The following is a 57,671-nucleotide window of genomic DNA, read 5'->3' as shown; positions in this document are numbered from 1 at the left end:
ACAAGCGTTTCCGTCATCATATTCTTAAGGAAAAAGGCGATGTGTATCATGCAATGAAGACGTTCTTTAAAAAAGAAGATCAAGGATCGTTTGTTTAATTAAAAGCGGAAGAACAGATCGATGAGAAACTGCTGCTTCTCATCGATTTTTTGCGTTATTAAGTTAGCCTAGTAGAGTGGAATACATTGTGATTAATAATGAAATTGGCGAGTTTGAGGGGATTAGGGTGCGAATTCCCAATAGTTTATATCCGCAATAACGATTAAAAGAGAGATGGTTGATTAGACCATCTCTACTATAATTAAGGGGGGCATTTTCATGATTAAGTATGTTAAAGCTGTTCCCAAACATAAGAGGAAGTTTCAGGATTTTCACCTAATGTCCACCATCTTGCTTGATAGACGTTTCCATTATAAATGACTTGACTTCCACCTGTATAAGCTGTCCCTGGATCCCAAGTTGGTAAATCTGGTAATTCAGGTTCTTCTGGATCTGGTTGTCCTGGGTCCGGATCGGGATCTGGCTCACCTGGATCAGGATCTGGGTTTGTTCCTCCACCAAAGTTCACGTCAATCACGTTATAGAAAGCGTTTGCAGTATCAGCTACATCCCATACACCTAAAATAACATGGTAGCCTGTGCGCTCAGGAATGGTTACATCATGACTTACTTTTTGGTTTGGACGGGCACCGCCATCATATACTTCATAAAATGGAACAAGCTCAAATTGGTCACGTGTTAATGGAAGGTTTGGGTTCCAATCTGGTTTAGTAATATAGTAATGCCATTTTGACGTTGAGTGCCTGGCCGTTAAATGCCAGTTAATCGTATTTCGACCAGAGTTCAGATCAACCTTTGCCCAACGATTAGGTGATTGTTGATCCAGTTGTGGAAATACGCCACCAGCAGAAGCAATTTCTCCATCTGCAACACTTTGACCTGGGAAGCCTTTAGGACCTTCTAAACTTTGTGGTTCCCATACAACTCCTCCACAATCTTGATTGGCTCCTTCCTGACATAACAATCCACGTGCCTTCGGTTCCTCAATGTAACCATGTGCTGAAGCCGCATCAGCACCAGCAAACGAAAACAAAGCAACTGCTGCGATGGCCATACCGGCAACCTTTGAACTTTTTCTTCTCAAAACTTTTAACATAAATACCTCCTACATAAATTAGTTCGATAGGTTATAACAATCTATCGTTATAATGATTGTATAGAAAATTATGAATATTTAAAATGGTTAATTTTCAGTAATTATTTGTTACCTAACAGATAACAACTGCTTAAATACCGACTTTGTCTCTAGTTGATTTGTAGTACCAATTAGTAAGGGTTCTGAGAAAAAGAAAAAAAAGATTGAATAAAGAACGTTTGTTCGCGTATAATATAATAAGAAAAGACAGACTGAGGTGATCATATGCAACGAATGTTCAAAAGAGCAATCAATGAATCACTGTTAGTTAGCATCATCTATATGAATCAAAATCAGCAGTTTAGCCAAAGAACTATTGCTGTCCATAAAATGAATGATACTCATTTAATCGGCTATTGTTTTTACCGTAAACAGAAGAGAATGTTTAAATTAAACAATATTTTGGCGGCAGAGCTTATTTTAAAACAGGCCGGCTCTAAACTAGAACAGATTAAATAGAAAAGTGGTCGGTTTTTAATAGAGTTGTTCATGTAAGTTTCATTTTGAGGGATTTGGGGAAGTAACCTTTTAGGTTGTTGCAATTAGGAGGAAGAGATGAAAAGCGATAAAAGAGTAGAGCTTTTGATTAAGCATTTTGAAAAAAAATATCAAAAGTCTCTCGGGAGAATAGAAAGAGAAATCGTTAAGTCTTATTTAATTAAAGAAAAAATTATTAAATAAAAAGGGATAAATGATTAACAAGTTTAAGTTTTACGAGCGTGCAATTATGACAAACGAGGGCCGTTATAGAGCCGAGTGAATGTTTCTTAACAGTCTAACGTGACAAATACTCTCTGTCGTGACTTTGTATCTTGACACTTATAAAAAAATTCAGCATACTTATTTGTCGGATAAAACGAACAGCTATGAGAGAGGATGTTAGGTTTGTTAAGAAAGTTTTTAATGGCGATGGTTTTTGTTGTATTTTTATCAGCCTGTTCGCTGGAGGAGATTGAGGCTTGGATATTTATCGAGGAAACTCCAAGTGCACCTATAGTAGAAGGGGAAGCGGTTGTCTCCTTTTTGGACGTAGGACAAGGAGATAGTACTTTAATACAAAGTGAAAAGACGACTATTTTGATGGATACTGGTAGACATGATTCTGATGTACTCTTTCATCAATTAGAGCATTTAGGAATTGAAAAAATTGACTTATTAATTTTAACGCACCCACATGCAGACCATATTGGCAATGCCGATCAGGTGATTTATCAATTTTCACCAGATGAAGTTTGGATTGATGGGAATGAAGCGACAACTAGAACATTTGAACGATTGTTAGATGCTTTAATTGAGACGGAAACACCGGTTGTTGAACCAAGGGCTGGAGAAGTTTATGAACAAGGAGACTTTTTAATTGAAATTCTTCATCCGTATGAACTAACTGGTCATTTAAATAATGATTCTATAAGTACTAGGATTACGTATGGAGAGGTTACTTTTTTATTAACTGGTGATGCTGAACAAAGAAGTGAAGAACGTATGCTGGAAAGTGACTTAAACTTAAAGTCGGATATTTATAAAGTAGGGCATCATGGTTCGTCTACTTCTAATTCCCGTCGCTTTGTCGAGGCTGTATCTCCAGAGGTCGCGATTTATTCAGCAGAATCGGATAATTCTTATGGTCACCCGCATTGGGAGGTTGTTGATTTATTTGATGAGCTAGGGATTGATTTATATGGAACAGCCGAACATGGAACGATCACTATTTATACAGATGGGGAAACGTTTGATCTATACTATGAATAGTTAGAACTTGAGATATTCTGTAAGGTTGAAGTGCCTTATGGAATATTTCTTTTATAAAAAAGGTCATATGAAAAGAGTGTATTCGAAAGGTAGGAAATGGTTTTGTTAAATAATGAGTTGTTAAGTGATCTAGATAAAATCGTTTTTTTCTTTTAGTCATACTGAGACAATATGAGTATTTTTAGTTATCTATATTCAAATAATTATATGGATTAGAATTTTATTATATATAAATGTAAATGAAAGCGCTTTATAATAGAGAGACAAAAGGGTTTTATTGTATTCTAGTTCATTAGTCATATAGGTTATGAACAATCGAATGACAATATATTAGATAAAATGGTCAATTTACTTTTAATGAATTTTAAACTAGATAGAGAGTGACTGTTTATTTAGGGAGGCTGCATACTATGATGGAAACGAAAAGGCGATATTCTTTTTCAACATCTGAATCATTTCTACCTTTGTTCATTGAAAGTATTGGATATAATCCGAATGAATGTGAGATGAATAGACCCAACGGATATCCATATTATCATTGGATTCAAACCGTTGATGGGGAAGGGAAAATTAGCTTTAATAATGAAGAAATGAACTTAACAAAAGGAAAAGGGGTTTTACTTTTTCCGCATACACCGCATAAGTATTATCCTAAAAGCAATAATTGGTCAACAATTTGTATGACCTTTGGTGGAAGTGCTGCAGACTCCATTTTAAATGCCTTGCAAATTAATCGAACGGCGGCTTATATGGAAACGGATGAAGGGTCATTCCAAGAAATTATTTTTCGAATGATTGAGGCGGTAGAAGAAGAGGAAACATTTTTACAGCTTGATTATTCAAAAGACTTGTATCATTTTTTAATTATGATTAAAAAGTTTGGTCAAATGAATAACCACCCTTCCTTATCGCAATCATATGAAAAAATAAAACCGGTTGTATCTTGGCTTGAACAAAAACTTGGTGAGGATATTCGCTTGCCTGATATGGCTCGCCATGCAAAGATGAGTTCTCAATATCTAAATTTGCTTTTTAGAGAATCATTCGGAATGAGCCCTTATTCATATTTAATTCAGTTAAGGATTCGTGAGTCAAAACGATTGCTCATCAGTGAGGAAGGCTATTCCTTGAAAGAGATAACAAAAAAAGTGGGCTTTAAAGATGTGAGTCATTTTGTCGCAACTTTTAGAAGGAAAGAAGGAATTACCCCGAAAAAATATCGGAATCTTCATAAAGTTTCGGCTGGTGTATAAAAAAACCTCAAGCTCTGTTAAGAGCTGAGGTTTTTTTTATGCTCTTTTTTAAACTTTGGAATGATAAAATATGTGCCTGCTCGCCAAAACCATTCAACAGGACCAATAATAAAGTACGTTAACCATAGTTTGCTAATGAATATTTGGACGATAAAAAATACGATCGCTATTAAGGTTCCAACAAAAAAGCCGAGTTGTCCAAATAACCCTACCCCATATCCATAAAACAAAGTAGTAAAGACGACAGATTGTAATAAGTAATTTGTGAGAGAAAGCCTGCCCACATATGTAAGTGGGGTTAATAACTTTTTCCCTTTTTCGGTAGAGGCAAGTAATACAATTGAAGTTGCATAAAAAATAGCCGTGAATGGTCCACCGATGTAGGTCATTAAGGCTTCAGAAAAATACGAAGTTGACAGAACATAGGGAAGTTTTGCTCCAAAACCGATAATGAGTGTAACGAACCAAATCTTCTTAAAAAATGATTTTTTTTCTTGTACTTGTAGTAGCCATTGCTTCCTAGCGACATATGCCCCAAGCAAGAACATACCGATAACAGTTAAGATAGTAGTAATTTCAAGAATTATATCACCGAATAACCCGAATCCTGTTATATCTGCCGTGAATCGAAATTGGAGAACATCTACATAGCTACCATTTTCTAATACTTCTTTTTCGGCGACGGAATATTCGTAAATAATGGCATCTTGATACTCAGAAGCAGCTGTATCATCAATATTCGCCCCAAGTACGCTTAGTCCCATAATTCCTAAGAAAATGAGGGCAGAAATAAGCAATCCTTTTCCTTTAAAGTATAGAAAGAAAAAGAAAACAAAGGAAGTTAAAGCATAAGTGAATAAAATATCGCCTTCCCAAATATAAGTGCGATGTAAAATTCCTAACACGAGTAAAAGCAAGGCTCGACGCCAATACATACCAGTAAAGTTAGTTCCTTTAAGCTCGGTTCTTTCCTGCAAAAGCACCATACCATAACCGAAAAGGAACGAAAATAACGTGTAAAAACTTGTTTTGACAAATAAATATAAAAATCCTTCTGTTAAACGGTCAATCGCACCAAGTGGATAAAATTGATGAATTTCAGGTTGGAGCAATAAACCATACTGGAAATTCATAATATTAACTAATAAAATGCCCAAAATCGCCAAACCTCTCATCATATCCAATTGAAAGATTCGACCGCCTTCAAGCGGTGAAAGTGGTGATGTTTTCATATACCCTCCATAAATGTTATTTTTACAAATTATTCAAATTTAACATACTCACATATCGTACTGGATTATGAATTGAAGCACAACCATTTTTTATGAAGATTCATGACGATAAAAATAATGTAGGGGGAATCAAGGCAGAATTTTTGTTTTGAGTTAGAATTTTCGGTAAAATAAAGCTTAGTTGAAATATAAAGGGGTTATAAGTGATGTCTCATAATGAATTTAATGAATTGATCCAAAGCCATCGTTCCATTCGGAAATTTACGAATGAGGAGGTTTCGGATGATGTGTTGGAAAATGTAATCGAATCGGCAAGAAGGGCTCCGACTTCACATAATGTTCAGGCTTATAGCCTTTTGGTTATTCGTGACCAAGAAAAAAAAGAAAACTTAGCTAAGCTATCCGGCAACCAAAAATATGTGGCAGAATGCCCTGTCTTTTTTGTCATTGTTGCTGATTATTATCGTTTAAAAAGAGTGAGTGAGTTACATAACGAGCCATTTGAAGTTGGAGAAATTGAGCAAGTGATGGTTGGAAGTGTGGATGCTGCTCTTGTTGCCGAAAACCTTTTATTAGCCAGTCGTGCTTACGGTCTTGGAGGAGTGATGATAGGTGGTATCCGTAATCAATCAGAGGAAGTAGCCAAAGTGCTCCAATTACCAGAGTATACATTTCCAGTCATGGGATTATGTATTGGTTACCCTGACCAATTGCCAGACCAAAAACCTAGATTGCCAAAAGAAGCGGTTGTTTTTTATGACCAATATGATTTAGAAAAAGTTGAAGAGGGTTTACGTACCTATGATACGATTACAGAGCAGTATTATCGTGAGCGGACAAATGGCCAGAAAACAGACCCGTGGTCAAAACAAATGGCCACTCATTTTGCGAAAGTGAATCGACCTCAAGTTGGCGAGTATTTAAAGAAACAAGGGTTTTTAAAAGGTTAAAGACAGCTTGACAAACAAGGGAAACCTCGTTAAGATTTTTCCAAGTATTTAAAATAAATGCCATGCTGGCCACGTCATACGATGGTAAAAGGGCGTCCCACATATTGAGAGATGTCTAAACCATGTGATGAATGATTCGGTTCTACATACTCACTAAAGACCTCATGTTTGAGACAGGGGTCTTTTTTGGCAAAGAGATATAGAAATTTATGAGGGAAAGGTTGAGTTTAAGTTATGAGAACATTTAGAAAGTCAGATGCACTTGAGCGGTTACCGAATCAGTTTTTTGCTAAACTTGTGAAAAAAGTAGTGGAGATTAAAAAGCATCATGATGATGTGATTAACCTTGGTCAAGGTAACCCAGATCAACCGACACCACAACATATTATTGAGGAGTTAAAAGTTGCTGCCGAAAATCCACTATATCATAAATATTCGCCATTTGACGGGTTCGCTTTTTTAAAGGAAGCGGTTGCTGATTACTATATGAGGGAGTACGGAATCGAAATAGATCCTTCTACAGAAGTGGCTATATTAAATGGAACTAAAACAGGCCTCGTTGAAATAAGCCAATGCTTTTTAAACGAGGGAGATATGGTACTTGTTCCTGATCCTGGTTACCCTGATTATTGGTCAGGTGTGGCTTTAGCTGGTGCTAAAATGAAGACAATTAAATTAAAAGAAGAGCTCGATTTTCACCCTGATTTTCAAGAGTTAAGTGAAGGAGATTGGGAAAAAGCAAAGTTGATGTTCTTAAACTATCCTAACAACCCAACTGGAGCAACCGCAACTGAAGAGTTATTTCAACAAGTAATAGAGCTTGCTGATGAGAATGATGTTTGTGTTGTCCATGATTTTGCATATGGGGCAATCGGCTATGATGGTCAAAAGCCATTAAGTTTTTTGCAAGTTCCTGGTGCTAAAGAAGTTGGGATCGAAATGATGACCTTGTCCAAAACGTATAATATGGCAGGTTGGAGAGTCGGTTTTGCGATTGGTAATCCAAGTGTGATTGAAGCAATTGAGTTGTTGCAGGATCATTATTATTGTAGTTTGTTTGGAGGTATTCAGCAGGCGGCAGCCCATGCATTGCTTTCTGATCAATCTTCGGTAGAAGAGCTTGTGACGATGTATGAGAATCGTCGAGATGTTCTAGTATCGAAGGCGAAGGAGATGGGATGGCAAGTGAAGGCCCCAAAAGGTTCATTTTTTGCCTGGTTTAAAGTTCCTGAAGGATTTACATCTGAGGAATTTGCTGATCTTCTGTTAGAGAAAGCTCATGTAGTCGTCGCTCCAGGTGTTGGTTTTGGGGAAGCAGGAGAGGGATATATTCGAATTGGCTTACTAACAGATGAAGCTACTTTAATTGAAGCAATGAATCGAATTGCTGAACTGAATGTTTTTCATACACAAAACGTATAATTAGATGACAAATTATGGCTGCAACTGTTTTTTTTAACCAAAGCGGAGCGAGCGAAATGCCCGGAGAATCCTACAGGACTAGTGAAATACGGGAGACCCTGCAGCAACTTGTCGTGAGGAGGCTCCAAAGGCAAAATAAGACCCCACACAGTTCATAAGCACGAATAGGCTCACTAGCCACTCGTGGAATGCGGGTCTATTTCCGGAGCGAATGTTATAGGTTAAACGACCATTAAGTTCGGATTTCTCATTAGTAAAAATTCTTTTGTCTCGGCCTCTTTGTGCAATAAAATTAAATTATAAGTGAGTCTATTTCAGAAAAGGTTAATGTTTGGTAAAGTTAAAAAGGGGGATGGATATGAATTCAATTCAAAATATTTATTGTATCGGTCGAAATTATGTTAATCATGCTAAGGAGCTTGGAAATGAAGTACCAACAGAGCCACTGCTTTTTTCTAAACCAACACATGCTCTCGCTTTAGCGAACGGTGAAAGTTATTTGTATCTATATGATGGAGAGGAAATTCACCATGAATTAGAGATTGTATTACATATTAATAAAGATGTAAAAAAAGGTGATAAAGTGGAGGATGTTGTTGATAAAATGGCTTTGGGGGTTGACTTAACTCTACGCCATTTACAAACAACTCTAAAGAAAAAAGGACATCCTTGGCTAAGAGCAAAAGGGTTTCCAAACTCAGCGATTATTACAGAATTTTGGTCGTTTAAAGGTGTGGACGATTGTCAAAAAAGAAGTTTTTCATTATTGAAAAATGGGAATATAGTTCAAGAGGGAACGATTAAAGATATGGTTTTTGATTTCCAAGCTATTATTGATGAATGTGCCGACACTTTTGGCCTCGGAAAAGGCGATATCATTTATACCGGTACACCTGAAGGAGTCGGACCGGTAGAGCATGATGATCACTTTGTTTTATTTTGGGATGAGAAAGAGGTAGGAGCTTTTAACGCTAAAAGAAGATGATTAAGAAGGAGCAGTGGATAAATGATCTATAATGAAATATTTGCACATCGTGGTTTTTCAAGTCGTTATCCAGAGAATACGATGAGTGCCTTTAAAGCCGCGGCAGATTTAGATATAGATGGACTTGAGTTAGATGTTCAGTTAACAAAAGATGATGTGCTAGTGATTATGCATGATTTAAAATTGGATCGTACAACAAATGGGAAAGGGTTTGTGCGTCAAACATCCTCTTTTGAGATTCAAACATTATCTGCAGGAGCTTGGTTTTCCGATAAATTTGAACAAGAGCGAGTGCCTACATTAGAAGAGTTTTTTAAGTGGGTAAAGCCGTTATCGTTAAAAATAAACATTGAATTAAAGGGGTTAGTAGAAGACCGTGAACAGTTAATTGAAAAAGTACTTACTTTGGTAAGAACTTATTCTTTAGAGGAGCGAGTTATTTTTTCGTCTTTTGATCATCGTGGGATGAAGATGTTAAAAAACAGGGCACCAGAAATAGAATCAGCAGTGATTGCGATGGCCGCTATTTTTGGACCAGAGCACTATGCAACGACGGTTGGTGTCGAAGGGTATCATTTTTATAATCCCACCTTACTTGAAGAAGAAGCGAAAAAACTTATCCGCTCGGAATTTTTAATCAGGCCTTTCACCGTCAATCGTGAAGAAGATTTAAAGAAGTTTATGAGCTGGGGAGTTGCAGGACTTTTTACAGATAAACCAGACTTAGCTGTTAAGGTGAGAGAATCTTTAAAAAAGGGAAAGTAATGAACGTGAATATAAGGAGAAGAAGAGGTAGGAACAAAACCACCTAAAAAAGAGTTGGATGACAAGATAACAGTCATCCAACTCTTTTTATTTGAAATTTCTTGCGATTGAGGTGCAAGCATTTTCGGAAGCTGTGAGTAGAACGCCATTTATCGCCAGACACTAAGGCTCTAATCAATAGAACGGAAGCTGGTGATTTTTACTAGAGTTCACAAAAAAACGGCTATCCCTTATAGGTCGCTTTCATGACCTTTTGGAACAACCGAGAGCTATTAAAGAACGATTTATTTACTTAGAGTGGGTGAATATCCCAAATCTCATTGGCATATTCGGATATGGTGCGGTCGCTAGAAAATTTCCCTGAATGAGCGATATTCGTTATGCTCTTTTTGAGCCAGCTTTTTTGGTTACGATATGTTTGTTCGACGTGTTGTTGGGCTTCGACATAACTATCGAAGTCTTTTAGAACAAAATACTCATCATTGTTATAAAGCAAAGAATAATAAATATTTTTAAATTCGACATCATCATAAGTGAAAAATTGATTGACGAGTTTATCCATGACGACCCGAAGACGTTGATCACTATTATAAATATCTCTTGCTCGGTAATGACCATTTTGTTGATATTCAAATACTTGTTCCGAAGTTAATCCAAAGGTGAAAATATTATTGGGCCCTACCATATCACGAATTTCAACATTCGCTCCATCAAGTGTACCAATGGTTAATGCACCGTTCATCATGAGCTTCATATTACCTGTACCAGAAGCTTCCTTACTTGCAGTCGATATTTGTTCGCTAATGTCAGCAGCAGGGATGATTTTTTCCGCGAGGGAAACATTGTAATTTTCTAAAAAAATCACTTTTAACTTATCTTTTACAATCGGGTCATTGTTGATTTTATCTGAAGTTGATGTAATTAGTTTAATAACCTGCTTCGCAAAATGATAACCAGGTGCCGCTTTAGCTCCAAAGATAAATGTGCGTGGCGTCATTTGGATATTCGGATTATCACGGCAAAGTTGATAAAGGTGAAGAATATGAAATAAGTTCAGGAGCTGTCTTTTATAGCCGTGAAGTCGTTTAATATGAACATCAAAAATGGATTGGGTATCAATTTTAATGTCATATTCAGAGTGGATAAACTCAGCTAAACGTTCTTTGTTTTTTAGTTTGACTTTTGCAATTTCCTCTTGAAAACTAGCGTCATCCGTATATTTAATGAGTTGAATCAGCTCTCGTGGTTCTTTAATCCAGTTTTTTCCGATTGAATCAGATAAAAGCTGAGCTAAATTGCGATTTACATTCATAAGCCAACGTCTGTGTGTAATTCCATTGGTTTTATTATTAAATCGTTCAGGAAAAATGGTGTGAAAGTTTTTCATTTCCCGATTTTTTAAGATATCAGTATGCAATTTGGCGACGCCATTGACAGAAAAACTTCCAGCGATCGCTAAGTGAGCCATATGAATTTGACCGTAAGAAATAATCGCCATTTCGGCAATTTTATCTCGGAGTTCAGGGTGATCGTAATAAATAGACTGACAAAAACGTTCATTGATTTCATTAATGATCATATAGATTCTCGGAAGTAAGGATTGAACCATATCGATTGGCCATTTTTCTAGTGCTTCGACTAAAGTTGTATGATTGGTATAGGCAACGGTTGAGGTAGTAATTTTCCAAGCATCATCCCAACCTAATTGCTCTTCGTCCATTAAGAGTCGCATTAATTCAGGGATGACTAGACTTGGGTGTGTATCATTAATTTGAATGGCCACTTTTTGTGGAAGGAGGAAGAAGTCATCATGTTTTCTTTTGAAACGACTTAAAATGCTTTGCAGGCCAGCGGATACAAGAAAGTACTGTTGTTTTAACCGCAGGAGGCGTCCTTCATAATACGAATCATCGGGATAGAGAAATTCTGAGATTTGCTCCACTGACCTTTTGTAATCTAAATAGTGATAATAATCATGTCCTTCTGAGGAGTGGAAATGAAAGGAGTTGGGCATCGATTCGGCACTCCATAAGCGGAGGGAATTCACCGTTTCATTTTCATAGCCGACGATAGGAACGTCATAAGGAATCGCTAATACTCTCTCAAAATTTTTGTGTTCAACATGGAGGTGGTTATCTTTTGACACTAATGCAACCTCTCCACCGAAGTGAACTTCCACTGATTTATCAGAACGTTTAGTTTCCCACATATAATCGTCCTTGAGCCAATAATCGGGTAGTTCTACTTGGTAGCCATTGACCATCTTTTGTTGGAAAAGACCATATTTATAACGAATCCCGACACCATGACCTGGTAGGTTTAATGAGGCAAGTGAATCAAGGAAACAAGCGGCCAGTCGCCCGAGTCCACCATTTCCTAGACCGGCATCATGCTCCTCAATAAAAACTTCGTCTGAGTTAAAACCAAGCTCTTTTAAACCTTCTTCACAAGTTGATAATAAACCGGCATTTAATAAGTTGCTTTCGATTAACCTTCCTAGGAGAAATTCCATCGAAAAATAGTACATTTGCTTCTCATCTTGTTCACTTTGTTGGTTTTGAGTCTTTTGCCATTTTCGTAGGATGATGTCTTTGAGCAATAAGCTTACCGTTTGATAGGCTTCTTTATTTGTAGCCTCAACAACGGTTTTTCCGAATGTGGTTGTTAGCTTATCGATGAAGCTTTGGACAAACTCTGTTTGGGTGATGTTCATTTGTAGACACTCCTCTCCTATCTCTAAGGGATAAATATAACTTTTTATACATTAACGCCGACTGCTCCCAATTAAAGGACGACTTATATACATTCGACAGGAGTTGGTTCCATAGCTCTTTATTTTTATAAAGATAAAGGCCACGTCGAATCGTATATAAAAAGTCACTAGCATTATAATTCGTGAAACTTAGTCCATTTCCTGCTCCTTCATATTCATTAAATGCGGTGATCGTGTCTTTTAATCCACCTGTTTCACGAACGATGGGAACAGTCTCATATTGAAGAGCGACCATTTGACTTAATCCACATGGCTCAAATAAGGAGGGCATTAATAAAAAGTCGGCACTAGCATAAACTTTGCGGGCAAAGCTTTCTGAAAAGCCAAGAACCGTTCGAACTTTACTTGGATAACGGCTTTGTAATTGTAAAAAGTTTTGTTCAAGTCGCTCTTCACCTGTACCAACAATAATGAGCTGAACATTTTCCGTTTGAAGGAGTTCATCTGCTATCTCCAACAGCAAGTCAGGCCCTTTACTTTGAACAAGTCTTGATACGACAGCTAAAACAGCAATGTCTTTGGATAAAGGTAAATGTAATTCATCTTGGAGGCTTAGCTTATTTTCACTTTTTCGATCTGGATCTTGATAAAAAGGAACAGAAATATTCGGATCAAGTAGTGGATCGTAATTATTTGTATCGACACCGTTTAGAATTCCACACAATTTATTTTTATTTTGAAAGAGGATCTGATGCAAACCTTCTCCCCCTAGCTCTGTTGTGATTTCTTCAGCATAACTCGGGCTGACGGTTGTAATAAAATCGGCATGGAAAATGGCAGCTTTTACGAAGTTGATACAGTCTTCATGAAGTAAACCAGGTAAATGTTCGTCTGAAAAGTGAAGGAGCTCATTAAAAATGCTTTCTGGAAAAATTCCTTGATATTGAAGATTATGAATTGTAAATACGGTCTGGATATCAGCTTGTTTTGTTTTTAAGTAAGCAGGCAATAAGGCAGTTTGCCAATCGTGGCAGTGGAGAAAATCCACCTTTAAATGAAGCTCTTCTAAAAGAGCGAGTATGGCATGGGTGAAAAAAACAAAACGCTCTCCATCATCAGGATAGCCATAGAGCTGTTCTCTTTTAAAATAATATTCATTATCAATAAAATAGTAGGTGATCGATTGCTGCTGTAGGGTAAAAACTCCACAATATTGTTTTCGCCATTTCACATAAACAGGAAAGCTGGCCACAAAGGTTAATTGCTCTTCAAATTCAGCTTGAAGAATGGAGGCTTTCGGTAAAATGACTGAAACATGAGCGTGTTCATCTTGTAATTGTGGAGGGAGAGAGCCAATGACATCTGCTAGTCCACCAGTTTTAAAAAAAGGGTAACATTCGCTTGCCGCAAAAACGATATTCATAATACATCCTCCTATATTCAGCCATTGATAAACATATTCTATAAATGAAAGGAAATTCCTCTGCAAAGAGAATCCGCTAACGAGCTAGTTAGCGGATTTTTTAATATTATTAATTAAATTACTTGGCTTTTTGCAATTAGATAAGGTGCTTCTATTGTGCCTTTTCGTCTTTGGTAAGGGGTCACTTGAATGTTCTTATCTAAAATAACATGACTTAATTGACTAGAGTGTTGAATCGTACAACGCTGCATAATAATTGAATTTTCAACAATCGCCCCTTTTTGTACATGGACGCCAGAAAAAAGAATGCTATTTTTAACCGTACCTTCGACAATACAACCATTGGCGATTAAGGAATGACTGACTTTGGCTCCTTTTTTATATTGAGTTGGAGGCTCATCTTTTATTTTGGAAAAAATCGGATTCGCCTGTAAAAATAACTTTTGATAATTAATATCTTGCAGTAATTCCATACTATATTTGTAGTAGCTTTCAACTGAATCTATGACGGCGTGATAACCATCATAAGCATAGCTATGAATCGCTAAATGATCGAGGTGAGCGAACACGCCATCTAATAACAAATCAGATTTATGATTAGAGATACAATAGTCAACCAATTCTAGTAGCACCTTTTTTGAGATGATGTACATATTCATAAATAGATGAGGGTTTTGTTGATCATTTATTAAGGCTTGAACAGCCCCTTTTTTATTGAATTGCAGCTTTAACTTATTTTGATTATGAGCACTTGTTTTATAGTCAGGATGATAAATAAGGGTGACATCTGCATTTGTTTGAAGGTGTTGCTCAAATACAGCTTGATAATCAATCGTACATAGGTGAGTGCTCCCGGAAATTAACACGTAATCAGCCTGGCTTCTCATAAAAAAATCTCGATTATTATGAAAATGTTGTAGGTCACCTAAAGAACGATCAGTGGGATCATTCCAATCTGGAGGTAGGATAAAAAAGCCACCGTTTTTCCTATTTAAATCCCAAGGCTGACCTGTACCAAGATGGTCCATTAGAGAACGATATTTTTTCCTAGCAAACAAAGCAACTTCATGCACTTGTGCCGTTACCATATTGGATAATACAAAATCAATCAGCCGATAACGTGAAGCGAAAGGTGTGGCTGCAACACAACGAAAATATGTTAACTCTTTTAATAAATCATTTTCATGGTCTAATTGAATAACACCGAGCATTTTTTTCATTATATCTTCCTTTCAACCATTGCTAACTAGTCTTTGGGCGAGTATTTGATGCAACGATTCTTGATTTAAAACAAGTACTTGATTGGTAGGGGAAGTAAGTTGAACATTATCTGGAATCGTTGTATTTTCAGTTATAATTACTTTTGATAATTTGACATTTTGACCGATCGATACATTGGGCATAATGACAGACTTTTCAATCAAACTTTCGGATTCAATGCTCACTTCATTAAAAATAATTGAATTTTTGACCGTACCGGCAATTCGGCACCCTTCATCAATGATTGATTTTGAAACTTTAGCATTTTTTGATAAATAATGTGGTGGTTTATGATGAGTCACCGAATAGATTTTCCAATTTGGGTCATTTAAATTAAATTTCGGAGCACGCCCAACGAGATCCATATTCGCTTGCCAATAACTTTCAATTGTTCCGACATCACGCCAATAACCTGTAAATGGATAAGCGAGTAGGCGTTGATTGTCAGCTAGCATTTTCGGAATAATATCTTTACCAAAATCATGACTTGATTGTTTACGTTTTGCATCGTCCAGTAAATATTTTTTTAAAAGTGGCCATTTAAAGACATACACTCCCATCGAGGCAAGTGTACTAGTAGGTTGCTCAGGTTTTTCTTTAAATCCGGTAATTTCATTTGAAGCGTTCGTTTCCATAATGCCAAAGCGGCTTGCTTCTTCTAAGGGTACATCAATGACTGAAATCGTCGCATCGGCCCTTGTTTCCTTATGGGAATCAATGAGTTTGCTGTAATCCATTTTATAAATATGATCTCCTGAAAGAATTAGAACATGTTCAGGATTATGTTGCTCAATAAAAGGGATATTTTGCAAGATGGCATTTGCTGTACCTTGATACCATGAACCACCTTTTTTCTCTATATATGGAGGTAGGCTTCTCAGTCCACCATCACGTCGGTCTAAATCCCAGGGGGAGCCAATCCCTAAATGGGCATTTAACGCTAAAGGTTCATATTGAGTAAGTACGCCAACCGTATCAATTCCAGAATTGCTGCAATTACTCAATGCGAAGTCAATGATTCGATATTTACCCCCAAAATGCACAGCTGGTTTGGCCATTTTTTTTGTTAAATCTCCTAACCTTTTTCCTTCGCCCCCAGCTAATAACATAGCAATGCAGTTTTTTTGATTTTTTAACACGAACAAACCTCCCTCATTTATTTATCAAGAAAAAATCATTGGTTTTTATTGTTGAAATTATATTCTTTGAAGTGTATGAAATAGAAAACGTTTACTATTCCAATAAAATTAAAGAAGTTGTTAACAAAAAGTGAACATCTTAGAGAAAGATAATAGGCTAAAAGACTTGATTTATTTTCAAAAGAGTTATTTTATTCTATAAAAAACATGGTATAGTAATGATAAGTAGTAAAAAAGTTTTATTATTCCGGCCGAATTTGTAAAACAAAAGGACTAATTTTGTATTTTTGCTTTTGGTAGAACACGGACTAGAGGCGATTACTCTTTAAGTGAAAGAATAAATTCGTTGAATTAAGTCAAAGGGGAGGAATACGATTGAATACAAATCATGTAAATGCCATTTGCCAGGCAACTCAGTTTATACTTACAAGTCATTTTGGTTTGGTCGTAAATGCATTAGCTCCTACAGCTGGCAAAGGGCATCTCGTATCAGAAGATATTTCGGTGATTTTGGGAGTGAAAGGACAATTAAAAGGGCAAATTATCTGTACATTTTCATCTCAAACAGCACAAAAAATTATCGGTGTTATGATGGGCGGTATGCAAATTGATAAAATCGATGAAATGGGCTGGAGTGCAGTACAGGAGTTTGGCAATTGGGTAGCTGGAACAACGGCAACTGAGTTGTCCAAGGAAGGTTGCGTAATTGATGTCACCCCACCGATCGTTAATGAAGGAGAATCCAATTACCATTCGATTAACCCTTTTATTTCAATCCCTTTAGATTCAGCGATTGGAAAAATTGGTGTTCATATTAGTGTACAAGAAGTTGTAGAAACATATTAAAAAACTACCTCAAAAAGTGATTCGACTTTTTGAGGTAGTTTTTTTGTGTGGGGCCACTGAAAAAGTTTCATTCATTCCTTTAACTGGGAAGAAACTCAAACAATTAGATGATTCATTAAATGCTTCATTAAGGCTTCAGCTGTATTTTCTTTAACCAAAACGAAGCCAGCGGAATACCCGGAGGCTCCCGATTCACCCGCGGAACGCGTAGGGTATGGAGCTGGCGGAGTATAGCTAACTAATATAACCATATATTTTACGAGTACCGACTTTCACAGCTGTTCTTATTTTTCCTCACTCCTAACCGACGTCCTCCACTTTTTTGTATTCAAATTTGTGAAAAAAGGGTACACTTTTGTTGGAGAAGTTGTTAGTGAAGGAGTGGGAATGATGACATCAGAAATTGATGTTTCGAAGTTTGAGAAAAAGATGATGATTCGTCAAATTGAAGAGAAGGACTTTAAAGAAATTATTAATATGCAAAAGGTTTGTTTTCCGAAAATGGAGCCTTGGGAAATCAGCCATTTAAAGAGTCATATCGAGGTTTTTCCAGAAGGACAAATTTGTGTAGAGTATGATGGAGAGATTATCGGTTCATCGTCGAGTTTAATTATTAACTTTGATGAATACGATGACCAACATACTTGGGATGAAATTACCGATAATGGCTATATTACGAATCATGAGCCAGAGGGTTTTAATTTATATGGAATTGAAGTAATGGTTCACCCTGAATATCGTCGAATGAAAATAGGTCGCCGGTTATATGAAGCGAGAAAAAATTTAGCTCGCAAATTAAATTTAAAAAGTATTATTATTGGGGGAAGAATTCCTAATTATTATAAACATTCAAAAGAGATGACACCTCGAGAATATGTGGAAGAAGTGACGATGCACAATATTTATGATCCCGTGCTTACGTTCCAAGTAATGAATGGATTTACGTTAAAACGGATTAATCGTAATTATTTAGATGATGATAAGGCATCATTAAAATATGCAACGTTAATGGAATGGAATAATATTGATTATCAGCCAATGACACCAAAACGTTCATTTAAAACATCATTCCCTGTACGGATTACGAGCATTCAATATGAGATGAAAAAAATTACTTCATTTGATGATTTTGCCGTGCAGTGTGAATACTATACAGATGTTGCGGCAAGTTATAGCTCAGATTTTGTTGTTTTTCCAGAAATTTTTACCTTGCAGTTGTTATCTTTTTTACCAGAAAAGAGTCCGAGTTTAGCGATTCGTCGTTTAACGGAATTCACGGAAGACTACATTGAAATTTTCACCAATTTAGCAGTTAAATATAATGTGAATATTATTGGTGGTTCTCACTTTGTTGAGGAAGAAGGTAAAATTTTTAATATTGCTTACTTATTTAGACGTAATGGTACGATTGAAAAGCAGTATAAGCTTCATATTACGCCAAATGAACGTAAATTCTGGGGAATTACAGGTGGGGATGAAGTTAAAGTCTTTGATACGGATTGTGGAAAAATTGCGATTCAAATTTGTTATGATATTGAGTTCCCTGAGCTCGCAAGGATTGCGGTTGATAAAGGAGCAAATATTATTTTTACTCCATTCTGTACAGATGATCGACAAGGATATTTAAGGGTTCGTTATTGTTCTCAAGCTCGTGCGATCGAGAATCAAGTATATACGGTACTTTCAGGAACAGTTGGAAATTTACCCGATGTCGAAAATATGGACATTCAATATGCTCAGTCTGGTATTTTTAGTCCATCTGATTTTACTTTTGCCCGTGACGGTGTCGTCGGTGAATGTAATCCTAATATTGAGACAGTCGTGGTTGGGGATGTCGATTTAGAAATTTTACGACGTCATCGTCGAGCGGGAAGTGTGAATCAACTCCGTGATCGTCGCCGTGATATTTATGAAATCACATACAAACAAGAGTAGATGATTGTAAATGAAGTTGCTTTCCTAGAAGGAGGGCAGCTTTTTTCGTTTACGTAAAAGGAAGTTGGGCAAAGATGAAGAGGAGAAGGAGGAGCAAACATGCTATTAGAAACCGAAAAAAAACGACTGCCTGTTCATATACAAATCCTCATTTTACTTGTCTTTGTCTTAATAAGTATTGTCTTTAATTATTTATTAACTGATTTTCAAAAGAAATATGAAGTAGAGAATTGGAATGTTGAACTAGCTGACTCGGGAATGAGTTTTCAAAAGGGCCGAACAGAAGATATCCAAATTTTTGTTTTAAATGAAAAGCATGAACCATTGACAAAGGCCAATGTGCGTCTAGAAATCAACGAGCCAAATACCGATAAGAGCGTAAGTGTTGTGATGCATCATCTAGAAGCTGGACTTTATGAGTCAGAAGTTCTTTTTTCTGAATCTGGTTACTGGAATATCCTTGTTAATGTTGAAAATGAGCAGTACTATTACGAAAAAAATTTATATGTTGAAGTCAATTCTTACGGATTTGTCCAATATTATTAAAGGAATTAAATAAAGAAATGGATAAAAGAAGTTGAACTTAGTTTAGCTTCTTTTTATCATGTATTAGGGAGAGAGTTTTACCAAAAAAATCTATTTTACAATAAGATGACATTCATTTAGTTATATGAAAAAGTGAGGTACAATGATGAGAGAATAGTTATTTGAAGAGAGATAGAAAAAAGAGGATGTTTTTGTGGAAGGGGTAGCAGGATGAGCGTTTCTTTTTCAAGTACCAATCGAAAAACGTGGATCGCAGAAATTAATAATCATTCGGTTGATGTATTAGTAATTGGTGGAGGGCTTAGTGGGGCAGGGATAGCCTTAGATGCTTCATTACGTGGGTTGGAAACTATCTTAGTAGAGAAAACGGATTTTGCCAATGGGGCCTCCGGACGTTCAAGCAAACTTTTTCACGGGGGCTTAAGACATTTAAATCAATTTGATGTAAAAAAATCCTCGGTTTTGATGAGTGAACGAGCGATTCTTCATGAAAACGCTCCACATGTCGCTCGACCAGAGCAGATGCTTATTCCAATATATAAAGAAGGGTTATTTAATCGTTTTAAAACATCGATTAATTTAAAAATGTTTGATCATTTGACTGATGTCAAAAAAAGTGAACGTGGAGAGCTGCTTTCAAAAAAACAAACGTTAAAAAATGAACCATTAATTAACAACGAGCGTTTAAAAGGAAGCGGTTTATATACAGAATATCGAATTAATGATATGAGATTAACGATTGAAGTGATAAAAGAAGCTGTTAATCGTGGTACAAAAGCGGTTAATTATATGAAAGTAGAATCGTTTCTATATGAAAAAGGTCAAGCGGTTGGTGTTATTGCGGTAGATGTTTTATCAGGAGAAGCGATAAAAATATATGCGAAAAAAATTGTTAATGCAACGGGAGCTTGGCTTGATGAGTTACGGGAGCAAGATCGTTCAAAAAATGATCAAATCCTAAAATATGTAAAAGGTGTGCATTTAGTTATAAATAAAGAGACACTACCCTTGAAATACGGAATTTATTTTAAGGCAAAAGAAGGCGATACATTCATTTATGCAGTCCCATTTTATGATAAAGTTTTTGTGGGCATTGCTGAAAGTAGTTGGGCAGGTGATTTAGAGAATATCAAATGGTCAAACATGGAGAGACAATTTTTGTTGGATAATTTAAATGTGATGTTTCCGCAAACGAAAATAACGAAAAAAGATGTTATTTCGAGCTGGACGGGGATTAGCTCTTATATAAATTCTCCTAATAAGGCACCCAAAAAATCAGAAATTTATGATGATATTATTGTCTCGGATTCTGGACTAATTTCAGTATTATTAGGTACGTTAACGGGTTATCGTATGATGGCGGAAAAGGTTGTTGACATGCTATGTAAGGAATTAAAAATAAATCAACGTTCTGTGACCGATTCCATTACGTTAACAGGTGGATATGTTGGAGGTTCAGAATTATTTGCAGGATTTTGTGAGCGGAAGGTAGAAGAAGGTAAGAGACTGGGTTTAAGTGAAAAACGGGCGAGAACACTCGTTGAACGATATGGTTCAAATGTCGGTAATATTTATGCGAAATTAAGTAATAAAAGCCGTTTTGCTGGAAAGTGGGGGTTACCCTCAGATTTATATGCGGAGTTAAAATATAGTCTTGAGGAGGAATTAGTCATTGTTCCAGAAGATTTTATTATTAGAAGAACGGGTGCTTTATATTTTGAAAGAGAATTTATTGAAGAATATTACTCACAAATTCTCGCTTATTTCGCGGAACATAGTCATTGGACAAATGAACAACTACAGTATTATACGGACTCGTTACAAACTCAGTTAAAAGAAGTACAGTTTGCTGCAGAGGATCTTGAATTAGAATAACTTCATTCAAGGTATATGCTATAATGAAAAAGACCTAGAAGACTAGTAGGGGGAGACTTTATGGAGTGGAAAACAGAATATAAAAAATGGGAAATGCATAGCCAACATGATTCAGAATTAAAAGAACAGCTCGCTCAAGTGACAGACAATGAGGTATTGCTTGAAGATTGTTTTTATAAAGAGTTGGAATTTGGAACGGGTGGTATGCGTGGAGAAATTGGACCAGGACCTAACCGAATGAATACATATACAGTTCGAAAAGCGGCTGAAGGATTAGCAAGGTATATAGAGTCAAAAGGAGAAGAAGCGGTTAAAAGAGGCGTTGTGATTGCCTATGATTGTCGCCATAAATCACCTGAATTTGCTGAGCAAGCTGCCTTAACGTTAGGGAGACACGGCATTACAACTTATGTATTCCGTGATTTAAGACCAACACCGGAGTTATCTTTTGCTGTGCGTCATTTAAATACGTATTCGGGAATTGTCATTACAGCTAGCCACAATCCACCAGAATATAATGGATTTAAAGTATATGGACCAGATGGAGGACAACTACCACCTGGACCCGCAGATGAACTTGTCTCTCATGTAAAATCAGTTGAAAATGAACTGATGATTGAGGTTGGTGACGAGAAAGAACTTAAAGGGAAACGCCTTTATCAAATCATTTCAGAAGAAATCGATGATGCTTATAATGAAAAATTAAAATCCGTCGTAGTTAATCAGGCGTTAATTGATGAATACGGAGACAAAGTCGATGTTGTTTTTACGCCATTACACGGAACGGCCAATGTACCTGTCCGTCGAATTTTAGAGGATGTTGGTTTTAAAAAGGTAACGGTTGTCGTTGAACAAGAATTACCCGATCCAAATTTTTCAACGGTATCATCTCCTAATCCAGAGGAGCATGCTGCTTTTGAGATTGCGATTCAATATGGTCAAAAAATCGATGCAGATTTATTAATCGGAACAGATCCTGATGCTGACCGCGTTGGATTAGCTGTAAAAGATAATAACGGCGATTATACGGTTTTAACTGGAAACCAAACAGGGGCATTAATGCTTGATTATCTTCTCTCACAAAAAGACCAAAACGGTGAATTGCCTGAAAACGGGATTGTTATGAAAACGATCGTAACGTCAGAGATTGGTCGTGCGATTGCTGAAGCTTATCAATTAACAGCGATGGATACGTTAACAGGATTTAAGTTCATTGGTGAAAAAATTGCTGAATTTGAACAATCCAAAGAAAAAAGCTTTTTATTTGGTTATGAAGAGAGTTATGGTTATTTAATAGGTGATTTTGTTCGTGATAAAGATGCGGTTCAAGCATGCTTATTAGGAGCAGAATTAGCGGCTTATTATAAATCGAAGAATATGAGCATTTATGAAGGACTTCTTGAAGTGTATCGAAAATATGGCTACTTTTTAGAAGATCTTCAATCTTTAACGTTAAAAGGAAAAGCGGGAATTGAAAAGATTAATCATATTTTAACAACATTCCGTACCAATCCGCCAAAAGAAGTTAGTGGTAAATTGATTGAATCGATTGAGGATTATCGTTCAAGTGAGTCATTAACGGTGGCGACAAGTGAACGAACAAAAATCGAATTACCTGTATCGAATGTATTAAAATATAAACTAGTCGATGGTTCATGGTTTTGTATTCGACCTTCAGGAACAGAACCAAAAGTGAAGTTTTATTTTGGAGTAAGAGCAGACAGTTTACCAGAAGCACAAGCGCAATTAGCGTCGTTAAGAACGTCTGTCATGGAACTTGTCCACCAATATGTATAATTAAGGCTAAGTAAGGCTGCCCAACAGATCATAAAAATGATCTGTTGCGGGCAGCTTTTTTTTCATCTGTCGGGAAAAGCACAGGTGAGAGAAGCAAATAGGTTCAGATTTTTCCTGTCTATTTTTGCAAGCAAAGTATTTAAATTTTCTTTAATTCATTCGATAGATGTCCGTTTCTTCTCATCTTTTTAAAAAATCGATCATAGATTGTAAAAAGCTGATCGAGGAGGGACCTTCATGAAAGAAGATGATTGGAAAGAATTAGAAAAAGCCATTGCGGAAATTACTGAAATCGCTTCTGGGTTTGGCCTAGACTTTTATGAAATGCGTTATGAAATTTGTCCAGCTGAAATTATTTATACATTTGGGGCTTACGGGATGCCAACGAGATATTCACATTGGAGCTTTGGAAAACAGTTTCATAAAATGAAATTACAATATGATCTGGGATTAAGTAAAATTTATGAGCTCGTGATTAATTCTGATCCTTGTTATGCTTTTCTACTAGATAGTAATTCTTTAATTCAAAATAAACTGATTGTTGCTCATGTTTTGGCTCATTGTGATTTTTTCAAAAATAATGTCCGCTTTTCAAATACAAGAAAAGATATGGTGGAATCAATGGCAGCAACTGCTGATCGAATTGCCCATTACGAACATGTCCACGGAAAAAAAGAGGTAGAGGATTTTCTCGATGCTGTCTTAGCGATTCAAGAGCATATTGATCCAAGTCTGTTGAGACCTAAACTTGCTTGGAGTATGGATGATGAAGAAGAAACAACGGAACGAAAACGTGGAGAATATGATGACCTTTGGGATTTAGGTTCAAAACGAAAGGAAGAAGAGCGTATATCAAACAAGAAAAAATTTCCACCAAAACCTGAAAAGGACATTCTCTTATTTATAGAATCATATAGTCGAGAATTAGAACCTTGGCAGCGAGATATCTTAACGATGATGCGGGAAGAAATGCTTTATTTTTGGCCGCAACTAGAGACGAAAATTATGAATGAAGGTTGGGCATCTTTCTGGCATGCTCGTATATTAAGAGAGATGAATTTAACGAGTGATGAAACGATTGAATTTGCCAAATTAAATGCTGGTGTCGTTCAACCTTCGAAAACTTCAATTAATCCATATTATTTAGGATTAAAAATATTTGAAGACATTGAAGAGCGTTATAACAATCCAACAAAGGAAATGATGGAGCGCCAAGGTGTGAAAAAAGGGAGTGGCCGTGAAAAAATGTATGAAGTCCGAGAAATTGAATCCGATATTTCCTTTATTCGTAACTATTTAACAAAAGATTTAGTCATGAGAGAAGATATGTATTTATTTCAAAAACAGGGAACTGATTATAAGGTTGTCGATAAAGAGTGGGAGCAAGTAAGGGATCAGTTAGCAAATTCACGAATTAACGGAGGTTTTCCTTATTTAGTCGTTACGGATGGAGATTATTTAAAAAGTGGAGAACTTTACATTTCTCACGCATATGAAGATAGGGAATTGGATGTCACTTATTTAGAAAAAGTACTTCCATATTTTTATCAATTATGGGGGCGTCCTGTTCATTTAGAAACGACGGTCAACGAGAAAAAATTAGTCTTTATTCATGATGGAAAAAAAATCCACCGAAAATATTTATAAAAAAGAAGTATTCTGAGCGATGACGGCATATCATTGGATGTGTCGTTCTTTTTTACGTGAAGTTAGTTTTTAGACCAAATTAGTGAGCAGTTCTACTTATAAAAAAATGTTACGATAATATCTGAAAATTAGGATAAAATGATTGACTATTCATAGGCAATGCGAGTATCATTAAATTTGCTATTCATAATTACTTCGAGTTACTAAATTCTTTAAAAAGGTGGGGGAGACCAAAAAAGAATAAAGTGAAACGTCAAATGAGAGGCATAAAATAACAAAGAGTAAAAAAGGCGGTGAAGTAATGGACACTTTTAAACGTCTGAAGAATTTTTATTTACCTTATAAAAAGTACTTCTTCTGGTCGTTAATTTCATTGCTAGGTGTAACGGGAATGACGGTTGTTTATCCAGTTATTTTACAAATGTCGATTGATTCGGTTACACAAGGCGAGTATGGTTTGATTCCTTGGTTAGTGTTAGCCCTCCTAGTGGCGACGCTCATAAAAAGTATCACAGCATTTATTAACCAATATTATGGAGATTTATTCGGAATTTCCTCCGTTTATCAACTTCGAAAAGCACTATATAAGAAACTACAATTCCTTCCATTTAAGTACTATGATAATGCTAAAACAGGGGATTTAATGTCAAGGTTAACAGCGGATGTTGAAGGTTTTCGTTTCTTTTTATCTTTTGGGTTTGCCCAACTTGTCAACTTCGTCTTATTAGTGACATTTAGTTTAGGAGTTATGTTTTACTATTCAGTCCCTCTTACATTATTAACGATGGCGACATTGCCCTTCTTATGTGTAACCGTTTATATGTTTGATAAACGTGTGCATCCGAGGTTTAGAAAAATTCGTAAATCATTAGCGAATCTTAATACGAAGGTTCAAGAAAATGTCAGCGGTGTTCAAACAGTAAAAGCTTTATCACAAGAGGATGAGGAGTCCAAACGATTTGACGTAACCAATGAGGATTACCGAACAAAACATATTGATATTGCAAGAGTATGGGGAAAATACTTCCCTTTAATGGAGACAATTGGGAATATGGCTTCTGTTATCTTGATTGGTTTTGGGGGCTACTTAACCATTACAAATCAAATGACTGCCGGCGAGTTTGTGGCCTTTTTTAGTTTAATCGGCTTTATTATTGGGCCAATCATGCAGTTAGGTTTTATTATGAATACATTCTCACAATCAAAAGCATCTGGAGAGCGTTTATTAGAAATCTTGGATGTAGAAGAACGTGTCGATGAATATCGGAGTGATAAAGAAAAAGTTCGATTAATTGGAGAAGTTAAATACAAAAATGTAGATTTAGCCTACAATACTGAGACAAACCACGCCTTAACTAATATTTCTTTTGATGTAAAAAAAGGTCAAACGATTGGGTTAGTTGGAGCGACCGGATCAGGTAAGTCGAGTGTCATTCAGCTTTTAACACGCTTTTATCAAAAAACAGGTGGAGAGATTTATATCGACGGAAAACCAATCGAACAATACTCGATGAAACAGATTAGAAGCAATATCGGGATTGTTTTACAAGAAACGTTCCTATTCTCTTCGACTATCCGTGACAATATTTCATATGGAGTAGCTGGTGCATCAATGGATGATATTATTGCTGCAGCAAAACGAGCAGATGCCCATGAATTTATCTCTGAGTTACCTGAAGGGTACGATACGGTATTAGGGGAAAGAGGACTAGGCTTATCTGGTGGACAAAAGCAGAGGATTGCGATTGCAAGAGCAATTTTAATGGATCCAGCGATTTTAATTATGGATGATGCAACAAGTGCAGTGGATATGCAAACAGAGGTGAAGATTCAAAAAGCTTTTAGAGAAGTAATGGAAGGGCGAACGACTTTTATTATTGCTCATCGTATCTCTTCTGTGAAGCATGCCGACCAAATTCTTGTCTTAGATCAAGGACAAATTGTTGAACGAGGAACTCATGATGAATTATTAGAGAATGAGGCTGGAATTTACCGCCGCATTTATAATATTCAAAACCAAGATCAGCAATATGTGCTTCAACAGGCTTAAGGGAGTGTTATTTGAATGAGTGAGCGTGCAGTAAAAGCAAAAAATACACGATTTCATTATACCGTTGAGAACATCATCGAAAAGCCATTTAACTGGAAACAGATGACACGGTTATTAGAATATATGAAACCTTACGCGAAAACGATATTGCCTAAAACGATTGTTATGATGTTAATTGCAACCGCGATACGTTTGGCGATTCCTTTTTTAGTCGGGTTTATGGTCATTGAGTATGCCCTTATACCAGGTGATTTTACGATGCTTGCTTATTTAGCAGGAGCAGTGCTCGTTTTATACATTGTTTCTTATTTTGCTAATATGTTTAGGATACGATGGATGAATGAGCTCGGACAGCATATTATTTTTGATATTCGTGAATCTCTCTTTAAACATATTCAAAGATTATCGCATCGTTTTTTTGACCAGCGATCGGGTGGCTCGATTTTAGTGCGTGTGATTAATGATGTAAACTCCTTACAGGATTTGTTTACAAACGGTGTCATCAATTTGATTATGGATATCGTTATGTTACTTGGGATTGTCTTTATCTTATTTTATTTAAGCCCGGAGCTCGCGATCTTTGTTTTAATTGTTGTTCCGATTATGTTCTTCATTTCAACAAAGCTCCGTCGAAAGATTCGACGTGCTTGGCAATATGTTCGTGTCAGACAGTCGGTTTTGAATTCTCATCTTAATGAGAGTATTCAAGGAATCCGTGTCACTCAAGCATATGCTCAAGAAAAAGAGAACATGGAATTCTTTGAGAATGTGAACAATGAAAATTTCAAAAGCTGGAGAAATGCAACGAAACAAAATGCTTTATTCCGTCCATTTGTGGAGATGGCTAGTGTCATCGGGGCAATTGTCCTTATTTGGTACGGGTCTACGTTAATTCAAGGTGGCCTTGAAGTAGGGGTCTTTGTCGCCTTTGCTTTCTACTTAGGGATGTTTTGGGAACCAATTTCAAGGTTAGGGCAAGTGTATAATCAGCTTTTAGTAGGGATGGCGTCTTCAGAAAGGATTTTTGAGTTTTTAGATGAGAAACCATCTGTACCAGAAAAAGCGAACGCGATTCCAATCGGTGACGTTAAAGGAGAAATGGTTTTTGAGAATGTTGAGTTTTCTTATGATGACAAGCGAAAAGCGTTAAAAGGAATCAACTTAACCTTTAATGCTGGTGACACGATTGCCTTAGTCGGTCACACGGGTTCAGGGAAATCGACAATCGTTAACTTAATGAGTCGATTCTATGACCCAACGTCTGGTCGAGTTTTATTAGATGGAAATGATTTAAAAGACCTAAAATTGAATGAATTAAGAACAAATGTCAGTTATGTTTTGCAAGATACGTTCATATTTGCCGGAACGATCTTAGAAAACATTCGTTTTGGGAAGCCGACCGCAACAGATGAGGAAGTTAAAGCGGCAGCAGAAGCAATTGGAGCCCATACCTTTATTGAACGACTTGATAAAGGTTATGATACAGAAGTTGAGGAAAAGGGAAGTGTTCTCTCTGTTGGGGAACGTCAATTATTATCTTTTGCCAGAGCTTTACTTGCCAATCCCAAAATTTTAATTTTAGATGAAGCTACCGCGAGTATTGATACGGAAACCGAGCTTAAAATCCAACAAGGGTTAAAAAAGCTGCTCCATAACCGGACAGCAGTTATGATTGCCCATCGTCTATCAACGATTCGTGATTCAGATAAAATTATCGTCCTTGATCACGGTGATGTGATGGAGCAAGGTACACATAATGAATTGATGGATAAAAAAGGAATTTATTATGAACTTGTAAAATCCCAATATTCAGCGATTCATGCGGACTAAATAAGTGGATAGCCATGTGTGGAGCTCTATTCACCGTTCCCGAAAATCATGCTTCGCGTCCTGTGGGGTGACGCCGAACTAACCGGCTAGGCCGGTGGATTTCGGCCTGCCACTAGATCCCACGGGAGCTCCGCATGTTTTCGTCCACTAGGACACAGGGGGCAACCTGTACATGATCGACACTTATAGATCTTAAAGTCACTTGTGTAGCTATATCAGTCCGTACGTTTTAGGAAGATAGAATTCGTTCATGTTATAAAATAGGAAAGTAGCCTTTTGGTTACATATAAAATCGCTCCTCTTTGGTTTGTAGTGGTAACTCCATTCTAAAGGAAAGAGCGATTTTTTTGTCTTTTTGATAGAAAATGAAATGTAGCGGACCAGATGCGTGGCCCATTCCTTAAGGAGGAAAGGACAGGCCATTGAAAGAGTATCATTTTCACCTTTAATTGGGAAGAACCTTAAACTATTAGTTGATTCATTAGATAACCTATTATGGCTTTAGCTGGTTTTGTTTGACCAAAACGGAGCCAGCGGAATACCCGGAGACTCCTGCGGGAGAAGTGAAACACGGGAGACCCCGCAGCGGGAAATCGCGAGTTATCATGAACGAAACTAGCCCCTTACTCGTAACAGCGTAGGTTAATTTGGTTAGAATGATTAACAGAAGAATTAACCAAACCAAATCAGAGCTACATTACGAAAGGAGCTAGTTATTATGAAGGATACCATAAAATACGTTGGTTTAGACGTATCAAAAGAAAAAATTGCGGTAGCGGTGGCGGAAGAAGGTCGGGATGCCCCTCGTTATATGGGGATGATTCCGCATACACCAGAGGCGATTAAAAAGCTTATCAAAAAATTAGGAGAGGTCGACACGCTCCGTTTTTGTTACGAAGCGGGACCGACTGGATATGGGCTGTATCGCTTATGTGTATCTTTAGGGGTCTATTGTGAGGTGATCGCTCCCTCCTTGATCCCCCAAAAAGCAGGAGACCGAGTCAAAACGGACAAAAGGGATTCTTTAAGGCTCGCCCAACTTTATCGTGCGGGAGAACTAACGAACATCTACATTCCGACGCCTGAAGATGAAGCGTTACGTGATTTAGTTCGAGCACGTGAAGATGCCAAAGAAGATGAATTACGTTCCAAACATCGCTTAACAAAGTTTCTCTTGCGTAATGAAAAGCGTCCACCTGAAGGGGTGAAAAAGTGGACGAAGAAGTATTACGCTTGGTTAGATGCTTTGACATTTGAGCACCCAAACTTAAATCTCGTTTTTCAAGAGTATTACCATCAGTTAAAAGAGTTGGAACAAAGATTGAAACGATATGAGGAAGGAATCGAACAAGAAGCAGAAGAAGGCGTTCATGCATCAGCTATTCAAACGTTACAATCTCTCAGAGGGGTTGCTTTAATCACGGCTGCGAGTCTCGTGGCAGAAATAGGATCTTTTGAACGCTTTGCCACCCCAAGGCAATTCATGTCCTATGTCGGTTTAGTACCGAGTGAATCTTCAAGCGGAGATAGAAGGTACCAAGGGAAGATTACCAAAACGGGAAATCGTCATGTCCGTCGCTTATTAGTAGAATCGGCCTGGAGTTATCGTTACCAACCAGCGGTAAAAGGTCGTTTGAAAAAGAGGTTGGAGAAGCTTGATCCGTCCATACAAGCTCTATCGTGGAAAGCACAGAATCGACTGAACCAGCGCTACTATCGTTTATTATCGCGTGGAAAAGAAAGTGGGAAAGTCATAACAGCGGTGGCAAGAGAGTTAGCAGGATTTATTTGGGCTGTTAGCCGACATGTGCCTAGCACCGCCGCTCAAAGCCAACTAAACAAAGTATAAGAAATCAACAAAATAGAGAAATCAATATCAACTAGATAAGAAGGATAGGGCTCGAAGGCAAAGAGTAACACCGGGAAGGAAAATCCACGTGCCTCCTCTGTGCTATCCCGTTTTAGGGAGAACGCACGCCGCGAGTTAGTGGAATGGCCTTTATACGGAAAGATACTATGTGAAAACCCACGGATATCAGGATGAAAATCGTCGTTAACGTTTTTGCCTTCGTGCCGTGTCCTTTTCTTCACAAAGATCCGACTTTTAGGAGGGAATAAAAGACGATTATCTTTAGCTAACCTTAAGTGTCTCAACTACTTAGAAGGCCAGTCAAGGAACCCGCTTGACAGACCTCCTAAGAGTTGAAGTGGAGTAGTTAGGCTAAAGAAAGGACATTGAAAGCCTAAAAGGCTCCAAGCCATCCATTTTTAAGAAGCAAATACCGCTTCTCTAGTTAAGATTGGCCAAAAACGGATAAAACCTTGGTTATGAGGAGGGCCCTTGACAGTTTCGTTCATATCAGGAGGCTCCCGGTTCACCCGCGGAACGCGTAGGGTATGCAGCTGGTGGAGTAAACCAAATCATTCAAACCTATTCGAACTAACAGGACTTTTTCACATGCCTAGCCGGTTAGCCACCCCAGCCGGAGGGTGCTGCCCCTATCTCAGGAGCGGTGTCTTACCACTCACTTTAAATTGCTAGTTATGTCCCTGCTTTTTGATTGGGTAATGAAATGGTAGCTGTCAAACGAAACTTTCTTTGCTTATTTTCGTAAATATATAGAAGCTATTAAAGAATCTTTATTCAAAGAATGAATTGCTATATGATGGGTATAAGAGCAAACTGGGGGCGAAGAAATGAAACGTATGATTCCACTTATTTTAGCTATTGTTATCGGAGTATTAATTTTCAATCCAATCCAAGGATTAGCCGCACTTCATATAAATGATGAAGCACAATTTTTAACAAATGCAGAAATGGAACAACTAGAGAGACAATTTGAAAATACCCGTTATGAATATTTAATCCTTTCCGTAACGGATATGGAGAATAACAGCATTGCAGCTGAGGCGGAAATGCTTTATGAACAAAATAATGTTGACGCAATCTTATTGTTAAACACCGATTATGATGTTCAACTGCAAACCGGGAGTGAATTAGAAGCGATCATTATGACTGGATATGGTCAATATGCCTATGAAGAATTATTGGAGGGTACTTTTATTGATGCCGCTGTGGATGGAGATTTTGTCAGTGGAATTGAACGACTTGTTTATGAAATGGAATCAAGAGCAGAGATTTACTACACTGGTAATGATTCAAATACAAGTGGAAATGACTCTTCAACAGGGGTAGTGACACCTGAGCCATCTACAAGTTCTATCTCAACTAGTGCTCTCATTCAAGCACTATTAATTGTTGCCCTGTTTATCATTGCTGTTGTTGTCTTTTTTAAATTTCGTTCGAAAAAAAGAATGGAACGAGAAAAAGCTGAACTTAAAGAACGTCAAAATCGTTTGCTTTCCAATGTATTAAATCCTTTTAATAAAACAAGTGATCGTTTAAAACTAGCCAAAGGTGAAACCGAAGTAGCATTAAAAAAGTTAAATGATCAGCTATTTGCTATTTTAACGAGTGCTAAAGAGCGGGAACATCAAATAACCAGATTAGGGAAACCATCAAAAACAAGAAATTTTTCTCAACAGCTTGATCCAATCAGGGAACAGACAGAAGTTGATGAACAAGTGCTTATTGGACTTGAGCAAGACGTTGAACAGTTTTTTCAAAATGAAATGGAAACGACTAAAAGGATTAATCAATTGGTTGCTTCCATTGATAAATTTGAGAAAGAGTTTAAGGAATACAAACAACAGGTCGGAAAATCTTACTCAAGTTTAGAAACTGAAATCATGAAATGGAAGAAAAAGATTGAAGAAATCAAACAGTTAGAAAGACAGTTTGACTTTATTGGCGCCCAAAATCAAGTAATGCCGATAAATAAAGAAATTGTCGGGTTAGGTGACAAACTTCAACAGTTAAAAGAGTTAGAACAAGTACCTACAAATTTAGAAGCAGAGCTCGTTGTGAAAGAAACTAGAATCGATGAGAGAATGAAGGCTGAAAACCTTCGTTATATTGATGATAAAATGACTAGCTTTTTTAAAAAAGCGAGGGTGAAATTTAGTCCTTTGACAAAGGCCATTGATGAAGGCGACGTAGTTAAAGCAAAAGAAACGATCGAGTCGATTCATCAAGATGTGATCGAGGCCGAAAATTTCGTGGAAACGTTGATTTCAAATCGTAATGAAAGCAAAGAAATCGTCTACCGGATCGAAAATGAGTTACGCTCGTTTGCTCATCTAGATTCAAAATACGAGCATGAGCTAATGCGTTTACAAACTCATTTTGGTAAAGAACATTGGCAAGATATTCCGAATGTGTATGAGCGATTAAAACAAGAAATAGTATGGGTTCAACAAGAGTTACCGTTAATTAAAGCACTACAGCAGGAAGAGCGACAACAGTATGGAGAGGCTTTTAATAAAGCATTAATTGTTCAAGAGCGTTTTAGCAAATTGAAAATGACCTATGTCGAGTGTTTTGAGCGATTTAATAGCTTAGAAGAAAAACGAAAAGGGCTATTAACGACTGTGGAGAAACTTGAAAGAGACTGTGAGGCTTTAATCACTTTAATAAAACGTGAGGAATTACCATTTGATGAGCAACCATTTTCGATTTTAATCAATGATATTCGTTTTGAGGTTCATGAAGTAAATCAATCTAATATTCATTTAGATGAGGTAACAAAACGAATTCATGGACTCGAGCATCAATTTAAGAAAAAAGAAGAAGAAGTAAAAAGTTATTTACACCATAAACGCGATATTGAAAGACAGTGGCAAGAGGCCGACCGTTCCTTCCAACAAGCTTCAAAGCGTTATGGAACAAAGATTTCAACTGATCGATATCACCAACAATTTAAAGCAAACCAAAGTGATATTCAGCACTTAATCTCTGTTGGAAAGTATGATCAAGCCAAAGGCAAGATTTCTGCAATAACGAACCTTTCTAATCACATGAGACGAGATCATGATCAAGTGGTAAAGGAAGAAAGAAGGCGTCGTCAACAGGAAGAAGCAAGACGAAATAGTATTTCTTTTGTAGCCGGAACTCAAGTCGGCAAGTCCTTTGGTTCAAGAAATAACCATAGTGGTGGGGGAGGTGGCTTTGGCTCACGGCCTGGAGGAGGTTCCCGAGGTGGAGGAGGAAGCTTTGGCTCACGGCCTGGGGGAGGCTCACGAGGTGGAGGAGGAAGTTTTGGCTCGCGTGGAGGAGGTTCACGAGGCGGTGGTGGCAGTTTTAGCCCTCGAGGAGGAGGGAAGAAGCGATAAGCTTTACACGAAAATAAAATAAATAAATTTGAAAACCACCAAACCTTTTTAGAGAAGGTTTTGGTGGTTTTAGTCTTTTATTCTGCTGATTCTTCCTTTTTGGAGTTCATTTTTGCTTTGAGTGCAGCGAGCTCAGAATCAACACTTGAGGAAGTGGTTAAAGCGGCTAATTCATCATCAAGTGAACGGTTCGCACTGCGTAGTTCCTCTGAGCTAGCTGCTTCAGCTTCATTACGCATCACTTTTTCTTCCATTCGATCAAAACCAGATTTGGCTCCGCCGATACCTGATAATGAACGATTCACCTTTGTACGTGCTTTTGCACTTTCAGAGCGAGCTTTTAGTGAATCTTTTTTCATTTTCATTTCTCTTAATTCTTCATTCATTTCACGAAGTTTTGCTTTTAATTCTTCTGACAGCTTTTTCGCTTCTTCCCAAGATGTTTTTAAAGAATCAGCATGTTCACTATGTTTATTTTTGTCTTCTAACACACGCCTTGCTAAATCTTCATCACCAGTTTCGAGTGCTGTCATCGCTTGCTCTTCACGTTTAGTAACAAGGGCAGCAGCTTCTGCATATTGTTTTTCAAGTAATTTTTCATTAGCTATTTGCTTAGCAACAGCTGATTCTACGTCAGCTATGTCATTTTCCATATCAATAACAAATTGATCGACCATTTTAACAGGGTCTTCTGCTTTACTAAGTAATGAATTTAATTCAGATGATACGATTGTGCGGACACGATTAAAAAAACGAAACATCTTCATCCCTCCAGAAAAGTTAATTTATTCTATTTTACCACAATGTATTAGCTTTGGTGTGTATCTATAGTATAGTTACGAATTGTAACAAAAAAGGTTTCAATAATTTTTATTTATTCATAATTCAACTTTCGCAGCGTATAATTGACCCTTAACCGTTGATAGAGTTTGACTTTAGGGCGATACAAGACTCAAATTGACTTTACATGAATGGTTCAATCGCTGACAGTCTGAACATATCTCTTCATAGGCTGTTGAAGGAAACTGTGCAGTAAAATTAAGAGCTCCGGCTGTCGCTCCCAAAACCATACTCCGCGTCCTGCGGGAACCTTGCGAGCCTCCTCGGCAAGCCTTGCGGGGTCTCGCTCCACGGTTTATTCCCGCGGGAGTCTCCGTATGGTTTTGTTCGCTAAGTGTCGTGGAGAGGCTTGATGATATGGTTCTTTCCAAATTAGCTATTTTTAACGCAGAAGGACCTTCTTCTTCACTTTGTTGGTTATTGAAAGAGAAAAATCATTCTCAAGCTAATGTACTTTGAAGTCATGACTATTTTTTTATTCCATGAGAAAACTGAACCTAGATTCGATTCCATTATCTAGCGGACAAACAGACACGGAGACTCCCGCAGGAATAAACCGTCCAATGAGACCCCGCAAGCGTGAACGCTGAGGAGGCTCATGAGGTTCCTGCGGGACGCGGAGTGTCTGTTTGGGAGCGACCGCCGGAGGGCATTGTACATTGTATATTTTTTCTTGATGCGCAGTTTATCCGTTTGGTGTGATAGTACGTTCTCGCTTTTTAAACGTGTCAAGGGTATTTGTTTAAGAGCTTCCCTTTCGCTCGGCCAACTAGTTGAACGGATTTTCTCGATGCGAAAGTTGAGTTCATAATAAAGTGAAGTAGATTAAAAATATCGTTCGTACTGGTTTGAAAATTTTTTTACTTTTATCGTTATTCCCATAACATTTTCCATGAGTTATTTTCCTTGAGAACGATAACAGTTTGAGTGATTTTTAGGATTCCGTATTTAGAATCGTAAATTTGTTCTACTTCGATTTTATAGCCGCTTACTGTTTCCTCCGGATGGTTCGCTAAAGCATAATTCGAGATTTTTTTCGGGGAACTTATTGAATAATCAAAGGTCTCACTGCCGAAATGCCCCATAAAAACGTGGGCACGATCCTGAATGTAACTGGATTGAGAGAATTGTTCTTGAACGGATGAGTGTAAAAGTAGCCATGATGATGAAAACTGAGCATCTTGTTCGTATTGATAGAACGTGTCAACAACTCTTTTCGCTTTTTTTGATTCAGAAGGGGAGAGTAAAAAGATAAAAAAAATGAATATTAAAAATACAAATAGAAGTGTCATGTAAGGTCTTCGTTGTCTACGAAACATATCGGCCTCCAGATGAAAGGAATAAAGTTTGGTTTTACACTATACTTATTCGCTTTAATGGCTTGTATGAGAATAGAAAGGCTTATTTTTGTGAAAGAATTTTTACAAAGCATGCATATTATTTTTAAAGACTCTTTTTATGAAGCCACCGAAAAAGTCTCATTCTCACCCTTAACGGGGAAAAGTCTCAAATAATTGGATGAGCCGTTATGGCTTTAGCTGTTTTTTTATGACCAAAAATTAGTTGGTAACGGTGATATGAGAAAGCTTTGGGATGAAAATGGGGTGAATTTGAGGTTAAGATATGTATAAATCTACGATAAGAAAAAAACTCTTGGCCTAGGAAATGACATAAAAAAAGGCCTTCAAAAGTTAATAAATTACTTTTGAAGCAACCTCTTCTTAATTAGTTATTTGATACGAACACGGTTGTCATTCTATTTTTTGTCTTCGGCTTGCTTTTTTTCTATTTCAGCTAATTTAGCTATTAGAATATGCTGTGGCATATGCATGATTTGTTCAATCGGTACGTTTAATGACTTCGCCAGTTTTTGAGCCGTGTCAGCAGAAATTTGTAAAGGTCTCATTTATACAAAGCCTCCTATTATGTTAATATTTTCGTTCTTTTTAGTGTAACGTATTTAATTTCTTTGTGCATCAATTATCAAAAATTTACTGATTTGTATATGAGAACTTTGTTACGGTAAAGGGGAATTTCGGCACAGTCAAAAAGGAATTGGAATTATCAAAAAATTTTTGCGGAATCTTCGTCAAATTTATTGACATATAGGGAGAATGCGTTAGTATTGATATAATATTCAAAAAATTAAATTCGTAAGAAAACAGAGGTGTTTTGTCATGAAATATGCGTTTGCAAAGCGTGTCCGTCATCTTCAATCTTCAGCAGTTCGCGATATTTTAAAAGTAGTTGGTCAAGGCGATGTGATATCGTTTGCTGGTGGATTACCGGATGATGAGCTTTTTCCAATGCAAGGAATTGAAGAGGCATTTTCACGTGTATTTGCGGCGGGGAAAGGGTCAGCCTTACAGTATGCAGAAACGGAAGGGTATCGGCCGTTAAGGGAAACAATTATCGAAAGGATGAGAAATAAAAAGGGAATCACAAACTACTCCTCTGATGAAGTTTTGGTTACGACTGGTTCTCAACAAGCAATTGATTTATTTTCACGGATTATGCTAGGTCCTGGTGATGTGATTTTAACAGAGGACCCTACTTATTTAGCAGCTCTTCAGGTTTTTCATTCATATGAAGCCAATATTATTGCTGTAGATTCAGACGATGATGGGATGCTACCTGATGATCTAGAGCTAAAAATGAAACATTATAAGCCTAAAAGTGTTTATGTCGTACCAACATTCTCGAATCCTGCCGGACGTGTGTGGTCATTAGAACGACGGAAAGCTTTAATTCGTTTGGCTCATAAATACAATGTGGTCGTCTTTGAAGATGATCCATACGGTGAGTTACAATTTTCACCTGAAGAAAAATACACACCACTGGCTGCATTAGATGATGGCTCGCATGTTTTATATACGAGCACATTTTCAAAAATTGCTGTACCTGCCTTACGAACTGGTTGGATTGTCGGTCCTTATCAAGTTATTCGAATGATGTCACAAGCAAAGCAAGCCAATGATTTGCATACGAACTCATTATCTCAACAAGCTCTATACCAATTATGTACAAATTTTGATTTAGATGGTCATATTCAAAGCTTAATATCGGTTTATCGTTCACGGATGGAAGTGATGGTTGATTGCTTGCAAAAAGCTGATTTACCTGAATTATCGTTTGTAAAACCTAAAGGTGGAATGTTTTTATGGGTTGAACTGAGCGAGCGCTTGAACACCACGATTTTGTTAAATGAAGCAGTTAAACACGGTGTAGCTTATGTTCCAGGGGAGCCATTTTATGCGGGCTTAGCGAAGAAAAATACGATGAGGTTAAACTTCACACATTCAACACCAGAACGAATTGAAAAAGGAATTAATGCTTTAGTGGATGTCCTATCTAAAAATGTGGAACAACAAGAACATTTTTTTGTTTAATAAATAGTAAAAAAACTGTTTCAAGCGTGATACTTGAAACAGTTTTATTTTGGCTTAAAAAAGCTTACGAACTTATCAATCGCTCTATTACATTTGTTGAAGTCTTTTTATTCGTTCATCTGGTGCGGGATGAGTGGAGAAAAGGCTCTTTGCTTTTTTCTTTAACGGATCTGAAAAGTATAGAGGGGCTGATGTGCTCGATGCCTCTTTAACAGGTGTATCTACTGTCGTAATTTTCCTTAAAGCAGAGGCTAGTGCATGTGGGTTTCGAGTAAGCTCTGCTGCAGATGCATCCGCTAAGAATTCACGATTGCGTGAGATGGCTAAACGAATTAATGTCGCAATTATGGGAGCAAAGATTAACAAAACAAAAGCAATTATAAAAATAATTGGTGACTGATTGTTGTTATCACGGCGACTTCGACTGGAATAATAAAGCATACGTGAGCCAAGGTCACTTAAGATGGCAACAACGGAAACGAGGGCAATGGCAATCGTCGCTAAGCGAATATCATAATTTCGAATATGAGCAATTTCATGGGCAATGACCCCTTCGATTTCTTCACGGTTTAAGCGATCTAATAAACCTGTGGTGACTGCGACAGCCCCTTTTTTGGGTGATGTTCCAGTTGCAAAAGCATTGGGACTTGAATCACGAATAATATAAACTTTAGGAGTGGGCACGCGTGCAGCAAGAGCTAAACCTTCAACTGTATTCCATAAAAAGGGATTGTCCTGTGCACTTTTAATTTCTCTGGCATGATTCATTTTCATGACGACATTTGTGCTAGATAACAGCATGAACAGTGTATAACCGCCCCCGATAATGGCTGCTATGACCATTCCGCTATAGTAGTCACCCATTCTTATATAAGAAAAAGCCGCCCCTACTGCTAAAACAAATAAAATAAAACCGGTCACAATAATGACTGTATGACGTTTATTCCTCTCGATTTGTTTATATAAAACCACGATGTTCCCTCCGATTCATTAAAATTGAACCTTCACATTTTCGTGTTCCTCTGCAGGAATAGAGAACATATTTTCTTTCTGGAAATTGTGTAAAGAAGCAACAATATTTGTCGGAATGGAATCAATTTTAGTATTGTACTCTCGTACCGTTTTATTATAAAGCTGCCTTGAGTAGGCAATTTTATTTTCCGTACCTGTTAGTTCTTCTTGGAGCATTAGGAAGTTTTGGTTGGCTTTTAATTCAGGATAGTCTTCACGTAAGGCAAAGAGTTGTCTTAATCCGCTTGAAAGTTGATTGTTGGCTTCCATTTGTTCTTCTCTTGATTGATCAGGAGCAACGGTTTGATTTCGTAGTTGCACAATTTTGGCAAAAGTCTCTTGCTCATGTTTGGTATATCCTTTTACCGTTTCAATTAGATTAGGAATTAAATCGTATCTTCGTTTTAATTGATTTTCAATTTGATACCATGATTCCTCGACCCAATTGCGATATTTAACTAATGAATTATAACAAAAAATCCAAATAATAATGATAAGAAGGATGATTCCTCCTCCTATTAAAAAACCCATACATTTAATCTCCCTTCGTGTAATTGATTATTCTTTCTACGTTATGTAAGGCAATGAAGTTTCATTTTTTAGCATACCATGAGTATCCGCTTGTTTGAATATATTTTCTGTTATGGAAGCATTTTAGTCGGCTTAGTGTGTAAATGAGAAGTAACTTCATTCAATGGTGTTTGCTATTAGTTGGATTAAATCGTTAAAACGGAACGAGGGGAGCGCGTAGGGCATGCAGCGAGTGGAGTAAAGCTAAATGATATAGCCATATTCTTACGCTCAGAGTTTTTCAGTGACCTCTCTGAATTTGGATGAACTTGATGTGTAAAAGAGTCGAGAAAAGCCGTCGTAAAACACAAAAGTAGCTCCAAAAGTTAGTCGTTTAAGAATTTCCGTTAATTGCTAATTTTTTTTTTACATAAGAACAGAAAAAAAAAACAAACTATGATTACACAAGGAGGTGAAACAACATGGCAAACAACAGCTCAAATCAACTTGTCGTACCTGGTGTACAACAAGCACTTGATCAAATGAAGTATGAAATTGCATCAGAATTTGGCGTTCAACTTGGACCAGACGCAACTTCACGTGCGAACGGTTCTGTTGGTGGAGAAATCACTAAACGTTTAGTTCAAATGGCTGAACAACAATTTGGTGGTCATCAAAAATAATAAGTATGGATTAAGAGGTGAGCAATGAGTCTCACCTCTTCTTAATTCACTTTAAGAGTAGGTGAATGGATATGAGCATTTGCCCGGTCTGTAATGGGTTAAAAGAAATGACTAACAAATGTGAGAATTGCCAAACGAAGATCATGGATTATGGCAGAATAAGTGATTATGACGATAAATATAGTGCGTATGAAGAGATTGATTTAAATAAATTGAACAATCAAATTGAAAACGATTACTCTGAGCATTTATGTGCTCATTATTTATATTGCCCTACTTGTCAGGAAACGACGATACAATTGTTACATGAATTATAAAAAACCCCAATATTCATATTGAATATTGGGGTTTGAATCAATTAACGAATACGTAACTCTGTCTCTTGATCAAAGAAGTGGGCTTTGTTCATATCAAAGGCTAATTCGATTGTTTGACCGTTTTGAACATCTGTACGAGAGTCGACACGTGCAACAAAATCTTGTCCTTCAACTGTAGAGTAAAGAATCGTTTCCGCACCTAGTAACTCGGCAACATCAATTGTCGCTTTAAGTTTTGTTCCTGGTGACGATTCAATAAAGATAAGCTCATCATGAATATCTTCAGGACGAATGCCTAAAATAACTTCTTTGTCAGCATATCCTCTTTCGCGAAGAATCGATAATTTTCCTGCAGGAACTTGAAGAGCAAATTTACCAATTTTAAAAATGTCACCTTCTAATTTACCTGCTAAGAAGTTCATCGATGGAGAACCGATAAAGCCTCCAACGAATACATTTTCAGGATTATCATAAACATCTTTTGGTGAACCTACTTGTTGAATAAAACCATCCTTCATAATAACGATACGTGTGGCCATTGTCATCGCTTCAGTTTGGTCATGTGTTACATAAATTGTCGTTGTCTGTAGGCGTTTATGAAGTTTTGTAATTTCTGCACGCATTTGTACACGAAGTTTAGCATCAAGGTTAGATAACGGCTCATCCATTAAGAAAACTTTAGGGTCACGAACGATGGCACGACCAAGTGCTACACGTTGACGCTGACCACCAGACATTGCTTTTGGTTTACGATCAAGCATTTCTTCTAGACCAAGAATTTTTGCTGCATCTTTTACACGACGATCAATTTCGTCTTTTTTGAATTTACGAAGCTTTAAACCAAAAGCCATGTTATCGTATACATTCATATGTGGGTAAAGAGCGTAGTTTTGGAATACCATCGCAATATCACGATCTTTAGGGGCAACGTCATTCATACGTTTGTCACCAATCATTAAATCCCCTTTAGAAATATCTTCAAGTCCGGCAATCATACGAAGAGTTGTTGATTTACCACAACCAGATGGACCTACGAATACAACGAATTCTTTATCTTGAATATCTAAATTAAAGTCTGTTACCGCTTGTACATCCCCATCATAAATCTTATAAATATTTTTTAATTGAATATCTGCCATGTTATGTACCCCCTTGATTTGTTAACTTTATTGTAAATGCTTTCATAGTGAAAAAACTATGGGATGAGTGCACAAACTTTAGGGTAATCTTTGTGCAATTTGTATACATCTTGTCCAACTAACGCCATTAATGCTTTTTGAGTGGGAGTAATAACAAAAGCGAATAGACTAATGCAGCTTGTGAGAACTGTTTTAAATCAATACCGGTTTTATCACTAAATTTATCGAGACGGTATTGTAAACTATTTCGATGCATATGCATCGTTTTAGCGGCTAACGATATATTTAAATTTGATTCGAAATAAATCGAAATACTATTTAAAAGATCGAAGTCATGAAGAACCTCCTCTGTAAAAAAGGACTGCATAAACCGATTTCGTTCATTTGAAGGGATAAAGGAAAGCAAATAATAAACATAAGCTTCATGGATATGAAAAACCCTTTTCTTAGGATTTAAGCCTTGAATATATTCAAGACATTGCTGTTCCCATTTAAATTGTTCCGTTTTTGGTTCGGCTACTTCTGATCCAATTAAAATTGTTACATCTGCATAAAAGTCGGAGGACATCGCATCAATTAAACTTTCGTAATCATTTTCTTCCCGATCCATTTCATTTGTATTAATGACAACCCCGTTTTTTTGACTAAACCAAATAATCGAACTCGGTTCCTCAGACATGCTGTCCCAAATATCGTGAAAGGCGTCATAGTCGTCAATTGATTGTTCAAGAGTGAAATGAATAAAGCGTATGCTAGCAGAATTAGGAGCCAACTCTCTTTCTTCTAAGAACCATTTATTCCACTCGTTTTCTTCAGTCGTTTTTGGTTCAGGAATATGTACAAATTTTGGATAAAGCTCTTTAAGTAAAAGTAATTCTTTTTCTGTTAAGCGTTCTCTATTAAAACCTATCGCTTCACCTTCAATATTTAGCCATAATAATGAGTCATGTGCCGAGGGACGTTGGTTTTTAACAATCACTTCATCAAATACTCGTTTTAACTTGTCCTTATTCATAGCTAGCTCCTTTATATAAATCTTGCCATTATTATACCAAAGCGAATGAAGTTAAGGGGGAGTTTGTCCTCAATAAAGAAGAAAAGGCTGTCATAAGGTCAATAAAATGTCCTTGTGACAGCCTTTTTTAATTGTTGATGTTAATAGTATAAGCGAAGGGGAGGGCTTTTCTTAATTAATCTTTTTTAGAGTTTGGTGGGCTTTCTTTTTCGAGTTCTCTAGCTTGTTCAATTTTGCCACTATGATGTTCGTTTACGGTTCCTCCACCTAACCCTTCATTTATCATTCGATCAATATCCATAAAAAACTCTTCACGGCCTTCTGTGTGGGCTTCTTCTTCATGTTTCTTTTTGTCAGACATAAATTTCGCCTCCTTTTTATTTAATAGGATTTGAATACAAAGGTTAATTATTCGTTGAAATTTTCAAGATGTTTTTTTACATTTTGTGATTGTTTTTAAAAGGGCTCTCTGTGCAACTTTGTCACGCTAGTATACGTACCTATATTTAGCGTATAATGAATCGAATCAAACGAATGTTTTAAACAAATGAGGAGTGACCTAAACGTGGAGAATATGTGGACGATTGTATTTATGATTATCGTCGGTGCTTTAATAGGTGGATTAACAAATTTATTAGCGATAAGAATGCTTTTTAGACCATATAAACAAATAAAAGTAAGTTCATTTAAGATCCCTTTTACCCCTGGTTTAATTCCGAAAAGGCATCAAGAAATTGCGAAACAGTTAGGGGATACAGTCGTAAAGTATTTATTAACGAGTGACGGGTTAGGTGAGCAAGTTAAAAGTGAAGCTTTTATAAATGATTTTACATCTTGGTTACAAATAGAAGCGAAAAAAGCGCTTGAAAGTGAGGAAACGGTTGCAATTTTTTTGGAGAATAAATGGAAAATAAACGAACCGAAAAAGCAGCTACAGCTAAAAATTGAACAACATTTAGGGGCGGAATATGAAGCTTTTTTTGATAGGAATAAAGAAACCCCAATTTCGACATTAATGCCGATTAATCTTAGTGAAAAGGTTCAACAATCGATTCCAACAATGGCGGAATGGATTCAAAATAATTTTGACCAAAAGTTACAAAGTCCAGATGGAAAAGAGCAATTAAATGCGATGGTTGAACGATATTTACTTAAAAAAGGCACATTGGGCAACATGCTAAAAATGTTTTTAGGTAACGATAGGCTTGTCGATAAACTTCAGCCACAAATAAGTAAACTCCTTCGAGATGAACAAACAAAGGAATTAATAGAAAGTGTTTTAAGGAAAGAGTGGTATCAAATTCAAAATAAATCGATTGAGGAATTAAAAGGGATGGTAACGAAAGAGCAGTTTTTGACTCACATATCGCCATTCGTTCAAGAAAAAATCCCTGTCGTTAATTGGTTAGACAAGCCTATCTCAGAAATTTCAAAACCCTACCAGGAGCAAATAATGAATCGAATGATTCCATCTATTGTTGAGTTTTCCATTGATGTATTAGTGGAGCGATTACCGTTTATTTTGGGGAGGCTTCAGTTGGAAGAAATTGTTCGTAAGCAAGTGGAGGGATTCCCATTAGAACGTTTAGAAGAGATAGTTGTATCAATAGCGAAGCGAGAATTGAAGATGATCACTTGGTTGGGATCTTTTTTAGGAGGGTTCATTGGGTTATTCCAAGGCCTTATCGTATTATTTCTCGTGTAAATGCTTAGGTCTTTTAGGTTATAAGATGATTTATTTGTTCAGACATGTTATAGTCGTTAAGACAAATTTTTGAGGAGGACTTTAAAATGTCAAACGTATATGATAAAGCCCAAGAATTAAAGAAAGCTATTGCAGAAAGTGAAGATTTTACTATATTAAAAACTTTACACGAGCAAATTGGTCAAGATGATATTGCTAAAAAAATGTTAGACAATTTCCGCCAACTTCAATTAGACCTTCAAAGAAAACAAATGCAAGGTGAGCAAATTTCTGAAGAAGAAGTGCAAAAAGCACAACAACAATTTGAACTTGTGCAACAGCACGAACTTATTTCGAAATTAATGGAAGCAGAGCAACGCCTGAGTGTGACAATTGGTGATGTGAACAAGATCATCACTGAACCATTAGAAGAAATTTATGGAAATCCAGATCAACAATAATGGTGTCGTATTCGGCTTTTTAAATGTAAGGCCGATCCTTTATATACGATATTAGTAAAAGCCCGGTGGTGTCATCTTGATGACATTACCGGGCTTTTACTATATTGAGCAAGTAAACTTAGTGTGAAACAGACAGGAATAGTCAAAGACTCGTGCATGATTTGGAAGAGTACTTTCTTGATTGTAAAAGAGTTGCTAAAAAACGGTTCACCGTTATTTTATTTGACTATTTCCTTTTTTGATTTTTTTACTAAAAAGGGTTGCCATATGAATCACAAACCCAACAAATAATCCTAATGATAGGCTACCAACGATGACCATCCAAATATTTGTTTCGAATGAAGATGGTTGTCCTAATGACAAAAATAGAAAAAAGAGTGGAATTAAAATATATAAATAAACCGGCAATTTCATGAGGTACGTATCCTTTCTAAATAGAGCTTAAATAATTGTATATGTGGTGAAAATCACTATTACCCATTATATGAAACCAATTGGATTTAGTCTATGGAACATTAGATTCCTTCCTTGCAAAAAAGTTCTAAGGTTTTATTTCAATTCATAACTATAGATAAGCACAGTCAAGTACAGGAAAGTTAGTCACCAAGAGGAGGAAACGATATGACTTATCGATTGTTAGCGATAAACATTGATGGAGCGCTTCTTCAATCAGATACGAAAATTAGTCGACAAACCAAAGCGGCAATCGACTATGTAAAAAGTAAGGGAGTCATTGTCACTTTAGTTACGTCAAAGCCTTATTTGTCAGCTTTAAAATTTGCAAAAGCGCTAAAACTTGATGAGTATATGATTTGTAGTGATGGAGCGTATGTGGCTAAAGAAAAAGAAGAAGCACTGTATTCAAATCGAATTAAAGAAGCTCAAGCTGAGGAAATTGTTGATATTTTTGAGCGTTATGATTGTCATTTTCGAGTCTTTCATGAGCATTATTCCCTTGGAAATAAGATTAAACAGAAAAATCATATGGTTGCTAAAATGACATTAAATTTAGATGAACCAAGATTTTATCCATTGTCATTTGTCGAATCGGTTTATGATCGTTTAGTTGATAATCCGTTAGCGCCGTTAAAAATACAAGCTCAGTTTGCACTAGAGGATGAGTTAAAAAGAGCGATTGATCAAATAAAGGAGATGAATCAATCTTTTATTTTAAAAACGGGCTCATCTAATCAAATAGAAATTATTCAATCAGGAGTATCTAAAGTAAAAGCGCTTCGTTTACTCGTAAATTATTTGAATGTAAAAATGGAGGAAGTAGTGGCTATCGGAGTAACTGAAAGTGATCGTGAAATGGTGGCAGAAGCAGGTTTAGGGGTTGCTATGGGAGATGCAATAGATGAGGTAAAACAAGTAGCAAGTTGGGTGACACGTTCTAAAGAAGAGAATGGTGTTGCTTATATGATACGAGAAGTCTTTAGAAAGCAGCTACGAGTGCAAATATAATTAATAGTAAGGAGCTGCTTCAAAAGTGAGTAAATAGCAAAAGTAGTGAATGAATTATATAAAAATGTTCGAGGGACGTACTAAGTCGCTCTCAGCTTGTCGATAAAGTCTCGATTGAGATGGTCGGCAAGCTTTTGTTATTTGAGTGAGTCGTTAGGATAGTCTCTCATGCTCCACCTTCTAGGTTAGCCACATTTTGTAATAAAAATATTTAATTAATTGCTACTTTTATATTTTTTGATTTATAATGATAAAAAAGCTTCGTAATTAGAAGGAAGGGGGGATAAGATGTTTGAGGTTATTATTGATACATGGTCTTTTTGGTGTAGTGTACTTTTAACAATCTGGTTAGTAGCGGCGTATACAAAAGCAGAGTTATTCCGCTTTGAATATGCACATAAAACTTACTTGTTTTCAAGAAAACTAAACTTTGTAACAAAAGAAATCGATTTGTTACCTATTAATAGTTGTATTCAAAGGTTTTATCGCCCTAAAATTCCTTGCTACTATGATCATTCAAATGATGATGAAGATTCTCTTATTAATTTTGCGAAATAATCGTTTAATTAATAAGGAGGATTCAAGTGAAATCAAATACAAAAGTTTTAATCTTGTTATTACTAATTGCTGTGCTTTTAGCAGGCTGTGGTACGCATCAACCAATTAGTGCCGAATCAACAGGGGTCTGGAATCACTTTTTTGTTTATCCAATGTCTTGGCTTATTACTCAAACGGCTGGAATTTTCAAAGGGAACTTTGGAATTGCCATCATTCTTGTGACAATTACCATTCGTTTTCTTTTATTACCACTCGTATTAAAGCAGCAAAAAAGCTCTAGAGCGATGCAAGCGTTGAAACCTGAATTAGATGAACTGCAAAAAAAGTATAAGTCAGATAAATCAGATCCAAAAAAACAGCAGGAAATGCAAAAGGAAATGATGACCCTCTATCAACAGCATGGGGTGAATCCAATTGCAGGTTGTTTACCAATGTTGGTGCAAATGCCGATTTTAATGGCTTTCTATTTTGCGATTATGAGAACAGAAGCGATCGCTAGCACCTCATTTCTATGGTTTAACCTAGGACAACCTGATTTGTTTTTGCCATTTGTGGCCGGTTTAACAACGATGATTCAGTTGAGAATGACTTCAGCTGAAATGCCAGCTCAGATGAAAATCATTATGTATATTATGCCTGTGATGATTATTGTGGCCGGATTATCGTTACCTTCTGCTTTATCTATGTATTGGGTCGTCGGAAATATATTTACGATTTTCCAAACGTATTTTGTTGTTATTTTACCGAAAAAACAAATAGAACAACAACAAATATCAAAAGTATAAATGATTATTTAAGCTCCTAGAAAGTGAAAGCTTTTTAGGAGCTTTTTCATTGTTACGGCAAGGTAAAGGCTAGCGATGTAATAGTTCGACCGAGCTTTCTTATATATAATTGCTTTTCTCTCCGCATTCACCCATTTTCTTTTACTGAATAGACTATTTTATGAGTTTAAGAAAAGGGGTGTAAAGATGAATCAACAGCACAATATGGAGCAAATCAAAACAAGTTGCCAACAATATATGAATCAGCCCGTTTCTGTTCAATATCAAGGGCAAGTGATTAATGGTGTGATTGAAAATGTGGACGATGAGCAGCTGTATTTATTAGTTGCCGTTGATGATAATGGCCAGTACGTTGATTTAGCTCAACTAATGCAGGAGCAACATCAGAGCGGATCACATCAAGCACAGCAGTTTCAAAGAAATCCTTACTATAATCCGTATCCAGCTTACTATCCAAGTTATTATTATCCGAGTTATTACCCGTACCCGAGACCTATTAATTGGAACCGACTAGTATTACCTCTTGCGGCTCTAACGGCTATTGCCTTATTATAATTCGTTTTAGCAGAGCATATGTAAAGCTATCTTCAGTGGCATTCAATTTCCAATGAAGATAGCTTTTTTTTCGTTGAACTGAGTAAATAAAGAGTATTTTTCCTCATTTTTCACAAGATTAAGGGCTAATTTGTAAAAAATAGTGTGAACTTGTCTAAACAGGTGCATATTTAAATAAGAAAAGGTATGATAGGATCAAAATTAAGGTTTCATTTACCAGTAATAGTGGAATAATAAATTTATTAACTATGTCGTTAAAATTGGAGAAACATTTCAAAAATATAAGAGGTTAATTGAGGAGGATGCGAGTTGAGTGATTATCTCGTTTATCTAGTAGAAGATGAAGAAAATTTATCAGAAGTATTAAAAGCTTATTTGGAAAAAGAAAATTGGGAAGTAAGAGTGTTTGATAACGGTCAAAATGCGGCAGATGCTGTTGAAGATAAACCACATTTATGGATATTAGATATTATGTTGCCAGGCATGGATGGCTATCAATTACTGAAAACAATCAAACAAAATGAAGATACACCCGTTATATTCATTTCAGCACGTGATCAAGATTTAGATCGAGTGTTAGGGTTAGAAATGGGAAGTGATGATTATTTAGCTAAACCATTTTTACCGCAAGAGTTAATTATACGTGCAAAAAAGCTTATTAATCGAGTATATGGAACATCGAATCAGGAACAGAAGAAAATTGAAATCAATCAATATGTCGTTGATCCAATTGGACGTACAGTTGCTGATATGGAGATTGGTGAGGATGCCCTCGTTGATTTAACAACCAAAGAGATGGACCTAGTCTTATTATTAACTGGAGATATTGGTAAAGCTTTCTCGAGAGACAAAATTATTGAGTATGTGTGGGGAGAAAATTACTTTGGCTCCGAACGTGCGGTAGACGATGTCGTTCGTCGTGTCCGGAAAAAAATGCCAAGAGTACATCTTGAAACATTGTATGGCTATGGCTACCGAATTTTATCATCATGATTAAAGTTAATTTAACGCAACGAATTTGGCTTGCGTTTATATCACTAATTGTATTAGTTGGGTTATCTGTGATTATTATTTTTCCGATTTCCATTAAGGATACATTAACGGAGGAAACATATCGTTTAATTGAAAGAGAGCAGGAGCGTCTTAGTAATCCATTGATTGATTTTATTAACCCTCCAGATGATGATGGCGGTTTTCTTGACCGTAGCGAGGCTGGTAAAGTTTTTCACTTAGTTATCTTTGATACGCTTGGCAGACCTCCGGGTGGTGATACGATCCCACCAGCAGATGTTTTACGGCAAATGGCGGTAAATGCCTTTAATCAAGATGCCCTACATGGGCGTTATGAACTCCAATATGGTGGACAAACGGTTTTTTATGTTGTAAAAGAAGACGTGCTCTGGGGGCAAAAAGCGTATCGTATCTCCTTTATGTGGGATACATATCGTGATCAAATGGTGAACAAGCTTTGGGAACGATTACTGTATTTATTTTTATTAACGAGTGTACTTAGTTTGCTTCCGGCGATTTGGTTAAAGCATTATCTTAGACAGCCATTAATTATTTTAGGGAATCATCTAGAGCAAATAGCGAACCGTGATTGGAAAGAACCTCTCAAGTGGAAAGGGGATGAAGATTTCCAACGGTTATCCGATCAATTTGAAAAGATGAGACAAAACTTGAATATATATGATAGTGCTCAAAAAACATTTATTCAGCATGCTTCTCATGAGCTAAAAACTCCGATAATGGTCATTAAAAGTTATGCTCAATCTGTAAAGGATGGGATTTTGCCTAAACAAAATTTAGAGCGCACAATGGATGTTATTATTGAAGAAAGCAATCGAATGGAGCGTAGAGTCATTGATATGCTTTATTATACGAAGCTTGATTCATTTAAAGAAGATACATTAAACCAAAATGAGTTTATTTTTGGCTCGTTAGCTTTTGAAATTGAAGAAAGATTTCGTGTTCAACGAGAAGATGTTAAAATTTATGTGAATCATTCGGACATGAAATTAAAAGGTGATGAAGAACAACTAGAAGTTTTATTAGAAAATCTAGTTGAGAATGCATTACGTTATGCCGTCAGTTCGATATGGATCGATGCTGAACAAAAAAATGACAAAATCATCATTTCAGTTGAAAATGACGGAGAGCCCATTCCAGAGGATGACATTCCAAAGCTTTTTAATCCTTTTTATAAAGGTAATAACGGGAAATTTGGCTTAGGCTTAGCGATTGTTAAACGAATTGCAGAGCTTCACCATGGCTATGCTGAAATTGAAAATACAGCTTCTGGGGTAAAAATGAAAGTTTATCTTCCAGCGATTGAGGAACCCCAAGCAAATCCTAAAGCAAAACGCAAAAATAAAAAGTAATGAATATAAATCGTATTTAATTCATATTAGATGTTAAGTTAAAAACGGAACATTTATGACAAGAGGCTGTCCTAAAAGCTTATCAAGAAAGCTTTTAGGCTCCTTTTTTTGTTAAGTCATTAATTATGAATGATAATTGCTCTGAAAGTTGTTATATATTGTATCTAACAAAAACCTCCTGTACAAGGGTGTTACTTGCAGTTAAACAAGAAGATGCCTATTGTTATTCTTATACATCTTGTTTTGTATCGCTTAGGAGGAGGGCATAGAGTGAAAAGTATGCTATACTAATACAAATACATTTGGCTCGAGGTGATAGGATGAGTAAAGGAATCAGATATCATCAAGTAGGAGATAAGATTGATAGTTATTTTCTTATCAAAACAGCAACAAGAGGAATAGCGAGTAATGGGAAGCCATTTCTTACGTTAATCTTGGGTGATCATTCTGGCGAGATTGATGCAAAGCTATGGGGCTGTTCTCCAGATGATGAGTCGACATTCGTAAGTAAGTCGATCGTTCATTTAACGGGGGAGCTTGGCGAATATAGAGGAAGAAACCAATTGAAATTACAGAGTATCAGACCAACGACGGCGATGGATAATGTAAAGTTGGCTGATTTTGTTCGTTCAGCACCACTTTCTCCGGATGATATGTTAGAGCAAATCACGCAATATATTTTTGAGATGAAAAACCCTAATATCCAACGTATTACACGTCATTTATTAAAAAAACATCAAGCTGCCTTTTTGGAATCACCAGCAGCGACAAAAAATCATCATGAATTTTTCTCAGGGTTAGCTTATCATGTTGTCTCGATGTTACATATTTCTAAAAGTCTTTCCCAGTTGTATCCTTCTTTAGATACGGACTTATTGTATGCTGGAATCATCTTACATGATTTAGGGAAAGTTCGTGAATTATCTGGACCGATTGATACGGTCTATACGTTAGAGGGTAATTTACTTGGACATATTACCATCATGGTTAATGAAATCGATGAGGCTGCAAAGGAATTAAGCATCGAAGGAGAAGAGGTATTGATTCTTCAGCATATGGTTTTAAGTCATCATGGAAAAGGAGAATGGGGCAGTCCAAAGACACCTCAAATCAAAGAGGCCGAACTCCTACATTTGATTGATAATATCGATGCAAAAATGAATATGTTAGATCGAGCATTAGAGAGGGTTCAGCCAGGAAGCTTTTCTGAAAGAGTGATGGCATTAGATAACCGAAGCTTCTATAAACCAAGCTTTCATGAACCACCATTAGACTTATAATAGGAAATGACTATATTAGTGGAAAGCTGTTGAGAATGAACTCAGCAGCTTTTTGTTGTTCCTCTTGAAGTTATTTGCTATTAGTTGGTCCCCGAAAAAAACAGTAAAAATACTATTATTCTAAAAATATTACCATAAATCATAGTGGATTAATAGTACAATTAAATCTATAAAGCGATTTTATTCTTGGAAAAGAGCTTGAATTGAGAGTGGATTATTTGTGCTTATGTTTGCGTTTACAATTACACTCAGTGAACATCATTGTTTTAAACGAAAAAAATAAAAGAATGTAAGGAGATAAAAATGTATATTACATGTGATATTGAAGCGACTCACATCTAAACAAACTTATTAGAATTTAAACAAGTGTTAATTTCAATTATAGAAATTTTATTTTTGTAAGCGGAATCAAATCGGTTCCTTATGTTGTATAGGGACAATTGATGCTAATCTCTACGAAGCACGATATAATTTTATGCTAAATAAGGAAAATAGTTTTGAAATTAGTATTTGACCTACTTGCAAAGCTAAATTATAAGGGAGGAAAAATATATGCTAGTCGAGAAAGGGAAAATTTGGGAGGGTAACAACGAAACTTACTATGTAAAATATTTGTTGGACAATTCAGTAGAGATTGATAAGGATCGCAAGCACCCAGTGATGATTATCTGTCCTGGTGGAGGTTATCATTATACCTCAGATAGAGAAGCGGAGCCAGTTGCTTTACAATACCTTAGCGCAGGATACAACGTTTTTGTTCTTCGATATACTACTAAGGATAAAGGTAACACTGAATATCCTACACCACTGTATGATTTAGCAAAAATGATTTTGACGGTGAGACAGAATGCTGACGAATGGAATATAGACCCGGATAGAATTGCAATAAGTGGCTTTTCCGCGGGAGCGCACTTATGCGCTTCACTCGCTGTACACTGGCAGGAGCCTTTTTTATCTGAAAAGTTTGGGGTAGATGCAGAAATTCTGAGACCTAATGCAGTTGTACTAGGATATCCGTGGTTAGACCTTCTCTATACTAATAAGATGATGGACAGAGATGAGTCAGCAAATATCGCCATTCCTGGACTGGGGACTAAAAAAGAGGTATTAAAGGCAGCTAACAAAGCTATCATGGGAGAAAATGATTCTGAGGAAAGAATTTTCGAAGTGAGCCCGATAAACTTTGTAAATGAGAAAGTACCACCCGTTTTTATTTGGCATACGGCCGCTGACAATCTGATTTATGTAGGTAATTCTTTGAAATTTGGGCTTAAACTTGAGGAATATAAAATCCCATTTGAAATGCATATATTTGAAAAGGGAGAACATGGTTTGAGTCTCGGGAATACAGTGTCAGGAAATGTAGACGAGCAGATTAATGAGGATGCTGCACAGTGGTTGGACCTTTCAGTAAAGTTCTTGTCCCGTCATTTCGATATGTAAGTTAGATATAGTTCGACGAGTTACTTAAAAGGGTATGTAACAATTGGATTTCAATTCTAAACTTGAGGGAGAGATTAGCCATGATTAGTAAAGAATCAAAGGAAATGATTAAAAAGCTTCGTTCAGCAAGAGAAATGTATCCAGATTTATCGAAGAGGGATTATAAGGATTTAACTGAAAAACTGCTAGAAATGGTGAAAGGTATACCACTTCATCCTGGTACAGAAATATCTTCTTATATGGTAAATGATATTCCAGTAGAAAAACTTCATATAAACGATCATTTTGATAAAATAATATTTTATATCCATGGCGGCGCTTTTGTCCTAGGCTCCCCAGAAGGTGGAAGATTTATGGCATCACACATTGCTGCCTTAATTAAAGCGAATGTGGTAAGCGTTGATTATCGCCTAGCCGAAAAACATCCTTTTCCAGCTGCTCTAGATGATTGTGTAGCTTGTTACAAAGATTTATTGTCAAAGGGAGTTGACCCGAAAAATATTGTGTTTTTGGGAGAGTCAGCAGGCGGCAATCTAGCTTTATCGACAGCATTATTTTTAAAGCAGAATGATATACCACTCCCTGCTGGCATTTGTTCATTATCACCAGCGGTTGACTTAAGTTTTTCACTTCCTTCCTATAAAGAGCGTATCAACAGAGAGATTATCATTAATGCGAATGCAGATGAGGAAGTTAAAATGCATTACGTGAGGGGAGCCGATCCAACGAATCCTCTTATTTCTCCACTTTTTGGAGAATTTACAGGTTTTCCTCCTGTATCAATTCATGTAGGCACAGAAGAAATGCTCTTTGATGATTCAGTTCTTTTAGCTGAGAAGTTAGAAGCTCAAGGAATAGATGTTTCTCTTCGTACTTGGGAGGAAATGTTCCATGCATTCCAAATGGTAGCTTTACCTGAAAGTTTTCAGTCTCTTGAGGAGATTGCAGAATTTTATAATCAGTTATTTTAAACTTTTTTAATGTAAGTTTAGTCTATAGGAATTAGTGTTCGTATAATACAAATAATGCTTTAATGAACTTGCTTGAGAAATGTCTAAACTCTTGGTACGTATGGGGTTGGGCATTTTTTTTATTATGTCAAGTTTGTTAGTTCTATCTAAATGAATCTTCGCATACATAATAGTAATACTAATGGACAAGTTTTAAAGGAGGAAAAAGATGAATTCAAATAAGGCAAGTCAGCGGATCGCTTTATTTTTACTTATTGCCCTTGTAGTAGTCTTTCTATTTACACAAACAAGTTTAGGGGAAATGTTATTAGCAAGTCCTTGGTGGATCTTCCTCGTTATTTTTGGCATCTTGTTTAGTGCTTATATGAGCATGAAGTATTCTCTAGAGGAACGTCATGTTGAGCATGAATTTATTGAAAAAGAGGGACAAATTTATATAGAAAGAATAGAGCAAGAAAGAGAAAAAAGGAAGACAGAAAAATCCTAGCGATCATTAATCGCTAGGATTTTATTATGACCATTATTCTTCTTCATCTGCCTCTGCAGCCGGAGATTCATTTGAAAATAAGTCACTATATCTTGAGTCTCTAACATCGATATCGGCCTCATCTAAAATTTCGGCTAAAACTTCAGGACCCGACTTGGCTTGTTGAGCTTCTAAAGCTGCTTCAATTTCTTCTTCAAAATCTTCGAAAGTAGATTTTTTACCAGTTACTTTGATGATGTGGTAGCCAAATTCTGATTGTACAATTTCGCTTACTTCGTCAACTGCTAATTCAAAAGCGGCTTCAGAAAATTCAGGAACCATTTGCCCACGAGGGAAGTAACCAAGTTCGCCACCTCTTGCAGCTGAACCATCAATGGAGTACTCAATGGCCAACTCAGCAAAGTCTTCACCGGCATTAATTTTCTCCAAAACTTCTTCTGCTTCTTCTTCTTCTGTTACAAGAATATGACTTGCTTCCACTTGTTCTTCATACATCTCTTGGTTTTCTTCGTAATAGGCTTGTTTATCTTCCTCTGTTACATTTACATCCTTTTTCGCTAATGCTTCAATAACAAGCGGAGGAATAATATAACCTTCAATAAATTGCTCAACAGAGGTCACGTGAATATTGAAGTTATTTGCTAAAGCTTCAAATAGTTCTTCGTCTGTTTCAATTTGTAAGTTCGTTTTTAAATAATCTAACTCTTCATCAATTTCCTCTTGTGTAACGCCTGAATTTTCTTGTTGGGCAAGGATAGCTTGGCGCTCCACTAATTCAGAAAGGGTTTCATCTCCGTAACGATTTTTCAGGATGGAAACGAGTTCACCTTCTGTAATTTCAGTTCCGTTTACTACAACAATAGGAGCATCGTCTGCTGTTGTATCTTCATTGTTACAAGCTGCTAATAAGGTAAAAGCAGCTAGTCCTACCGCAGTAAGTATGTACTTTTTCATTTTTTTCACTCCTCTAAGTTAGGTCGCCACTGTCATAATCTAATCACAGGGTCTACTATACCATAAATAGTTAAATTAGAAAAAGTTTTTCGTAAAGGATCATAAATTTAGACCAACTTTATTTGTGGAAAGCGCTGAATTTTTTTTGTTTTGTGGACAAAAGAATAAGGTTTTTAGCCTTAATTTGGGTCATTCGCCCAGTACAGATAGAAGGCATTTGCATAAGATATCCTAACAAAGCACAGAGGAGGTGTTATTATGTCTCACGCATACCAAGGTGGATTTGCGTTGATCGTTGTATTGTTCATCTTATTAGTCATTGTAGGTGCAGCTTGGTTGTAAGCTGGCGACGACATCTCTTTTTTTTGGAGTAATCAATCACATAGCTTCAACTAAACAAAAATTAAAATATTCTAAGGAGGATTTACTATGGGTTATTCATACGGAAATAGCGGTTTCGCGTTAATCGTTGTATTATTCATCCTATTAGTTATCATCGGTGCTTCTTGGGTTTGCTAATAGTTGAACTTGAATAGAAAAAAGAGTGAGCCAGATCGGTTCACTCTTTTTCTATCCACAGGTTAAAGCATGATCTCATTTGAGGCAAACTTGCTTGGCCATTTAAATTAATCATAAAAAAATATTACTTATAATTACGTAAATAAGATCTTAACATAAGTTGAAGTTAAAAGAATCGTCATTAAAATATTAATTGTGCGAAAAACTTGTGGTTGTTTTTCGAGTGGAATTTCACGACGTTCACATAATGCATCGGTCATTGAGTTCATTGAATATAGGATAAAGACCGCAAATAGAATTAAAAAGAAGACCATTAGTCTGCCTCCAGTCTAGCCAAGTGATAGTTAAACTTTATCAAATCTACTCAAAAAAAGATAGAGATATGCTATTTTTTATGAGTTGAATAGGTAGTTATTTTTAGATTAATAGGAAATATAATGTAATTGAGATTATCCAATGGTTGATTGGATGTATAATTGGGAATAGAATTATGAACTAAGGCAGATGATGAAGTAGAATGGGACAAGGAAAGGAATGGGAAGATGAGATTTGTAACGTGGAAGGCGGCTTTTTTTGGTCTACTGATTATTAATTTGTTAGCCTTTTTAACGGTTTTTCTCTTTTTAAGGAGCATGAGTATTGATGGGGGCGAATTAAGTCGTTCTGAACTAATAGGACCTACTAGTGGAGATGCTTTACTGGAAGTGACAAGTAGCAAGGAACAAATTATACAGCTCATCTACTCAACTGATTTAGAATCTGAACAAGATTTTGTGATCGAGTTTGAGGGAGCTTATGTGAAGTACCAATCAACGATTCGACTTTTAGGACAAGATATCGGTTTTACCGTTTATTTAGAACCTATTGTTGCTGGAAATGGTGATCTGTTGTTATATGTGAGACAAGTGCAAGTAGGCTTTTTTGATATTCCTGTAAGTATGATACTAGCAGGAATGGGGGAGTCGACAGATTTTCCTGAGTGGGTCGTCGTTGATTCAGGAAACGAGTTATTACATGTTCAAATAACAGAGCTTGATCTTGGTGCTAATTATTATTTGCAATTTAAAGAGTTTGATGTCCATGCGGATAATATTAAATTAGAGCTAGTAGCAAAATGATTCATTTAGTACTGTAATGAATTAAATGATTAAAAATTATGTTACAAGAATAAATTTGTTTTTCATATACAATAATTAACAGAAAAAGGCGATGAGAAAAGATTCATTTCTCATCGCCTTTCTTTTCTGGATTAGTCTATCCAATCCGTTCTAATTAAGGTGGATTGATTAAGAACTTGAAGTTTCCAGTGCTGGAATAATCGGGTCCTCAACCTCACTCTTTTTTAAGCTACCATCTGAATCATTAAAATCATTTTCAAGTT

At 36.5% G+C, this 57,671-nt stretch carries 55 protein-coding genes (2 of these 55 cut by a window edge); 37 read left to right on the top strand and 18 right to left on the bottom strand.

All coding sequences use genetic code 11. The annotated features are described in order from the left end of the window. Window positions 1-98, top strand: the end of a protein-coding gene (gene yhbH / locus AA0017_RS12185; RefSeq protein WP_413374687.1) for a sporulation protein YhbH. It extends 1,075 nt beyond the left edge of the window; only the last 98 of its 1,173 coding nucleotides appear in the window; its start codon lies off the left edge, out of view; its stop codon occupies window positions 96-98. A gap of 233 nt (window positions 99-331) precedes the next feature. Here yhbH and AA0017_RS12180 read toward each other — a convergent pair whose 3' ends face one another. Then, the gene (locus AA0017_RS12180; protein WP_413374685.1) at window positions 332-1,156 is read right to left on the bottom strand and encodes a lytic polysaccharide monooxygenase; all 825 of its coding nucleotides are present in this window, start codon (window positions 1,154-1,156) and stop codon (window positions 332-334) included. A gap of 264 nt (window positions 1,157-1,420) precedes the next feature. Here AA0017_RS12180 and AA0017_RS12175 point away from each other — a divergent pair, with 264 nt between their 5' ends. The 4 genes from AA0017_RS12175 to AA0017_RS12160 all read left to right on the top strand — a co-directional run bounded on the left by AA0017_RS12175 (window position 1,421) and on the right by AA0017_RS12160 (window position 4,197). Then, window positions 1,421-1,654, top strand: coding sequence for a hypothetical protein (locus AA0017_RS12175; RefSeq protein WP_413374683.1), 234 nt, complete (start codon window positions 1,421-1,423; stop codon window positions 1,652-1,654). A 96-nt stretch (window positions 1,655-1,750) separates the two neighbouring features. After that, window positions 1,751-1,876, top strand: a complete 126-nt coding sequence (locus AA0017_RS12170; protein ID WP_413374681.1) for a hypothetical protein — start codon at window positions 1,751-1,753, stop codon at window positions 1,874-1,876. A gap of 204 nt (window positions 1,877-2,080) precedes the next feature. Continuing rightward, window positions 2,081-2,944 carry a ComEC/Rec2 family competence protein gene (locus tag AA0017_RS12165; protein WP_413374679.1) on the top strand — a complete coding sequence of 288 codons (864 nt, stop codon included), beginning with the start codon at window positions 2,081-2,083 and terminating at the stop codon, window positions 2,942-2,944. 410 nt (window positions 2,945-3,354) lie between these two features. Continuing rightward, complete coding sequence (locus AA0017_RS12160; RefSeq protein ID WP_413374677.1) at window positions 3,355-4,197, top strand: AraC family transcriptional regulator; 843 nt, start codon at window positions 3,355-3,357, stop codon at window positions 4,195-4,197. 17 nt (window positions 4,198-4,214) lie between these two features. Here AA0017_RS12160 and AA0017_RS12155 read toward each other — a convergent pair whose 3' ends face one another. Further along, window positions 4,215-5,429, bottom strand: coding sequence for a DUF418 domain-containing protein (locus tag AA0017_RS12155; protein WP_413374675.1), 1,215 nt, complete (start codon window positions 5,427-5,429; stop codon window positions 4,215-4,217). Between the two features lie 206 nt (window positions 5,430-5,635). Here AA0017_RS12155 and nfsA point away from each other — a divergent pair, with 206 nt between their 5' ends. The 4 genes from nfsA (at window position 5,636) to AA0017_RS12135 (ending at window position 9,551) form a co-directional block, all read left to right on the top strand. Then, window positions 5,636-6,379 carry an oxygen-insensitive NADPH nitroreductase gene (gene nfsA / locus AA0017_RS12150; protein ID WP_413374673.1) on the top strand — a complete coding sequence of 248 codons (744 nt, stop codon included), beginning with the start codon at window positions 5,636-5,638 and terminating at the stop codon, window positions 6,377-6,379. Between the two features lie 234 nt (window positions 6,380-6,613). After that, window positions 6,614-7,801 carry a pyridoxal phosphate-dependent aminotransferase gene (locus AA0017_RS12145; RefSeq protein WP_413374671.1) on the top strand — a complete coding sequence of 396 codons (1,188 nt, stop codon included), beginning with the start codon at window positions 6,614-6,616 and terminating at the stop codon, window positions 7,799-7,801. 358 nt (window positions 7,802-8,159) lie between these two features. Further along, window positions 8,160-8,786, top strand: a complete 627-nt coding sequence (locus AA0017_RS12140; RefSeq protein WP_413374670.1) for a fumarylacetoacetate hydrolase family protein — start codon at window positions 8,160-8,162, stop codon at window positions 8,784-8,786. Between the two features lie 21 nt (window positions 8,787-8,807). Further along, on the top strand, window positions 8,808-9,551 hold the full coding sequence (locus AA0017_RS12135; protein WP_413374668.1) for a glycerophosphodiester phosphodiesterase: 744 nt from the start codon (window positions 8,808-8,810) through the stop codon (window positions 9,549-9,551). Window positions 9,552-9,843: 292 nt separating this feature from the next. On the opposite strand, the gene AA0017_RS12130 is transcribed toward AA0017_RS12135, so the two are convergent. From AA0017_RS12130 to AA0017_RS12115, 4 genes are all read right to left on the bottom strand, one after another. Then, window positions 9,844-12,264: a glycogen/starch/alpha-glucan phosphorylase gene (locus tag AA0017_RS12130; protein WP_413374666.1), complete on the bottom strand. Its 2,421-nt coding sequence runs from the start codon at window positions 12,262-12,264 to the stop codon at window positions 9,844-9,846. Then, window positions 12,221-13,687 (bottom strand): glycogen synthase, encoded by a 1,467-nt coding sequence (locus AA0017_RS12125; protein WP_413374664.1) that lies wholly within the window; start codon window positions 13,685-13,687, stop codon window positions 12,221-12,223. The genes AA0017_RS12130 and AA0017_RS12125 overlap by 44 nt, the downstream gene beginning before the upstream one ends. 113 nt (window positions 13,688-13,800) lie before the next feature. After that, window positions 13,801-14,907 carry a glucose-1-phosphate adenylyltransferase subunit GlgD gene (glgD, locus tag AA0017_RS12120; RefSeq protein WP_413374662.1) on the bottom strand — a complete coding sequence of 369 codons (1,107 nt, stop codon included), beginning with the start codon at window positions 14,905-14,907 and terminating at the stop codon, window positions 13,801-13,803. A gap of 12 nt (window positions 14,908-14,919) precedes the next feature. Further along, the gene (locus AA0017_RS12115; RefSeq protein WP_413374660.1) at window positions 14,920-16,086 is read right to left on the bottom strand and encodes a glucose-1-phosphate adenylyltransferase; all 1,167 of its coding nucleotides are present in this window, start codon (window positions 16,084-16,086) and stop codon (window positions 14,920-14,922) included. 375 nt (window positions 16,087-16,461) lie between these two features. Between AA0017_RS12115 and AA0017_RS12110 the strand changes: the two genes are divergently transcribed. The 10 genes from AA0017_RS12110 (at window position 16,462) to AA0017_RS12065 (ending at window position 33,844) form a co-directional block, all read left to right on the top strand. Then, window positions 16,462-16,932, top strand: a complete 471-nt coding sequence (locus tag AA0017_RS12110; RefSeq protein ID WP_413374658.1) for a chemotaxis protein CheX — start codon at window positions 16,462-16,464, stop codon at window positions 16,930-16,932. 390 nt (window positions 16,933-17,322) lie between these two features. Then, window positions 17,323-18,867 carry a GNAT family N-acetyltransferase gene (locus AA0017_RS12105; RefSeq protein ID WP_413374656.1) on the top strand — a complete coding sequence of 515 codons (1,545 nt, stop codon included), beginning with the start codon at window positions 17,323-17,325 and terminating at the stop codon, window positions 18,865-18,867. A gap of 99 nt (window positions 18,868-18,966) precedes the next feature. Then, window positions 18,967-19,413 carry a FixH family protein gene (locus tag AA0017_RS12100; protein ID WP_413374654.1) on the top strand — a complete coding sequence of 149 codons (447 nt, stop codon included), beginning with the start codon at window positions 18,967-18,969 and terminating at the stop codon, window positions 19,411-19,413. Between the two features lie 210 nt (window positions 19,414-19,623). Continuing rightward, entirely contained in the window at window positions 19,624-21,288 is a 1,665-nt protein-coding gene (locus AA0017_RS12095) for an FAD-dependent oxidoreductase (protein WP_413374652.1), read from the top strand. A 60-nt stretch (window positions 21,289-21,348) separates the two neighbouring features. Next, entirely contained in the window at window positions 21,349-23,085 is a 1,737-nt protein-coding gene (locus tag AA0017_RS12090) for a phospho-sugar mutase (RefSeq protein ID WP_413374650.1), read from the top strand. Between the two features lie 237 nt (window positions 23,086-23,322). Next, on the top strand, window positions 23,323-24,732 hold the full coding sequence (locus AA0017_RS12085) for a SpoVR family protein (protein ID WP_413374648.1): 1,410 nt from the start codon (window positions 23,323-23,325) through the stop codon (window positions 24,730-24,732). Between the two features lie 301 nt (window positions 24,733-25,033). Beyond that, window positions 25,034-26,782 carry an ABC transporter ATP-binding protein gene (locus AA0017_RS12080; RefSeq protein WP_413374646.1) on the top strand — a complete coding sequence of 583 codons (1,749 nt, stop codon included), beginning with the start codon at window positions 25,034-25,036 and terminating at the stop codon, window positions 26,780-26,782. 15 nt (window positions 26,783-26,797) lie between these two features. Continuing rightward, entirely contained in the window at window positions 26,798-28,612 is a 1,815-nt protein-coding gene (locus tag AA0017_RS12075; protein WP_413374644.1) for an ABC transporter ATP-binding protein, read from the top strand. Window positions 28,613-29,330: 718 nt separating this feature from the next. Continuing rightward, window positions 29,331-30,461: an IS110 family transposase gene (locus AA0017_RS12070; protein WP_413374642.1), complete on the top strand. Its 1,131-nt coding sequence runs from the start codon at window positions 29,331-29,333 to the stop codon at window positions 30,459-30,461. Window positions 30,462-31,309: 848 nt separating this feature from the next. Further along, the gene (locus tag AA0017_RS12065) at window positions 31,310-33,844 is read left to right on the top strand and encodes a septation ring formation regulator EzrA (RefSeq protein ID WP_413374640.1); all 2,535 of its coding nucleotides are present in this window, start codon (window positions 31,310-31,312) and stop codon (window positions 33,842-33,844) included. Between the two features lie 77 nt (window positions 33,845-33,921). Here AA0017_RS12065 and AA0017_RS12060 read toward each other — a convergent pair whose 3' ends face one another. From AA0017_RS12060 to AA0017_RS12050, 3 genes are all read right to left on the bottom strand, one after another. Then, window positions 33,922-34,605 (bottom strand): PspA/IM30 family protein, encoded by a 684-nt coding sequence (locus tag AA0017_RS12060; RefSeq protein WP_413374638.1) that lies wholly within the window; start codon window positions 34,603-34,605, stop codon window positions 33,922-33,924. Between the two features lie 951 nt (window positions 34,606-35,556). Further along, entirely contained in the window at window positions 35,557-36,003 is a 447-nt protein-coding gene (locus AA0017_RS12055; RefSeq protein ID WP_413374636.1) for a hypothetical protein, read from the bottom strand. 437 nt (window positions 36,004-36,440) lie between these two features. Beyond that, window positions 36,441-36,590 (bottom strand): YycC family protein, encoded by a 150-nt coding sequence (locus AA0017_RS12050; RefSeq protein WP_413374635.1) that lies wholly within the window; start codon window positions 36,588-36,590, stop codon window positions 36,441-36,443. A 271-nt stretch (window positions 36,591-36,861) separates the two neighbouring features. On the opposite strand from AA0017_RS12050, the gene AA0017_RS12045 reads away from it, so the two are divergent. After that, on the top strand, window positions 36,862-38,073 hold the full coding sequence (locus tag AA0017_RS12045; protein WP_413374633.1) for a PLP-dependent aminotransferase family protein: 1,212 nt from the start codon (window positions 36,862-36,864) through the stop codon (window positions 38,071-38,073). Between the two features lie 87 nt (window positions 38,074-38,160). Here the strand turns inward: AA0017_RS12045 and htpX are convergent, their stop codons facing one another. Both htpX and AA0017_RS12035 read right to left on the bottom strand, forming a co-directional pair. Beyond that, the gene (htpX, locus tag AA0017_RS12040) at window positions 38,161-39,045 is read right to left on the bottom strand and encodes a zinc metalloprotease HtpX (RefSeq protein ID WP_413374631.1); all 885 of its coding nucleotides are present in this window, start codon (window positions 39,043-39,045) and stop codon (window positions 38,161-38,163) included. A gap of 18 nt (window positions 39,046-39,063) precedes the next feature. Next, window positions 39,064-39,615 (bottom strand): LemA family protein, encoded by a 552-nt coding sequence (locus AA0017_RS12035; protein WP_413374629.1) that lies wholly within the window; start codon window positions 39,613-39,615, stop codon window positions 39,064-39,066. Between the two features lie 461 nt (window positions 39,616-40,076). Here AA0017_RS12035 and AA0017_RS12030 point away from each other — a divergent pair, with 461 nt between their 5' ends. Both AA0017_RS12030 and AA0017_RS12025 read left to right on the top strand, forming a co-directional pair. Next, complete coding sequence (locus AA0017_RS12030; RefSeq protein WP_413374628.1) at window positions 40,077-40,277, top strand: small, acid-soluble spore protein, alpha/beta type; 201 nt, start codon at window positions 40,077-40,079, stop codon at window positions 40,275-40,277. A 65-nt stretch (window positions 40,278-40,342) separates the two neighbouring features. Continuing rightward, the gene (locus tag AA0017_RS12025; RefSeq protein ID WP_413374626.1) at window positions 40,343-40,594 is read left to right on the top strand and encodes a hypothetical protein; all 252 of its coding nucleotides are present in this window, start codon (window positions 40,343-40,345) and stop codon (window positions 40,592-40,594) included. 41 nt (window positions 40,595-40,635) lie between these two features. Here the strand turns inward: AA0017_RS12025 and AA0017_RS12020 are convergent, their stop codons facing one another. The 3 genes from AA0017_RS12020 to AA0017_RS12010 all read right to left on the bottom strand — a co-directional run bounded on the left by AA0017_RS12020 (window position 40,636) and on the right by AA0017_RS12010 (window position 43,109). Then, on the bottom strand, window positions 40,636-41,733 hold the full coding sequence (locus AA0017_RS12020) for an ABC transporter ATP-binding protein (protein WP_413374624.1): 1,098 nt from the start codon (window positions 41,731-41,733) through the stop codon (window positions 40,636-40,638). Between the two features lie 127 nt (window positions 41,734-41,860). Further along, a complete protein-coding gene (locus AA0017_RS12015) occupies window positions 41,861-42,748 on the bottom strand; it encodes a PucR family transcriptional regulator (protein WP_413374622.1) in 888 nt (295 codons plus the stop codon). A 175-nt stretch (window positions 42,749-42,923) separates the two neighbouring features. Next, window positions 42,924-43,109 (bottom strand): hypothetical protein, encoded by a 186-nt coding sequence (locus AA0017_RS12010; protein WP_413374620.1) that lies wholly within the window; start codon window positions 43,107-43,109, stop codon window positions 42,924-42,926. Between the two features lie 213 nt (window positions 43,110-43,322). Here AA0017_RS12010 and AA0017_RS12005 point away from each other — a divergent pair, with 213 nt between their 5' ends. After that, window positions 43,323-44,453 (top strand): DUF445 domain-containing protein, encoded by a 1,131-nt coding sequence (locus tag AA0017_RS12005; protein WP_413382574.1) that lies wholly within the window; start codon window positions 43,323-43,325, stop codon window positions 44,451-44,453. An 86-nt stretch (window positions 44,454-44,539) separates the two neighbouring features. Then, the gene (locus AA0017_RS12000; RefSeq protein ID WP_413374618.1) at window positions 44,540-44,893 is read left to right on the top strand and encodes a YlbF family regulator; all 354 of its coding nucleotides are present in this window, start codon (window positions 44,540-44,542) and stop codon (window positions 44,891-44,893) included. Window positions 44,894-45,106: 213 nt separating this feature from the next. On the opposite strand, the gene AA0017_RS11995 is transcribed toward AA0017_RS12000, so the two are convergent. Then, a complete protein-coding gene (locus tag AA0017_RS11995) occupies window positions 45,107-45,307 on the bottom strand; it encodes a hypothetical protein (RefSeq protein WP_413374616.1) in 201 nt (66 codons plus the stop codon). A 207-nt stretch (window positions 45,308-45,514) separates the two neighbouring features. Here AA0017_RS11995 and AA0017_RS11990 point away from each other — a divergent pair, with 207 nt between their 5' ends. The 10 genes from AA0017_RS11990 to AA0017_RS11945 all read left to right on the top strand — a co-directional run bounded on the left by AA0017_RS11990 (window position 45,515) and on the right by AA0017_RS11945 (window position 54,817). Continuing rightward, window positions 45,515-46,357, top strand: a complete 843-nt coding sequence (locus AA0017_RS11990; RefSeq protein ID WP_413374614.1) for an HAD family hydrolase — start codon at window positions 45,515-45,517, stop codon at window positions 46,355-46,357. 288 nt (window positions 46,358-46,645) lie between these two features. Next, a complete protein-coding gene (locus AA0017_RS11985; protein ID WP_413374612.1) occupies window positions 46,646-46,915 on the top strand; it encodes a hypothetical protein in 270 nt (89 codons plus the stop codon). A 26-nt stretch (window positions 46,916-46,941) separates the two neighbouring features. Next, window positions 46,942-47,700 carry a membrane protein insertase YidC gene (yidC, locus tag AA0017_RS11980; protein WP_413374610.1) on the top strand — a complete coding sequence of 253 codons (759 nt, stop codon included), beginning with the start codon at window positions 46,942-46,944 and terminating at the stop codon, window positions 47,698-47,700. 186 nt (window positions 47,701-47,886) lie between these two features. Further along, window positions 47,887-48,255, top strand: coding sequence for a hypothetical protein (locus AA0017_RS11975; protein WP_413374608.1), 369 nt, complete (start codon window positions 47,887-47,889; stop codon window positions 48,253-48,255). 309 nt (window positions 48,256-48,564) lie between these two features. Continuing rightward, the gene (locus tag AA0017_RS11970) at window positions 48,565-49,248 is read left to right on the top strand and encodes a response regulator transcription factor (RefSeq protein ID WP_413374606.1); all 684 of its coding nucleotides are present in this window, start codon (window positions 48,565-48,567) and stop codon (window positions 49,246-49,248) included. Continuing rightward, the gene (locus AA0017_RS11965) at window positions 49,245-50,636 is read left to right on the top strand and encodes a sensor histidine kinase (protein WP_413374604.1); all 1,392 of its coding nucleotides are present in this window, start codon (window positions 49,245-49,247) and stop codon (window positions 50,634-50,636) included. The genes AA0017_RS11970 and AA0017_RS11965 overlap by 4 nt, the downstream gene beginning before the upstream one ends. Before the next feature lie 320 nt (window positions 50,637-50,956). Continuing rightward, window positions 50,957-51,916 (top strand): 3'-5' exoribonuclease YhaM, encoded by a 960-nt coding sequence (gene yhaM / locus AA0017_RS11960; protein WP_413374602.1) that lies wholly within the window; start codon window positions 50,957-50,959, stop codon window positions 51,914-51,916. A 552-nt stretch (window positions 51,917-52,468) separates the two neighbouring features. After that, on the top strand, window positions 52,469-53,359 hold the full coding sequence (locus tag AA0017_RS11955) for an alpha/beta hydrolase (RefSeq protein ID WP_413374600.1): 891 nt from the start codon (window positions 52,469-52,471) through the stop codon (window positions 53,357-53,359). 104 nt (window positions 53,360-53,463) lie between these two features. Then, window positions 53,464-54,330, top strand: coding sequence for an alpha/beta hydrolase (locus tag AA0017_RS11950; protein ID WP_413374598.1), 867 nt, complete (start codon window positions 53,464-53,466; stop codon window positions 54,328-54,330). 208 nt (window positions 54,331-54,538) lie between these two features. After that, window positions 54,539-54,817, top strand: coding sequence for a sporulation YhaL family protein (locus AA0017_RS11945; protein ID WP_413374596.1), 279 nt, complete (start codon window positions 54,539-54,541; stop codon window positions 54,815-54,817). 33 nt (window positions 54,818-54,850) lie between these two features. Here AA0017_RS11945 and AA0017_RS11940 read toward each other — a convergent pair whose 3' ends face one another. Then, window positions 54,851-55,771 carry a peptidylprolyl isomerase gene (locus tag AA0017_RS11940; RefSeq protein WP_413374594.1) on the bottom strand — a complete coding sequence of 307 codons (921 nt, stop codon included), beginning with the start codon at window positions 55,769-55,771 and terminating at the stop codon, window positions 54,851-54,853. Between the two features lie 258 nt (window positions 55,772-56,029). Between AA0017_RS11940 and AA0017_RS11935 the strand changes: the two genes are divergently transcribed. Both AA0017_RS11935 and AA0017_RS11930 read left to right on the top strand, forming a co-directional pair. Next, window positions 56,030-56,113: a YjcZ family sporulation protein gene (locus AA0017_RS11935; RefSeq protein ID WP_081939220.1), complete on the top strand. Its 84-nt coding sequence runs from the start codon at window positions 56,030-56,032 to the stop codon at window positions 56,111-56,113. An 87-nt stretch (window positions 56,114-56,200) separates the two neighbouring features. Continuing rightward, window positions 56,201-56,290, top strand: coding sequence for a YjcZ family sporulation protein (locus tag AA0017_RS11930; protein WP_040323705.1), 90 nt, complete (start codon window positions 56,201-56,203; stop codon window positions 56,288-56,290). A 134-nt stretch (window positions 56,291-56,424) separates the two neighbouring features. Here AA0017_RS11930 and AA0017_RS11925 read toward each other — a convergent pair whose 3' ends face one another. Further along, entirely contained in the window at window positions 56,425-56,604 is a 180-nt protein-coding gene (locus tag AA0017_RS11925) for a hypothetical protein (RefSeq protein ID WP_003322920.1), read from the bottom strand. A gap of 228 nt (window positions 56,605-56,832) precedes the next feature. Here AA0017_RS11925 and AA0017_RS11920 point away from each other — a divergent pair, with 228 nt between their 5' ends. Next, the gene (locus tag AA0017_RS11920) at window positions 56,833-57,408 is read left to right on the top strand and encodes a YpmS family protein (protein ID WP_413374592.1); all 576 of its coding nucleotides are present in this window, start codon (window positions 56,833-56,835) and stop codon (window positions 57,406-57,408) included. A 168-nt stretch (window positions 57,409-57,576) separates the two neighbouring features. Here the strand turns inward: AA0017_RS11920 and AA0017_RS11915 are convergent, their stop codons facing one another. Further along, a protein-coding gene (locus tag AA0017_RS11915) for an HTH-type transcriptional regulator Hpr (protein ID WP_413374590.1) crosses the window boundary here: on the bottom strand, window positions 57,577-57,671 show its final stretch. 505 nt of this gene lie beyond the right edge of the window; 95 of the gene's 600 nt are visible here — the last part of the coding sequence; its start codon lies beyond the right edge, outside the window — the gene reads right to left on this strand; the stop codon is at window positions 57,577-57,579.

The sequence above is a fragment of the Alkalihalobacillus phoenicis genome, assembly GCF_047302405.1.
Taxonomy (GTDB): Bacteria; Bacillota; Bacilli; order Bacillales; family Bacillaceae_D; genus Alkalihalobacillus.
This window is presented reverse-complemented; position numbering and strand designations above follow the sequence as displayed.

Coding starts and splice junctions, on each gene's coding strand:
- AA0017_RS12175 (WP_413374683.1), top strand. CDS start 1,421: ATGCAACGAATGTTCAAAAGAGCAATCAATGAATCACTGTTAGTTAGC.
- AA0017_RS12160 (WP_413374677.1), top strand. CDS start 3,355: ATGATGGAAACGAAAAGGCGATATTCTTTTTCAACATCTGAATCATTT.
- AA0017_RS12010 (WP_413374620.1), bottom strand. CDS start 43,109: ATGTCTGACAAAAAGAAACATGAAGAAGAAGCCCACACAGAAGGCCGT.
- AA0017_RS12180 (WP_413374685.1), bottom strand. CDS start 1,156: ATGTTAAAAGTTTTGAGAAGAAAAAGTTCAAAGGTTGCCGGTATGGCC.
- AA0017_RS12135 (WP_413374668.1), top strand. CDS start 8,808: ATGATCTATAATGAAATATTTGCACATCGTGGTTTTTCAAGTCGTTAT.
- AA0017_RS12140 (WP_413374670.1), top strand. CDS start 8,160: ATGAATTCAATTCAAAATATTTATTGTATCGGTCGAAATTATGTTAAT.
- AA0017_RS12070 (WP_413374642.1), top strand. CDS start 29,331: ATGAAGGATACCATAAAATACGTTGGTTTAGACGTATCAAAAGAAAAA.
- AA0017_RS11940 (WP_413374594.1), bottom strand. CDS start 55,771: ATGAAAAAGTACATACTTACTGCGGTAGGACTAGCTGCTTTTACCTTA.
- AA0017_RS12080 (WP_413374646.1), top strand. CDS start 25,034: ATGGACACTTTTAAACGTCTGAAGAATTTTTATTTACCTTATAAAAAG.
- AA0017_RS11925 (WP_003322920.1), bottom strand. CDS start 56,604: ATGGTCTTCTTTTTAATTCTATTTGCGGTCTTTATCCTATATTCAATG.
- AA0017_RS11945 (WP_413374596.1), top strand. CDS start 54,539: ATGAATTCAAATAAGGCAAGTCAGCGGATCGCTTTATTTTTACTTATT.
- AA0017_RS12075 (WP_413374644.1), top strand. CDS start 26,798: ATGAGTGAGCGTGCAGTAAAAGCAAAAAATACACGATTTCATTATACC.
- AA0017_RS12055 (WP_413374636.1), bottom strand. CDS start 36,003: ATGTTTCGTAGACAACGAAGACCTTACATGACACTTCTATTTGTATTT.
- AA0017_RS12045 (WP_413374633.1), top strand. CDS start 36,862: ATGAAATATGCGTTTGCAAAGCGTGTCCGTCATCTTCAATCTTCAGCA.
- AA0017_RS12015 (WP_413374622.1), bottom strand. CDS start 42,748: ATGAATAAGGACAAGTTAAAACGAGTATTTGATGAAGTGATTGTTAAA.
- AA0017_RS12105 (WP_413374656.1), top strand. CDS start 17,323: ATGACATCAGAAATTGATGTTTCGAAGTTTGAGAAAAAGATGATGATT.
- AA0017_RS11920 (WP_413374592.1), top strand. CDS start 56,833: ATGAGATTTGTAACGTGGAAGGCGGCTTTTTTTGGTCTACTGATTATT.
- AA0017_RS12030 (WP_413374628.1), top strand. CDS start 40,077: ATGGCAAACAACAGCTCAAATCAACTTGTCGTACCTGGTGTACAACAA.
- AA0017_RS12125 (WP_413374664.1), bottom strand. CDS start 13,687: ATGAATATCGTTTTTGCGGCAAGCGAATGTTACCCTTTTTTTAAAACT.
- AA0017_RS11955 (WP_413374600.1), top strand. CDS start 52,469: ATGCTAGTCGAGAAAGGGAAAATTTGGGAGGGTAACAACGAAACTTAC.
- glgD (WP_413374662.1), bottom strand. CDS start 14,907: ATGAAAAAAATGCTCGGTGTTATTCAATTAGACCATGAAAATGATTTA.
- AA0017_RS11975 (WP_413374608.1), top strand. CDS start 47,887: ATGAATCAACAGCACAATATGGAGCAAATCAAAACAAGTTGCCAACAA.
- AA0017_RS12035 (WP_413374629.1), bottom strand. CDS start 39,615: ATGGGTTTTTTAATAGGAGGAGGAATCATCCTTCTTATCATTATTATT.
- AA0017_RS12025 (WP_413374626.1), top strand. CDS start 40,343: ATGGATATGAGCATTTGCCCGGTCTGTAATGGGTTAAAAGAAATGACT.
- AA0017_RS11995 (WP_413374616.1), bottom strand. CDS start 45,307: ATGAAATTGCCGGTTTATTTATATATTTTAATTCCACTCTTTTTTCTA.
- AA0017_RS11990 (WP_413374614.1), top strand. CDS start 45,515: ATGACTTATCGATTGTTAGCGATAAACATTGATGGAGCGCTTCTTCAA.
- yhaM (WP_413374602.1), top strand. CDS start 50,957: ATGAGTAAAGGAATCAGATATCATCAAGTAGGAGATAAGATTGATAGT.
- AA0017_RS12095 (WP_413374652.1), top strand. CDS start 19,624: ATGAGCGTTTCTTTTTCAAGTACCAATCGAAAAACGTGGATCGCAGAA.
- AA0017_RS12145 (WP_413374671.1), top strand. CDS start 6,614: ATGAGAACATTTAGAAAGTCAGATGCACTTGAGCGGTTACCGAATCAG.
- AA0017_RS12060 (WP_413374638.1), bottom strand. CDS start 34,605: ATGTTTCGTTTTTTTAATCGTGTCCGCACAATCGTATCATCTGAATTA.
- AA0017_RS12100 (WP_413374654.1), top strand. CDS start 18,967: ATGCTATTAGAAACCGAAAAAAAACGACTGCCTGTTCATATACAAATC.
- AA0017_RS12020 (WP_413374624.1), bottom strand. CDS start 41,733: ATGGCAGATATTCAATTAAAAAATATTTATAAGATTTATGATGGGGAT.
- nfsA (WP_413374673.1), top strand. CDS start 5,636: ATGTCTCATAATGAATTTAATGAATTGATCCAAAGCCATCGTTCCATT.
- AA0017_RS11935 (WP_081939220.1), top strand. CDS start 56,030: ATGTCTCACGCATACCAAGGTGGATTTGCGTTGATCGTTGTATTGTTC.
- AA0017_RS12000 (WP_413374618.1), top strand. CDS start 44,540: ATGTCAAACGTATATGATAAAGCCCAAGAATTAAAGAAAGCTATTGCA.
- AA0017_RS12170 (WP_413374681.1), top strand. CDS start 1,751: ATGAAAAGCGATAAAAGAGTAGAGCTTTTGATTAAGCATTTTGAAAAA.
- AA0017_RS12065 (WP_413374640.1), top strand. CDS start 31,310: ATGAAACGTATGATTCCACTTATTTTAGCTATTGTTATCGGAGTATTA.
- AA0017_RS11965 (WP_413374604.1), top strand. CDS start 49,245: ATGATTAAAGTTAATTTAACGCAACGAATTTGGCTTGCGTTTATATCA.
- AA0017_RS12050 (WP_413374635.1), bottom strand. CDS start 36,590: ATGAGACCTTTACAAATTTCTGCTGACACGGCTCAAAAACTGGCGAAG.
- AA0017_RS12005 (WP_413382574.1), top strand. CDS start 43,323: ATGTGGACGATTGTATTTATGATTATCGTCGGTGCTTTAATAGGTGGA.
- AA0017_RS12085 (WP_413374648.1), top strand. CDS start 23,323: ATGAAAGAAGATGATTGGAAAGAATTAGAAAAAGCCATTGCGGAAATT.
- AA0017_RS11985 (WP_413374612.1), top strand. CDS start 46,646: ATGTTTGAGGTTATTATTGATACATGGTCTTTTTGGTGTAGTGTACTT.
- AA0017_RS12130 (WP_413374666.1), bottom strand. CDS start 12,264: ATGAACATCACCCAAACAGAGTTTGTCCAAAGCTTCATCGATAAGCTA.
- AA0017_RS11950 (WP_413374598.1), top strand. CDS start 53,464: ATGATTAAAAAGCTTCGTTCAGCAAGAGAAATGTATCCAGATTTATCG.
- AA0017_RS11930 (WP_040323705.1), top strand. CDS start 56,201: ATGGGTTATTCATACGGAAATAGCGGTTTCGCGTTAATCGTTGTATTA.
- AA0017_RS12090 (WP_413374650.1), top strand. CDS start 21,349: ATGGAGTGGAAAACAGAATATAAAAAATGGGAAATGCATAGCCAACAT.
- AA0017_RS12155 (WP_413374675.1), bottom strand. CDS start 5,429: ATGAAAACATCACCACTTTCACCGCTTGAAGGCGGTCGAATCTTTCAA.